The organism is Streptomyces sp. NPDC030021 (assembly GCF_055574035.1).
On record NZ_JBVIAH010000005.1, the window covers coordinates 87,402 to 143,508 of the forward strand.

Below are 56,107 nucleotides of genomic sequence, written 5' to 3' on the forward strand. Positions count from 1 at the left end.
GGGAGGAAGGGAAGGAGGTGAAGAAGACCCAGGGGGCCCCCCCCCCTGTTAGTCCGGGGACAGGGACCCAGGCAGGAGAAGAGGGTCCGGGGGCCCCCCTTGGGGGGCGCCCCGCGGACCTGATCAAGTCGGGCGGCGCGCGTGCTGGGGCACGGGTTCAGCCGCGTGTCGTGAGGACCACCTTGCCGCGTACTTCCCGGTTGCGCAGCGCCTGGATCGCCTCGGTGGCGTGGGACCAGTCCTGCTGCAGTCCGATCTCCGGACGCAGCTGTCCCCGGTCGACCAGGCGCACCAGCTCCGTGAGTTCGGCGGCGTAGTCACGTTCCGAACGCGTGTAGTCGAAGTGCTCGACGGTCACCGCGAAGGGTTCCTGGTCGTGCTTCCGGAAGAAGTTGAAGAAATTGAACGGGGAGGGCTGCCGGCTGGCCTGGCCGAACCAGATCAACCGTCCCCCCGACGTGAGCCGCGGAAGGGTCTCGGGAAGCACATCGCCGCCCACCGATTCCAGGACCACGTCGAAGGGGCCCTTGGCGTCCTCCACGCGCTGTACGACGGCTGCCGCGCCGAGCTCCTGGAGCCGGCGCCCACGCTCGGGGGTAGCGGTGACCGCCGTCACCTCCACACCCGCGGCTGCGGCCAGCTCCGTGAAGTAGTGGCCCACGCCCCCCGACGCACCGGTGATCAGGACTCGGTCGCCGGGGGCGGTCCGTGCCTGGCGCAGCAGGCGCAGGGCGGTGATGCCCGCGAGGGGCAGAGCGGCGGCGGTGACAACGGATACGCCTTCGGGCAGTACCGCCGCGCTGTGCGTGGCCACGGCCACTCGTTCGGCCCAGCCGGCGGCCGGGGGATGGGCGACGACGAGAGAACCCTCCGCGGGTCCCGAACCGTCGGCGGCGGCCCGCACCACGCGACCCGCGACGTCCTTCCCCGGCCGCCAGCCCGGTCGCGGAGCGGCCAGCAGGAAGGTCTCCCCACGGTTGACCGAGAAGGCGTCGACCTCGATCACCAACTCGTCCGGTTGCGGAGTCGGCTCCGCCACCTCGGCGAAGGCGACCAGGGCATGGTCGAGTCCGGTCGGCTCAAGGGCGCGCATAGCTGGTCCTCTCGGCAATTCGCATTTTGCCCATCAGCATTCCGCACCGCGGGCGACCGGTACAGGTACCACGGGTACCGATTCGCAGTCCTCAATGGGTACCGCCGATCCCATCCCTCCGTGACACCCGGCACCTAAAGTCGGTGATGCCCGCCGATCCGAGCGGCCGAGGGAATCCTCCGGCTGTTGCGGCGGCGTCTTCCTGTGTCAGGTGCCTGCCCAGCCGGGTGCGCTACGCGCCATATCCGGAAGCGATGTCCCGGATGTCGCTCCGCCCTTGCTGACGTCAAGGCTCAGGAACGAAAAGGACAAACTCGCGCGGTACGGCATGCCGCGCTGCCCATGCCAATCCTCGTCGAATTCATGAGGAATTTCATGAATAGCACCACAAAGCTGTCCAGCTCCCGCCCCGGTCTCGTGCTCCTCACGGTCTCGATCGCGACCATCCTGCTGCCGATGTCGCTGACCGGCGCCTCGGTGGCGATGCCGGGCGCCTCCGCCGAGTTCCACAATGGCCTTGCGTCCGGCCAGTGGATCGTCAACGGCTACGACCTCACATTCGCGAGCTTCATGCTGGCGGCGGGTTCGTTCGCCGACCGGTTCGGCCGGCGGCGCATATTCGCCTGGGGCAGCGCGGTGTTCTCGCTCTGTTCCCTGGTGTCGGCCCTGTCCACCAGCATCGTGATGCTCGATGTCGCTCGGGGGCTGGCCGGCATCGGCGCCGCCGGAGTCATCACTTCGGGCAGCGCGATCCTGGCCAACGCCTTCGAAGGCGCAGCGCGGGCCCGTGCGTTCGGTGCCTTCGGTACGGCGGTCGGGGCCGGTCTGGCCTTCGGCCCCTTCGCGGCCGGCGCGCTGCAGACCTCCTTCGGCTGGCGGTCGATCTTCCTGGTACCGGCCATCGTCGGCGCTCTGGTGGTCGCACTGAGCGCCTTCCTCAAGGAGTCCTCCGACCCCGAGGCCACCCGGGTCGACTGGCTGGGCACCATCACCTTCACCGGCGCCCTGGCCTCTCTGGTCCTGGCCCTGCTGCAGGGACCGCAGACCGGCTGGGCGGGGTCCGTGAACCTCGTCTCCTATGCCCTGTTCGCCGTGCTCCTCACTGTCTTCGTGATCGCGGAACTGCGCCAGGAACGGCCCATGTTCGACCTCGGTCTGTTCCGTCAGGCCCAGTTCGTGTCCCTGTGTGTCGCGGTGGTCTCGCTGGTCTTCGGCTTTGTGCCGCTCCTGGTCTACCTCCCCAGCTACCTCACCGCCGTCAACGCGCAGTCGACCTTCCACGCTGGTGTCGACCTGCTGATGCTGACCGTGCCGACCCTGCTGTTCCCGCTGATCACCGGGTATCTGCTCCGCTGGATCCCGATTCGGCACATGATCTCGCTCGCCGTCGCCCTCACCGCGATCGGTACCGGCTGGCTCGTGGTTCTGGAGCCGGGCGTGAGCAACTGGATAGTGCTCGGCCCGTTCCTGGCCATTGGCACGGGCGTCGGCATCTCCTTCGGCGTCATGGACGGAGCGGCCGTCTCGAGCGTGGACTCCGCTCGGGCCGGTATGGCGGCGGGCATGTTCAACACGATGCGCCTCGCAGGTGAGGCGATCGCCATCGCGGTGGTCGGTTCGCTGCTCGTGAGCGCCACCCGGTCCGAGCTGACCGGCAAGCTTGGCGACTTCAACGGTCCGTACGCGGGCGACCCGGCGGCGCTGGCCGACAAGCTGAACCAGGGACAGCTGGCGGGCCCGGCCAGCACGGTCGCCGAGTCGTCGAGGGCGGCCTTCACCGATGTGGCGCAGGCCGGTTACACCGAGGCTCTGCACCAAGTGCTGTGGATCCTGGCCGCCTTCTGTGCCGTGGCCACGGTTCTGGTGGTCTTCGTGGGAGCCAGGAGCCGACGGGATGCGCCTGCCACGGCGCCCGAGTCCGCGGAGCCGACCGAGTCGGCGGCCCCTGAACCCGAGGCATCGACCGTCTGAGCCCCTCTTTCCGGCCGCCTCCTGCCGGCTCCTGGCTTCCTGCGGGCACCCGGTTTCCGGGGGCGGGCCGGCGAGCGGCTCGGGGCCCGCGTACCAACCCGACAGCAGCGACGATCCAGTGGAGAACCTCATGCCGAACCCCGATGTCCGGACCGACGGACGTGTAGCGATCATCACCGGTGGAGCCCGGGGCATCGGGGCGGCCACTGCCCGCAGGCTGGCCGTGCAGGGAGCGGCGGTTGCCGTGCTCGACCTGGACCGGAACGCCTGCGAGCAGACCGTCTCCGACATCCGTGCAGCGGGTGGTACGGCCATCGCGGTGGGCGCTGACGTGAGCGACGCCGAACAGGTGGACAAAGCGGTGGCCCAGGTCGCCGAGGCACTCGGCGCCCCGGACATCCTGGTCAACAACGCGGGCGTACTGCGGGACAACTTGTTGTTCAAGATGTCCGAGGCCGACTGGGAGACGGTTCTCGGCGTGCACCTGCGTGGCGCCTTCCTGATGAGCCGGGCGGTTCAGCAGCACATGACGAAACGCGGCTGGGGCCGCATCGTGAACCTCTCCAGTTCGTCGGCGCTGGGCAATCGGGGACAGGCCAACTACGCGGCGGCCAAGGCCGGTCTGCAGGGTTTCACCAAGACCCTGGCCATCGAACTCGGCAAGTTCGGCATCACGGTGAACGCGGTGGCACCGGGGTTCATCGCGACCCGGATGACCGAGGACACCGCAGCGCGGATGCGGCTGAGCTTCACGGAATTCCAGGAGGGCGCCGCGCGGCAGATCCCGGTCGGCCGGGTGGGGACGCCGGAGGACGTCGCGGCTGCCATCGCGTTCTTCGCCGGCGAAGAGGCCGGGTTCGTCTCCGGCCAGGTGCTGTACGTCGCTGGCGGCCCCCTCGACTGAGAACCGGTTGCCGCTCGGCTGAGAACACGCGCGTCACTCGCACCGATTCATCCGACAGAACGGGAACGTCCCATGCAGAGATTCGACGGAAAGGTTGCGCTGGTCACCGGCGCCAGCCGCGGTATAGGCCTGGCCTGTGCCGAGCGCCTCGTGGCAGAGGGCGCACGGGTGTGTCTGACCGCACGCCGACAGGAGCCGTTGGAGGATGTGGTCAAGGCTCTTGGCGGACCGGAGTACGCCATTGCTGTGGCCGGCCACACGGACCGGGACGAGCATCAGGCGTCGGCGGTGGCCCGCAGCATGGAGGCGTTCGGCCGGATCGACGTCCTGGTCAACAACACCGGCGTCAACCCGGTGTTCGGCCCGGTGCTCGACATGGAGACCGAGACGTCCCGCAAGGTATTCGACGTCAATGTGAACGCCCCGCTCGGCTGGATACGCCGGGTACGTGACGCATGGCAGGGCGAGCACGGCGGAGCGGTGGTCAACGTCACCGCGCTGGCCGGCCTGCGGCCTGCTCACGGCATCGGGGTCTACGGGGCGAGCAAAGCGGCGATGAACCACCTCACCGAGCAACTCGCCCGCGAAGTGGGCCCTCGCATCCGGGTGAACGCGGTGGCTCCCGCGGTGGTGAAGACCAGATTCGCGGCCAAGCTCTACGAGGACCGGGAGGCGGAGCTCGCGGAGCAGTACGCCCTGAAACGGCTCGGCACCCCGGAGGACATCGCCGGTGCGGTCGCCTTCCTCGCCTCCGATGACGCGGCCTGGATCACCGGTCAGACGCTAGCCGTCGACGGCGGCATCATCCTGCAGGGCGGGGGCATCTGATGGCCGCCTCGGTCAAGCCCACGGCAGAGGGCGCGGACGTGCCGCCTGGTGTGGACCGGGACGCTCTCGCCGGGTGGCTGGAGCGCACTCTGCCCGGACTGGTTCCCGGCAGACCGGACCTCACGCTCATCTCGGGTGGCCGCTCGAATCTGACCTACCAACTCGTCGGTGATCGCAGACCGTTGATCCTACGGCGCCCACCCCTGGGGCACGTGCTCTCCACGGCGCACGACATGAGCCGCGAGTACAGGGTGATGACCGCGCTCGCCGGCACGGGCGTGCCGGTCCCGCGCACCCTGGCGTTCTGCTCCGATGCGACGGTCCTCGGAGCCGAGTTCTATGTCATGGAGAAGGTGGAGGGCGCGATCCACCGCACCTCCGCCGATATCCGCGCACTGTCGCCGGACGAGGGCCCGCGGCTCGCCCGAGCCCTCGTCGGCACCCTGGCCTCCCTGCACTCGGTCGATCCGGAGGCCGTTGGCCTGGGCGGGTTCGGCCGGCCCGACGGGTATCTGGCCCGCCAGGTCAAGCGCTGGCGCAGGCAGCTCGACGCCTCCCGTTCCCGTGACCTTCCTGGGGCGGGGGAGCTGGCCGACCGCCTCGCCGTCACCCTGCCCAAGTCCCCGCCTCCCGCGCTCGTCCACGGCGATTACCGTCTCGACAACGTGATCTTCGGGCGCGAGGAGTCGCCGGACATCGCCGCGGTGCTGGACTGGGAGATGTCCACCGTGGGTGACCCGCTCACCGACCTCGGCATGTTCTGTGTGTACTGGGACGGCCTCGACGGGCTCGGTGAGGCCGTGCCACCGACTCCGGGTACCTGCCCCGGCTGGCCGGGCCGAGACGAACTGGTCACGCACTACGCGGCGCACGGTGTGGTCCCCGTGGACGGCCTGCGGTGGTACATCGCCTTCGCCTTCTTCAAGATCGCCGTGATCCTCGAGGGAATCCACTACCGGCATGCCCAGGGACTGACGCTCGGCGAAGGGTTCGACTCGATCGCCGGGGCCGTTCCCGAGCTGATCCGGCGCGGCCGCGCCACGCTGGACGGCCGTCTCTAGATCCGACGGCCCCCTAATCCTTCCCGCTACCCGCGTCGGCGCCGGCCGGCTCCGGCGCGCCGCCAAGACAAGGAAAGTGATGGACTTCGCCCTCGACACCAGGACCCAGGAACTGCAGCGGCAACTCCTGGATTTCATGGACGACCACGTCTACCCGGCCGAGGCCGCGCTCCATGAGCAGACAGCCGCGGCCCCGGGCCGCTGGGACCGCCCCGCGGTCGTTGACGACCTGAAGGCGGAGGCACGAAAGCGGGGGTTGTGGAACCTCTTCCTGCCTCACTCGCCCGCGGGCGCCGGGCTGACCAACCTCCAGTATGCGCCGCTTGCCGAAATCACCGGACGCAGCCCCTTCCTCGCGCCCGAGGCACTCAACTGCTCCGCCCCGGACACGGGCAATATGGAGCTCCTTGAGATGTTCGGCACCGAGCAGCAGAAGAAGCAGTGGCTGGACCCGCTGCTCGATGGCACCATCAGGTCGGCCTTCTGCATGACCGAGCCGGACGTCGCTTCCTCCGACGCGGGAAACATCGCCACGCGCATCGAGCGGGTCGGCGACGAGTACGTCATCAACGGCCGCAAATGGTGGTCGAGTGGCGCACTCAGCCCGCACTGCCGGCTGCTCGTGGTGATGGGCAAGACCGCTCCGGACGCCGAACGGCACCGTCAGCAGAGCATGGTCCTGATACCCAAGGACACCCCGGGCGTCGAAGTCCGGCGCGGCATGCAGCTGTTCGGCTATGACCACGGACCGCACGGCGGCCATGCAGAGATCGTCTTCCGCGATGTCCGGGTGCCCGCGGAAAACCTGATCGGCGAGCCGGGCAGCGGATTCGCCATCGCCCAGGCCCGCCTGGGCCCGGGCCGGATTCATCACGCGATGCGGGCGATCGGCATGGCCGAACGCGGCCTCGAGCTGCTGTGCCGCCGCGCGGTCTCCCGGACCGCATTCGGCACGGCACTCGCCGACCAAGGGGTGATCCAGGACTGGATCTCGGAAGCCCGGGTGCGCATCGAGCAGGTCAGGCTGCTGGTCCTGAAGACCGCCTGGCTCATGGACACCGTCGGCAACAAGGGTGCCCACACTGAGATCCAGGCGATCAAGATCGCGACTCCGGCCATGGCCGAGTGGGTGCTTGACAAGGCCATTCAGGCGCACGGCGGCGGTGGGGTCTCGCAGGACTTCCCGTTGGCCGAACTGTGGGCCCACGCCCGGTCACTGCGGCTTGCCGACGGTCCCGACGAAGTGCATCGGCGCTCGCTGGCCCGGCGGGAACTCCGCCCCTATCTCAGTGCCGCGGTGTCCTGAGGGCGGCGCACAGTGGCCCCGCTCTGAAAGCCGTAAACAAAAGAGGACTGCTCAACAGCAAGGAAGGATCTATCATGTCTGATCTCACGAAGGAACGCGTCCAGGCAGCCTTTGCCGCACTCGGTTCGGGCGACCGGGAAAAGACGCTCGAATACTGGCACGAGGATGTACGATTCGAAATTCCGGGAAACCATGCGCATGCCGGATGGCATGAAGGGCTCGACGCCTTCCTCGGATTCCTCGGCACCGTCGGTGGCCTGTCCGGCGGGAGCTATCGGGCCGAAAACGTCACCATTACGGTGAACGCCGAGGACGGCTATTCGGTCGATGTGAACACCAACTGGGCCCTCCGTGCGGATGCGCCCCGGGACAGCACCTCCCCGTACCACCTGCTCGATGTCACGGCGATGCACCTGCTGCGCTGGGAATCGGGCCGCATTGTGGAGGGTCGCGGGGTCATCCTCGGCGACGGGCTGTCCACCTCTGCCCTGTGGTGGTCGCCGCTCAACCCGGACGGCAGCCGCAGCGCCACTGCCTGACCCTCGGCCGGAGCTTTCGACAGGGCGCAGGCCCCCCACGCGAAAAGGTTCTGTCAAGAATTCGCGTCGGGGGCCTTCGCATGCCCTTCGGGAGAATTGCGGAAGATTGGCGGACAGGCCGGTTCGCGTCATGTAGGTACTCGCCGTACTGACATGGTAGGACTGCTCGAAAATATACTTGGTGAGTGGATACAGCCAGCGCTGGCAAGGCCAACCTTCCGGAAAGGAATTCAATGTCCAGGGCGTTCCTTCAATCCCGTGACGACGCGGTTGTCGTAACCGGAATCGGCGTCATGCTGCCGAATACCTTCACCGTCTCAGATTTCTGGAACAACATTTCCGGAGGGCACTCCCAGGTCGGCCCGCTCACCCGGTTCGACCCGGCCGAGTTCAACCTTCCCGTCTATGCCGCCGCCGAGTTGAACGGCTTCGACCACCGGCCCCATCTGCCCGAGCTCCGGGACACCCACGCGGCGAAGTACACCCGCGAGATCCTCATCACGATGTCCGCCGTGGAGCAGGCCCGTCGTGACGCCGGCCTGCCCATCGGCCAGGTGGATCCCCGCAGGGTGGGGATCATCATGTCGTCCTCGCGCGGCCCGTTCGCCTGGTGGCAGCAGGTGCTGTCCGGAGCGGAGAGCAAGGCGTTCGACGACAAGGGCGCCATGTTCCGTGGCCTGCCCGGCTGCCCGGCCTCGCTGTCGGCGATCTACACCGGTGCGCAGGGCCTCGTCACCACGGTCAGCAATGCCTGTGTCGGTGGCCACCAGGCCATCGGTCTCGCCCTGCGCGAGATCCGGTCCGGTGCGGCCGACGCGGTGCTGGTCGGCGGCCACGAGTTCCCGATCGTGCCCGAGGTCGCCAAGTGCTACCGGGCGATGGGGCACGGCGTCATCTCCTCGGAGCGTGACGATCCGTCGAGGGCCGTACGTCCGTACAGCAATGACCGGGAGGGATTCGCCCTGGGCGAAGGCTCCGTTGTGCTGTGCCTGGAGCGTGAGTCGACGGCCCGTGCCCGCGGTGCGCGGATATACGCGGAGATACTCGGCAGCCAGACCCTCAACGAGGCGAACCACCCCACCACCATGGACCTCACCGGCAAGGTCACCGGTGGTCTCGTCAACGACCTGCTCCAGGACATCGGCAGGCACCCCGACGAGGTCGACTACTACTGCGCCCACGGCACCGCGACCCGGTACAACGACATCGCCGAGACGCGCGCGCTGAAGGCCCTGTATCCCGAGCGCCGGGCCTCGCAGCTGCCCCCGATCAGCTCCAATAAGCCGATCTACGGGCACACCTTCGGGATCGCCGGCATCATCAACGCCGCCGCGACCAGCCTGATGATCAGTCACCGGGCCATCGCGCCGACGATCAACTTCACCACCCCGGACCCGGAATGCGATCACGACCACGTCCTCGAGGGCGTCCGCCCGGCCGAGGTGGATCTGGCCGTTTCGCTGTCCTTCGCCTTCGGTAGCCAGACGGCGGTCCTCGCCCTGGGAGCCGCGGAATGAGCCAGCCGGTCATCGTCTCCGACGTCGACGAACTGGTACGCCGATTCGTCCGGCCCGGAGAGCACCTGCACCTGGCGGCCACCCCCTCCCGGCCGAACGCCCTTACCTACGCGCTGTGCCGGGTCTGGGGCGAGCAGGGCCACTTCACCATCAGCACCACCGGCTACCACTCAAGTGCCCATGCCTTGACGCTTGCCGGGGCGGTCGACAAGGTGATCGCCGGGTTCGTCGGGGACACGTACCCTTCTCCCCGCCCCAACCCGCTCTACCAACGGGTGGCCCAGGGAGACCCGTTCACCTTCGAACCGTGGTCCCTGCTCAGCTATACACAGCGGCTGATGGCGGGCGCCATGGGCGCACCCTTCGCGGTCACCGCCTCGCTGTCCGGTACGGATCTCCTGGAGGGCAAGGGCGCGGACGTGCTGCGGGTGCCTGACCCGGACCGGCCGGGCCAGCAGCTCACCCTGGTCCGTGCGCTGCGCCCCGATCTCACCCTGGTGCACGGGGTCTGCGCCGATCTGGAAGGGAACATCGCCATGGTTCCCCCGCTCGGCGAGGGCCCGTGGGCCGCTTATGCCGCGCGCCGGGGAGTGATCGCCTCCGTTGAGCGCATCGTCTCCACCGAGGAGTTGCGTGCCATGGCCGACCGGGTGGTGATCCCCGGCCAGCGCGTCCTCGGCCTGTGCGAGGCGCCGCTCGGTGCCCACCCGCAGTCGCTGCGCACCGGTGGGCTCGCCGGGATCCCCGGCTATGTCGACGACTACGACTTCCTGGAGGAGATCGTCGATCGGTGCAGGACCGAGGAGGATGCGCGCGACTGGTACCGCGAGTGGGTGACGGGCCCGGCCTCACTCGTCGGCTACCTGAACCAGCTCACCCCTCAGCGCCGCCGCCTGCTGGAGGACGCCGAGCCGTCCTGGCAGCCGGACTCGGCTCCGGCGCCCGCCCGCTCGGTGCACCGCCCGTCGGCCACGCCGGCCCTCGAGGACGGACCCACGCGCCAGGAACGCCTGATCGTCCTCGGCGCCCGCGCGGTCGCCGAGCGGGTGCGCAGCGGGTCCTATGACACCCTGCTGGCCGGGATCGGCTCCTCCCACGTGGCGGCCTGGCTCGCCGCCGAGCAGCTCCGGCGCAGCGGGCACCGAGTCAAGGTGATGGCAGAACTGGGACAGTACGGCTTCGTCCCGGAGCACGGCGACGTCTTCCTGTTCAGTCTGCGGCACGCCGCCAGTGCGGAACAGCTCAGCAGCATCCCGGAGATCCTCGGCGGCATGGTCGCCGCCAACCCGAGGGCTCTCGGAGTGCTGGCAGCCGCGGAGATCGACGAGACCGGCACGATCAACACGAGCCTGGCCGGCGACGGCCGTTGGCTGACCGGCTCGGGCGGTGCCAATGACATCGCCGCCACCACCGACTGCGTGGTCATCGCCACGGCCTCGCCGCGGCGGTACGTACCCGAGGTGACGTACCGCACCAGCCGCGGCGACCGGGTCATGGAAGTCGTCAGCCAGTTCGGCCGGTTCGTCCGGGCCGAAGACGGCCACGGCTTCCGGCTCGCCACCTGGCTGCCCGAGCCCGGGCAGGAGGAACAGGCGTCCGAAGGGCCCGACGCGTCGCTGGAGTTGGCCCGCGCGGAAGTGTCCGCCCGGACGGGATGGGCCGTGCGGGTCGGGGAGCTCACCGAGGAAAAGGCCGTCACTGCGGAGGAGTTGGAGCTACTGCGCTCCCTTGACCCTGACGGCCGCTACCGCTGAGCGCCCTCAGGCTCTCCGGCAGGGCCGCCGCTTCACCATTGACCACTGAAACAGGGAGATTCGACCGTATGTCCGCACAGCCCGCCGTGGCGCCGAACGTCAATGGCATGACCTGGGTGGGATCGGGGCTGCACTTCAGCGGCCTCGGCCACTACTACCCGCGCACCTTGATCCGTAATGAGGGTGAGGTCACCATCGGGGGCCGCACCTACGCCCCCGAGGCCGTCGAGGAGCTGGGCGTACGCAGCCGGCACGAGGCCGACGACGACGAGACCGTCCCGTACATGGCCGAACAGGCGGCGCGGGCCGCCCTGGCCAAGGCCGGACGTGAGCCCGACGAGCTCGATCTGGTCGTTCTGGCCAACTGGACCGACCGTCAGTGGATTCCGGAGATCGGGCCCGAGGTCGCGGCCCGGCTCGGCGCCAAGCGCGCACTGGCCTTCGATGTGTGCGGTGCCTGCACGGGGTTCGTGCACGGCGTGCAGATCGCCGCGTCGATGCTCACCTCACAGCCTTCCTGGAAGCGGGCCGTGGTGGTTGCCGCGGATCGCTTCAGCCGGCGGGCACGGCCCGGCACAAGGGGGCAGCTGATCTTCGGTGACGCGGCAGGCGCCGTGGTGCTCGAGCGCGGCGACAGCTCGCGCGACGGGCTGCGGCAGTCCATGCTGCGGTGCGACGCGACGGAGGCGGACGCCGTCGCGGCCCGGGACGGCTGGCTGCGTCCCAAGCCGGAACTCATCGACCTCGCCGTGCGCTCCAGCCTGAAGGTCGCCGACACCCTGCTGGATAACGGCGGGGTGAGCGTCCCGGACCTGGACTGGCTGATCCCGCACCCCGGCAACAACGCCATCCACGCCGGGGTCAAGGGCGGCCTCGACCTGCCGGGCGAGAAGTTCCTCACCAACTTCGCGGAGCGCGGCAACACCGGCTGCGCCTCCATCCCCATCGCGCTGTCCGAGTTCTCGGAGCGCAATCTCGTCAAACCAGGAGACCTGGTCCTGTCCACCGCAGTGGGGTCGGGCTGGTACTACGGAGGGCTGCTGTTCCAGATATGAGCGCCGACCTCACCGCACATCAGACATCCGGCATCGCGGACCCGGACCGCGACGCGCACCCCATCCTGGTCGTCGGGGCAGGCCCCGTGGGGCTCGTCGCGGCCTGTGAACTGCTGCGCCGCGGCGTACCCGTACGGGTCATCGACAAGCACCGCACCACGACGGACGCGTCCAAGGCCATCATCGTCTGGCCCAGGACCCTGGAGCTCCTGGCCGGGACCGGCGTCGCCCAGCAGATGCTCGAGGCGGGCCACCTCCTGGACGGGGTGCGCTTCTGCTCGAACGGCAAACCACTGGGTTCCGTGGACGTCACCGCCCTGCGCGACTCCGTCTTCAACCACATCTTGATGCTCCCCCAGTGGGAGACCGAGAGCATTCTGCTCGCCCGCTTCACCGAGCTGGGCGGGACCATCGAGTGGGGCACGGAGCTCCTGGAGGCGCAGTCCGACGCGGACGCCGCCACCGTCGTGCTCCAACACGGTGACGGACGCCGTGAAACCGCCCGGGTGCCCTGGCTGGTGGGCGCGGACGGTGCGCACAGTACGGTGCGCAAGAAGCTCGGTATCGCCTTCGACGTCACATCGCCGGACGCGTCGTTCGCCATCGCTGACGCCCCGGTCTTCGGCGACGTCGACGAGACGCGGCTGCACTACTTCTACTCCGCGCACGGCGCGATTGGCGTGGGCCCACTCGGCGACGGCATCTTCCGGTTCGCGGTCAGTGTGCGGCCGGGCGAGGAGCCCGGCAAGGAGCTGTTCCAGCGCGCCCTCAACGAGCGCGCCGGTCCGCTGGGACGCGTCGGCGACCCCAAGTGGAGCGCTGTCTTCCAGGTGCGCTGTGCCACCGCGGACCGATTCAGCTCCGGGCGGGTGTTCCTGGTCGGCGATGCCGCCCATGTGCTCAGCCCGGCGGGTGGGCAGGGCCTGAACACGGGCATCCAGGACGTGATCAACCTCGGCTGGAAGCTGGCCGGGGTCCAGCGGGGCAGGCTCCGCCCGGAGATCCTGGAGAGCTACGACCTGGAGCGCCGGGAGGCGGTGAGCCGGGTGAGCTCGACCACCGATCGGCAGACGCGTTGGGGCCTGCTGCGCGGTCCGCTCGCCATCAGGGTCCGTGACGCCCTGGTCAGGATCGCGTACCGGACCGGTGTGCTCCAGCGGCTGCTGGCCCCGATGTTCAGCCAGACAGACCTCTACTACGGGGAGGCATCGGCCAGTTGGCCCGTACGCGCTCTGCGCTACCCGGAAGTGCGCCCCGGCAGCCGACTGCCCCATCTGGCTCACGAGGCCGGCAGCGACACCCTGCCCGGCGACACGTCGCTTCCCTTGCTGGTGCTCTCGCCGGGGCGGCAGTCGGGGCAAGCCTGGTCCCGGCAGCGCGAGCAGTTGCTGGCAGCCGCACCAGGGGACTTGCGCGTCCTTGATCTGGGCGACCGGCCGGCTGCCGAACGCCGCGCCCTGGCCAAGCTGCTGGGCGACCGCCCCACCGCCCTGCTCGTCCGGCCCGATGGCCATGTACTGGCTTCGGCGGACGCCGACCGCGGCGCCGAACTCTTCGCCGAACTGGCGCGGATGGGGGTCGTCCCCGCAGGGCGGAAGGAGCGCGATGCGGTCCGCGGATGACTTCGGCTCGGCGAGACGTGAGGAGGCACAGATGATACGGACCCGTGCACACGACCCGGCGCGGGCGGCCGGGAGCGCAAGCGCGAACGGAAACGGGCAAGGGAACGGGCAAGGAAACAAGCCATCCGGCCCCACCCTGTGGACCGGTTTCGAGGGAGTGCTGATCCTGCCCGCACAGGACATGTTCCGGCACTTCGCCGACCGCGTCGGTGTCCCGGTTCATGCGCTCGGGGAGGCCATGGCGGCCGTCTCCGCGGCGACGGGCCTGCCGTTCGGCGAGATCACCGGAATCCCTTCGGCCGCGGGCGCCGACTGGGCGCTGGCCGTAGAGGCGGAACTCGAGGGCGGCTACGGGCTGGTCTGCGATCTTTCCCGCTTCCGTGAGGTCTGGATGGACCTGTGCCGTCCCAACTACCGGTGGATCGACTGCCTCACCGAACTGCGGCGCAGAGGAGTCTCGGTCAATCTGTTCACCTCCACGCCGGCGGAACACGACCCCGGTTGGCTGCGGGCGATCTCCGCCACTCTGTTCGACACGACGGTCCGCTGGCGGGAGGGTGCCGCCGTGCCACATCTGGCCGCCGAGGCCGCCGGGCGGCTGCCCGCGGACTGCCTGCTCGTCGATGCCGTGGAAGCACGCCGCGAGGTCGCCCGGCTTGCGGGCTGGAGGGTCTTCTCCTTCGACAGCGGCATGGACGAGGTCGAACGTGCCCTGGCCGACGAAGCGTCCCGGACCCACCTGAGGAACTGGCCCCGCCCGCTGCTGCCCACACCATCTCCAGGAGTCCCCACCATGACTACGTCCCACCGGACCGGGCCCGTTCAGGGCTCGGACCTCTCCTTCGAACGCACCGTCAGCCGCAGCCTGGTCCACCGGGCCGCGCTCGAGGAGGTGTTCCTCACCGACTTCCGGTCGGTGGAGAAGGACGGCCCCTTCCTCGCCGCGGCCCGCCTGCCGCGGTCCCACGCGTACTACGGCGACCATCTCACCCACCCCCGGGCGCACGATCCGCTGGCCGTCTTCGAAAGCGTCCGGCAGGCATTGCTGTGCGCCACCCATCTGCACCATGACGCACCGGCGGACACCAAGGCGATCACCGCGGAGTGTCGGCTCGACATCGCCGATCCGGCCGCGCTGACGATCCGGGAAGGAACGTACGACCTGGAAATGCACGGCCGGGTGGACTTCGCCAAGACCCATGAGGGACAGCTCTCCCGGGTGATCCACGCGGTCGAGGTGCGGCTCGGGGGAGTCGCTGTCGGCACGGTCACCGTCGACACCGCGCTGCGTCCGTCCGCGGTCTACGAAAAGATCCGGATGAAGGACCGCGTGACCCCGCCGCCCCACTCCGACCAGCTGTGGGCGCAGGACGCACCGAGCCGGCTGCCGGCCCACCTGGTGGGCCGCGGCAGCGCGGACAACGTGGTCCTCACCGATGCCAGGCCCGCCGATGGCTCCCTCGTCGCCACGCTGCGCGTGCCGGTGTCGCACGCCAGCATGTTCGACCACCCCCAGGACCACGTACCCGGGCCGGTGATGATGGAGGCCGCCAGGCAGGCAGGACTGCTCCTGCTGGCCGAGGAGTTCGGCCGCTCGCCGGCCAAGACCTCGCTCGTCTCGCTCACGGCTGCCTATGAGCGCTTCGCGGAACTCGACGAGGACATCACGGTACGGGCCGTGCAGCCCGCGGAGTCCGTCCCCGGCGAGGCGCCGGGAACGTACACCCTCGACGTGGACTTCCTGCAGGGCGGCTCACGCGTGGCACGGCTGCGGGTCGGCTTCGCCGCGACCGACGGGAACCACGGGCGTGAGAAGGTGGCACGCAGTGCGGTATGACCTGCCCGTCTATCTGAGCGCGCCGTGCACCGTACTCGGCGAAGACAGCGTGAGCGCACAAGCAGCCGTCACCGCAGGGGACGTCAGCGCACAGCGCGCTGACCGATACGGGTACCGGTCCCTGCCCGTCACCGGCCGTGCGCCCGTGGAGCTGGCCGCGGACGCGGCCGCCGGGACGCTGCGGGCAGCGGATGCCCCGGCCGGCGAGGTCGACCGGCTGCTGCACGCCTGGACGTACCACCAAGGGCATGAATTCTGGTCTCCCGCCCACTACGTGGCGGACCGGATCGGCTGTGACCGTGCCGTTCCGCTGGGCATCCAGCAGATGTGCAATGGCGGCATGGCCGCGATCGAAGCAGCGGCCCGGGACCTCACCGCCGACCCGACGATCAGCACCGCACTGGTCACCACGGCCGACCGGTTCACCTCGCCGGGCTTCGACCGATGGGGCGATCTGGGTGTCGCCTACGGTGACGGCGCCACGTCTTTGCTGGTCGGCCGTAGCCCGCGGGGCACCGCGGCGCGCCTGCTGGCGTCGGTCACTGTCGCCGCGCCCGAGTTCGAGCGGATGCACCGGGGCGTCGAGCCGTTCAGTCCCGCTCCGCGCACCGGTCGGGCACGGCTGCAGCCGCAGGATGCCAAGCGGCAGTTCCTGGAGGCGACGCCCTCGGCCGACTTCGCGAAGACCTGTCAAGCGGTGGTCTCAGGCCTGGTCAGCGAGGCACTCGACCAGGCCGAGGTGGCCGGGGACGATCCACGGCTGGCCGCGATCGCCCTGCCGCGGCTCGCCCGCCATGTACTGAACGGCATCTACGGACCCGCGGTGAGCAGCGTCTGTTCGGCACCCGTGCCGGAACTCGGGCGCACCACCGGGCATCTGGGCGCCGGAGACACCGCCGCCAACCTGGCGGACCTGCTGCCGACCGCTACCGCCGGCGAACTCATGGTGCTGATCGGAGCGGGGGCCGGGTTCACCTGGTCCGCCGCGGTAGTGGAGGCAGTGGGATGACCAACGCAATGGCCGCATCCGAGGCACCCGCCCCGCAGGCGGTGCCGTCACCGGCGGCGCTGTTCGACCTGAGCGGCTACGTCGCCGTCGTCACGGGCGCCTCCGGTGGTCTGGGCGCCCGCTTCGCATCCGTGCTCGCCACTGCTGGCGCCCACGTGGTGCTGGCCGCGCGACGGAAGGAAAGGCTGGAGGAGGTGGCCGCTGGCTGTCCTGGCAGCCTGGCGGTGGCCTGCGACGTGACGGTGCCCGGGGACCGGGAGCGGCTCGTGCACAGCGCCGTCGAGCACTTCGGACGCCTGGACGTGCTGGTGAACAACGCGGGGTCGGCCCGGGTCGTGCCCGCTGAGCAGGAGAGTCTCGAGGACTTCGACTCGATGGTCGGCCTGAACCTCAACTCCGTTTTCGCGCTGACCCAGTTGGCTGGTGTCCGGATGCTCCAGCAGGGCAGTGGCAGCATCATCAATATCGCCTCCATCTACGGAATGGTGGCGAGTGGCAGCCTTCCGCAGGCCGCGTACGCCGCGAGCAAAGGCGGGCTGGTGAACCTGACCCGGGAGCTCTCGGCCCAGTGGGCACGGCGCGGTGTGCGCGTCAACACGGTCTGTCCCGGCTGGTTCAGCTCGGAAATGACCACCGACATGCTGGAGACCGAATCCGGACGCAACTGGGTCAACAGGCGTACGCCGATGGGCAGGGCGGGTTCGGCCGAGGAGCTCGACGGCGCCCTGCTGTTTCTCGCAGGCCGGGCCAGTTCGTACGTCACGGGTGCGGTCATCCCCGTGGACGGCGGCTACCTCACCGTCTGACCGGTACGCGAACCAAGGAGTAGCGAGCGATGGCACCTGCACGGGCCGCTTTCTTCGACGTCGACGAAACTCTCGTCACCGTCAAGACCATGTTCAGTTTCCTGGAATTCCACTATCAATCCATAGGCGAAGACCCGGACACTTATGCTCACGCGCGCGCATCCCTGCAGCGGATGCACCGGGAAGGCCGGGCGCGGGATGAAGTCAATCGCCTTTACTACGCGCTCTATATGGGGGCGTCCCGCCGACAGCTCGCGGATGAGGGCAGGGACTGGTTCCGCAGGGAATCGCGCGACGGTGGGTTCTTCCACGGGCCGGCCGTGGGCGCTCTGCGCGAGCACTCGGCCGCGGGCCACCTTGTCGTGCTCGTTTCGGGTTCCTTCTATGCCTGCCTCGACCCCATAGCCGACGCCCTGGGCGCCGATGTGGCCGTGGGCACCGAATTGGTCGACAACAACGGACGGTTCACCGGTGAGGTGGTGGCCCCGATGATCGGGGCGGCCAAGGGGCGCGCCGCGCGTGCGGTTGCCGCCGAGCACGGGATCAGCCTCGACGACTGCTTCGCCTACGGGGACCACGCCACCGACCTGGATCTACTGAACCAAGTGGGCCACCCAGTGGCCGTGGGCAACGATCCCGTACTGGCGGTTCACGCAGAGCGCGAGGGGTGGCAGATCCTCCCCGGTATCGGCCTGGCCACCTCCTCGTAGGAACGAAAGGACACTGATGATGACGACGAGCCGGGAGATACCTGCCCGTCAAGCTGTTGCGGTCAAGGGCGGGGCGATCGAGGAGACTGCGGGCAGCGTGGCGCGCGCCGGACTGGGTGGGCTCCTGGAGAGGGCCGCGGCGGATTTCCCGGAGCACGGGGTGCGGTACTGCTCGCAAGAACGCCCCCTGGAATCCACGCTCCAGACCTATCCCCAACTCCTCGACGAGTCGCTGCGTCTGTTGAGCTCCCTGCAGGAGGCGGGAGCCGGGCCGGAGCGGGTCGTAGTGCTGTTGCTGGAGCGGCCCGAGGATTTCATTCCGGCCTTCTGGGCGTGCCTGCTCGGGGGGATCACCGTCTGCCCACTGGCCCCCGTCCGAAACGATCCGCAGCGCTGGGCGGCGCAGTTGAGTCACGTCAGTGAACTGCTCGAGGGGCCACTCGTGGTCACCGACGGTCGGATGCGTGAGGAACTTCCCGCTGTCCAGGGTCTGGCGGTCACCACGATCGGGGACCTGGTGCCTGCGGAGGCCGCTACGGACGCGCGCACCGTTGCGGTGGCCGCCGCCGGTCCGGACGATGTCGCGTTGCTCGTGCTCACCTCCGGATCCACCGGTGCTTCCAAGGCGGTTCGACTGACTCACGGCAACCTGGTGGCTTCCATGGCTGCGAAGACCGAGGTGCAGTCGCTCACCGCGGATGACGTGACGCTCAACTGGATCTCGTACGACCACGTCGCAGCGCTGCTCGAGGCACATCTGCTTCCGTTGTCCGTAGGGGCCGTCCAGCTGCAGACGTCGCCGGAGTCGGTGCTGGCCGACCCGCTGCACTTCCTTGAGCTGATCGACGCCCACCGGGTGACGATGACGTTCACCCCCAACTTCCTTCTTGGACTGATCAACAAGACCCTCGACCAGCTGCCGTCGCCACGGCCCCTGGACTTGTCCTGCCTGCGGCACATCGTTTCCGGCGGAGAGGCGAACCCGGTTGCTACGGGCATAGGCTTCCTCGACCGGCTGGCCCCGTACGGGCTGCACCGTGGGGCCCTCTGGCCCGCCTTCGGGATGACCGAGACCTGTGCCGGCAGTATCTACAACCGGGAATTCCCCGACGCCGACCGCGGGGCCGAGTTCGCGGCGGTCGGGCGGCCGGTCGACGGGCTTCAGATCAGGGTCGCGGGAGCGGGCTGCGACACGCCCCTCGCCGACGGCGAGGTCGGCGAGGTGCAGCTCACGGGCCCGATGATCACTGATGGCTACTGGAACAACAAGGAGGCGACCCAGGACGCGTTCACGGCGGACGGCTGGTTCCGGACCGGTGACCTCGGCCGGCTCACCGCGGGGCGCCTGACCCTCGTGGGGCGGAGCAAGGACAGCATCATCGTCAACGGTGTCAACTACTACAGCCATGACCTCGAGTCGGCGCTCGACAGCCTCGAAGGCATCGAGAAGTCCTTCGTCGCCGCGTTCCCGACGCGCCCGCAGGGCAGCGACACCGAGCAGCTCGCGGTCGCGTTCGCGGTCACTTCCGAGGTCGCCGCCAGCGAGGTGGCGCTGTACCGGCTGCTCATCGCGATCAGGAACAGTGCCGTCCTGCACTGGGGGTTTCGTCCGGCGCTGCTGTTGCCGCTGCCCCAGGACGCCTTTCCGAAGACAAGTCTGGGCAAGATCCCGCGTTCGCTCCTGCGGCGCAGGCTCGATTCCGGTGACTACGCCGCCTACCTGGAGTCGGTCCAGGAGCTGGTAATCCGTCAACTCGGCGGCTACACCGCCCCTGTGGGCGCGGTCGAGGAGATCCTCGCGGAGCTGTACGGCGACCTCATGGAGGCGCAACCGTCCACGATCAGTGCCACGGCCAGCTTCTTCGACCTCGGCGGGACATCGCTCGACATCCTGCGCCTCAAGTCTCTGGTCTCCCAGCGATTCCCCGGCGTGGAGCTTTCGGTCCTCGCGATCCTCACCTCGCCCAGCATCCGCGAACTGGCCGCTTGCATCGAGGCGGGCCGGAGCGGGCAGCCTGCCCCGTACGATCCGATCGTTCCGCTGCAGACCAGTGGGGACAAGACGCCGCTCTTCTGCGTCCACCCCGGGGTCGGCGAGGTGCTCGTCTTTGTGAACCTGGCCAAGTACTTCGTCCATGAACGGCCCTTCTACGCCCTGCGGGCGCGCGGGTTCAACCCGGGGGAGAAGCCGTTCGAGAGCTTCGCGGAAATGACGCGCACCTACGTGGACGCGATCCGGTCCAAGCAGCCGCACGGCCCCTACGCGATCGCCGGATACTCCTTCGGCGCGGCAGTGGCCTTCGAGGTGGCCAAACTTCTTGAGGCGCAGGGCGAGCGCGTGGACTTCCTGGGCAGCTTCAATCTGCCGCCGCACATCAAGTACCGCATGGACGAGCTGGACTTCGTCGAGACCGCGGTCAACCTGGCGATGTTCCTGGACCTGATCACCAAGCAGCAGGCGGAGACGCTGCCCGCCGAGTTGCGCCCGTTGAGCAAGCAGGCGCAGCTCAGTCGCCTGATCGGCATCGCTCCCGCGGACCGGCTCGCCGAACTCGATCTGGATCTCGAGCGGTTCACCGCATGGGCGGACCTCGCCGACGGCCTCACCGGCCTCGGCCGGACCTACCAGCCCGCCGGCAGCGTCGCCGGGATGAGCGTCTTCTACGCCGTCCCGCTGCGCGGCAGCAAGCAGGACTGGCTGAACAACGAGCTGAAGCGCTGGGAGGACTTCACCCGCGAGGCGCCTCGGTACATCGACGTGCCCGGCGAGCACTACACCCTCATGGGGGCGAAGCACGTGGCTGTCTTCCAGTCGATCCTGCGAGCGGAACTCGACCGGGCTCTGTCCGGACCGTCCGATCCGAAAGAGACGGCTTAGGCAAAGGGAGGACACCCAGATGCTGGTTGGGAAGAAGATCCTGATCACCGGGGCGACCGGTCTGGTAGCCCGCACCGCGGCTGAGACGCTCGCGGAACACAACGAGGTGTGGTGTCTCGGCCGGTTCTCGGAGCCTGAGGTCGAACAACGATTCCAGAACCGGGGGATACGGACCTGGCGCTGGGACATGACCCGCGACGGACTCGACGGCGTCCCCGACGACTTCACCCATGTGCTGCACGCGGCGGTCGAGCGCGGCACCGGGAACTACGAAGAGGTGGTAGCGGTGAACTCCGTCGCCACCGGCCGACTGATGACCCATTGCCACGCCGCCGAAGCCTTCCTGTACATCTCCACCAGCGCGGTCTACGCGCCCAGGGAGTTGGACCACCCGCACACCGAGGACGACCCGCTGGGAACCGAGTCGGCGTTCCTGCCGACGTACCCGGTCGGCAAGCTGGCCACCGAGGGCGCCGTGCGTGCGCTCGCCGTGACGCTCGGCCTGCCCACTACCATCGCACGGCTCAACGTCGCCTATGGGCCGCACGGGCACGGCGGGGCCCCGGTCATCTTCTACCGGCAGATGCTTGCCGGGGAACCGATCGCTGTCCCCCGTGCGGGACAGCACTACTGCTCCCCGATCCACACCGACGACATCGCGCGGCACGTGCCACGGCTGTGGGGCGCGGCGAGGGTGCCCGCGACGATCGTGAACTGGGGCGGAGACGAGATCGTCGGCGTGCAGGACCTCATGGCCTACGTCTCCGACCTCACCGGGGTGCCGGTCGACTTCGTGCCGGGCGACGTCACCCGCGCTGTCATCGCCTTCGACGGCACCCGCCGCAGGAGCATCGCGGGCGATTGCGGGAGGTCCTGGCGCGACGGGGTCCGACAGGCCCTGGACGCGCACTTTCCCGGCGCCGTCAAAGCCGGCCACTAGAGAGAGGCGTCCCACCATGACCATTGAACTGCCCGGAGACTCACAAGTGTTGGGGCTGCTGGAGCGCGCTCTGAGCGCCAGCTGCGCGGCCTCGCTGCGCGCGGCCGTGAAACTCGGCCTCGCCGACGCCCTCGGGGACAGGCCGGCGACGGCAGACGACCTCGCCGCGGCGGTCGACGCCAACCCGGACGCGCTGCGGCGGCTGCTGCGCTCGCTCACCTGCTACGAGGTCTTCGCCGAGGACTCCGCAGGCCGGTTCGTCCACACGGAGGTCTCGCGGCTCCTTCGTGCGGATGCTCCGGACAGCCTCAACCACCTCGTGCTATGGATGACCGAGCCGTGGACCTGGGAGCTGTGGGGCCGTCTCGACGAGTCGGTCCGCACCGGGAAGGACACCTTCGTCGATCTGTACGGCGGAGAGTTCTTCGAGCACGTGCACACGGCCTGGCCCGAGTCGGCGGCGGTGTTCGATCTCGCGATGACCCAGGCGAGCAAGCAGTCCGCCAGGGCCATCGCGGGCGCCCTGCCGCTCGCGGGTGCGCGGACCGTCGCCGACATCGGCGGCGGACAGGGCTTCCTGCTGGCCTCGCTCCTTGAGCACTACCCGGACATGCAGGGGATCCTGTTCGACCGTCCGGACGTGGTGGCAGGGGCCGATGCCCGGCTGCGCGACGGCGGGCCGCTCGCCGAGCGGGCGCGGCTGCTGCCCGGCGACTGCCGCGAGGAGATCCCGGCGGACGTCGACGCGTACGTCTTCAAGAACATCCTGGGGATGAACGACGAGGACGCCATCGTGGTCCTTGCCAACGTCGTGAAGACGGCCCGCGGCGGCGCGAAGGTGCTCATCGTGGAGAACTTGGTGGACGACGGTCCGGGGCAGAGGTTCAGCACGGCGATGGACCTGCGGATGCTGCTCACCGTCGGCGGCCGGAAGCACACCCGGCAGGGGTTGCTCGGGCTCGTGGAACAGTCGGGCCTCGTCGTCCGGGACGTGCGCCCGGTCAACTCGTACCAGCACTTGATCGAAGCCACGACGCCCGCGTAGTCAAGTAGTGCGTCAACAACATGGACCAGTCCGGACGTTGGTCCACTGGGATGAGAGAAGGACAGTCCTCATGACGGAGTCCGTCGACGTACTGGTGGTGGGGGCGGGTCCCACCGGCCTGCTGCTGGCCGGGGACCTGGCCGCCGCCGGGGTGCGGGTCACCGTGCTCGAGCGGCGCGAGCACGCCGACGCCAACCTGACCCGCGCCTTCGCGGTGCACGCCCGAACCCTGGAGGTGCTCGACGCGCGCGGCCTCGCCGACGAATTGGTCGCCCTCGGAAGGAAGGCGCCCGTGGTAGGGGTCTTCGGCAAGATCGAACTGCACCTGCACCGGCTGCCCACCCGCTTCCCGTTCGTGCTGATCACCCCGCAGTACCACATCGAGGAGCTGCTGGAGCGGCGCGCGATCGCCGCCGGAGTGCGGATCGTGCGGGGTGCCGAGGTAGTGGCGCTGAGTCAGCGGGCCGACGGCGTCGAGGTGGAGACGGCCCGCGAGGGCGGGTTCACCGCGGGGTACGTGGTCGGTTGCGACGGCGTACGCAGCGCGGTGCGGCGGCTGACCGGGATCGGCTTTCCCGGCCGGTCGGTGGTGCGCTCGGTGATGCTGGCCGACGTCCGGCTGAAGGACGTGCCCGCGGATGCGGTGACCACCAACTCCAACGAACACGGCTTCGCCTCGCTGGTGCCCTTCGGCGACGGTTGGTACCGGGCGATCGGCCGGGTCGCCGGGGACGACCGGCCCGATGACGCGCCGGTGGCGGCGGAGGAGCTGGCCGGGCTGCTGCGCCGGGTGCTGGGCTCCGACTACGGTATGCACGACCCGCGTTGGATCTCACGCTTCCATAGCGACGAGCGGCAGGCTGTGCGCTACCGCGAGGGCCGGGTACTGCTTGCGGGCGACGCCGCGCACGTGCACTCGCCCGCCGGGGGCATGGGAATGAACACGGGGCTGCAGGATGCCGCCAACCTGAGCTGGAAGCTCGCCGCGGTGGTTCAGGGCCGGGCCGGGGAGCCGTTGCTCGACTCCTACGAGCGCGAGCGCCATCCCGTCGGGAAGCAGGCGCTGCGGATCTCCGGAGCGATCACCCGCGGGGTGCTGAACGCCCCCCGCAGCGGACGAGTGCGCCAATTGCGCGAACTCGTCCTGCCCTTGGCCAATCGGCTGAACTCGCGCACCGCGTTGGGGGAGCGCCTGCTCTCCGGCATCGGCGTCTCCTACCCGGCCCCGCGCATCAGCCATCGGCTCACTGGCCACCGGGTGCCCGACGTGCGGCTCGCAGGCGGCCAGCGGCTGTACGAAGTGCTGCGCGGCGGCGGCTTCGTACTGGTCACGCAGGGCCAACCGGTTCCGGAGACGCCGTGGCTGCGACTCGCCGCCCCAGCCAGGCCCTTGCGCAGCACCCTGCTGGTCCGCCCGGACGGCCACATCGCCTGGGCCGCCGATGCCCCGGGCGCCGAGCAGCTGCGTGCGGCGCTGGGGTGCTGGCCGGTGGTGGAGAACTGAGCTGCGCCCCGCCGGCCGGTCGGGCCGCGCTCCAGTCCGGTCGCGCGGTGCGGGGCGCGGTGGCTGGTTGTTGCCGGCGGGTCAGGCCACCGCCTCGTCCGGGCGGCTCAGGTGCGTCGCCGTCCTCTTGACCGCCTCGATGACCGCGGTGGCCTCGGACGGCTGCGGGAGTAACTGCTTGGGCTTGAGCACGAGCACCGCGCCCGTGATCGATTCGCCCCACATGACGGGAGTGGCCACGGAGTTCCAGCCGGACATGCACTCCTCGACGCCTGTTGCGTACCCCCGGTCGCGGATGGTGTGCAGGGAGGCCAGGAGCTCGTCGCGGTCTCGGATGACGCCGTGGCCGGCCTGTTCGGGGACGGGCTCGGCCAGTACCTGCTCCTGCAGGGTCTGCGGCAGATAGGCCAGGATCGCCCGGCCCGATGCGCCGACCCGCAGGGAGCGGCCAACGGAGAGCACACCCCTTGGCGTCATGCCGCTCTCGGCAAGATCGGATTCGCCGACGGCCATGTCGACGCACAAGCGCTGCGGCGAGCCGAGGGGGGCGAACATGTAGAGGAAGACGAGGCCACCGTCGGTGGCAAGGCGCAGCTTGCGCAATCGGGTTGAGGCGGAACTCCCTTTCAGGGAGTGGGTGAGTGCCTGGATGCCAAGGCGTGCCGAGGCGGCCCCGAGTCGGTAGACCCCGTGCCCGACCCGCTCGAACGCCCCCTGATAGACGCCGGATTGAAGGATCCGGTGGACGGTCGAGTCGTCGAGGCCGGTGGCCCTGGCGAGTTCCCCCGGGCCGTGCCTCTCGTTGCCCAGCTCGACGAATGCCTGCTGCACCCTGAACACACGCTCCGCGTGGCTGGTGCCTCCCGAGCGCCCGTTCGCTTGCGCCATGGTATGCCCCCCGCAGCGATTGTGATTCCACATAGTGGAATGTGGATTAAATTGTAGCGGACGACATGATGGGCAGGGGTAGTCGATGCTATGGGCTGATGGTGGATGCCCCGGCAAGAAGACGTGGGCGCTCCAGATCGCGCACAACCGCGATGCGCGGGGCCTGCAGGGCGTGATCTTGACGCGGGACGACCGGGCGGGTGAGGGCAAGCCGTCCTCCCGGCTCGGCCTGGTGACGGAGGCGATCGAGGCGCCTGAGGGCATGGACCTGTACGCGTACCTGGTGGCTCAGCTCTCCCAGGGCGGCAAGGCCGATTACGTGATCGTGGACGAGGCCCAGTTCCTGGCCCCCGAGCAGATCGACCAGCTCGCCCGCATCGTCGACGACCTCGACATGGACGTCTTCGCCTTCGGCATCACGACCGACTTCCGTACGAAGCTGTTCCCGGGCTCGCAGCGGCTGATCGAGCTGGCGGACCGCCTGGAGCAGCTTCAGGTCGAGGCCCTGTGCTGGTGCGGAGCGCGCGCGACGCACAACGCCCGTACGGTGGGCGGGGAGATGGTGGTGGAAGGCGCCCAGGCGGTCGTCGGTGACGTGAACCGCCCGGCGGAGGAGATCGGCTACGAGGTCCTGTGCCGCCACCACCGCCGCATGACCTCGGCCGCGGCCCAGGCCGACGCCCTCTCCCCGGACGTCCTCCCGGTCAACCACGCCTGACGGGCCGGTCCGTGACCGTTCGTCCGGGCGCGGCGGGCCGAGTATCGAAGTCCACCAGCATCCACGACACAGGACGATCCGCGCCCGAGGAGCCGCAGGTCGCTCCTGCGGATCGTCGGCGATCTGTATGACGCCGGAGCGCGAGCGGGCGATCTGACGGAGTCGACACGCGAGCCGTTCCTGCCGTGGAGGGCGGACCGAGCCGAGACCTTGACCCGGATCGCCGCGGAGGTCGAGCCGCATTCCCGATTGCCCGACTCCGGTGATGTCTGCCGTTTCGCGGTGCCCTGAGCCGGACACGGTCCTCCCGCGGCATGACTTTGATCCGCGGGAGCGGAGACCGGGTGCGGCCGAGCGGACGGGCGACGGCTGTACGCCCTTACCGGATCGGCGTGCACCATGGCGACGGCCGGCCCGTGTGACCCGGCCGGCGGGCCGTCGGGTGGGCCGTACACTCGGCCCATGGGTCGCACACGTTCCTCGAGGCAGTGCCTGCAGCAGGCCGCCTCCGGGATGCGCCCGGCCGCCGGGGTTGCGACCGTCGTCGACCCGGCCGGCGAGGCCCTCGCCGCAGCGCCCAAGACGCGCCGTACGGCCCTGCACGGCCACGGCTAGCGCTTCGCGCCTCCGGCTCCTCCGCTCCACATCACCACAGCAGCTTCCCGGCATGCCGCCGGGCGCTGCCGCCTGGCTACGGCCGCACGCCCGGGCCCGAGCCCCCTTGAAGGGATCATTGTGAAGCTGAGCGAATTGCTGGCCGGGCAGGAGCACCACGTCCTCCAGGGTGATCCGGACACGACGCTGATCACCGCGGGAACCACCTTCGACGCCGACCGGGTGATGCCGGGCTCGCTCTTCATCGCCGTACCCGGACACCGGGAGGGCGGCCCCGCCTCCGTCCCGCCCGCCCTGGCCCGGGGGGCCGCCGCCGTACTCGTCGACGGCGGTGAGCCCGCCCTGCCGGCCGCGGTATGGCCCCCGGGCACCTGTGCCGTCCGGGTACCCGACACGCGGACGGCCGCCGCGGTGGTGGCCTCCCGCTACTTCGGCGAGCCCGGGAGGCAGATGGACATGGTGGCGATCACCGGCACCAACGGGAAGACCTCCGTCTCGTACATGGTCGAGTCCGTCCTGCGGATCGCCGAGGGCTCCAGAGTGGGGGTGATCGGAACCGCCGGCAGCAGGATCGGCGATGAGCCGATCCCCATGCCGCCCTCGGTGCTGACCACGCCGGAATCTCCCGACCTGCAGTACCTGTTGGGATACATGCGCGACCGCGGAGCCGCCGGCGTGGTGCTGGAGGCGACCTCGATGGCGCTGCTGACGCACCGGGTGGACCGTACGTTCATCGACGTCGGGGTCTTCACCAACCTCACGCAGGACCATCTGGACGACCACGGGACGATGGCGGACTACCGGGACGCCAAGCTGCGGCTCTTCCAGGGCCTGTGCCGGCGTGCGGTCGTCAACGCCGACGATCCGGTGGGCGCGTCCATCGTGTCGATGATGCCGGGTGCGGTGACCACGTACGCCCTGGACCGCCCGGCCGACTACCGGGCCACCGACCTCGTGGTGAGCGCCTCGGGTACGCGGTTCACCCTCCACCACGCGGGACGCGCCTACCCGGCCGCGATCCCCGTCCCCGGCCGGTTCTCGGTGGCCAACGCGCTGGCCACGGTGGCGGCCTGCCACGTGCTGGGGCACGAGCTGGGCCCCCTGGTCGACGCGCTCGACCGGATGCCGCCGGTCCCGGGCCGGCTGGAACGCTTCCGGACCCCGCTGGGCACCTCCGTGATCGTGGACTACGCCCACTCGCCGGACTCCCTGGAGAAGGTCCTGACCACCATCCGGGGCTTCGCCCGCGGCCGGGTGATCACGGTCTTCGGCTGCGGCGGGGACCGCGACACCACCAAACGGGCCGAGATGGGCCAGATCGCCGGCACCCATTCCGACCTCTGTGTCCTGACCTCGGACAACCCCCGCAACGAGGACCCCGAGGCCATCCTGGACCAGGTCTCCTCCGGACTGACGGCGACCGGCACCCCCTTCCGGCGCTACGCCGACCGCCGCCGGGCGATCGCCTTCGCCCTGTCCGCGGCGGGCCCCGACGACACGGTCCTGATCGCCGGCAAGGGCAGCGAACCGCACCAGATCGTCGGCGAGGAGCTGCTCCCCTTCAGCGACATGGCCACTGTGCGCGAACTGGCCCAGACCTAGACCGAGCGCGCAGCACCGGGCTTCTGCGCTTCCAGGGGCCACCGGGCGTGCCCCGTATCGTGAGGGCATGAGGATGTACCAGAGCACCGCTGTGCGTGTTGAGGCGATGCTCGAAGACTTGCGTACGCTCGTTGAGGTCGAGTCCCCGTCGCGTGACCTCGATGCCCTGAACGCGTCGGCCCATGCCGTGGCGGCGGTCATCGAGAGCCGGCTGGGCGGGCGGGCCGTCCTGGTGGAGAGTCCGGCCGGGCCGCACGTGCACTGGTCGGGCGGAGGCGATCCCCGGGTGCTGATCCTCGGTCACCATGACACGGTCTTCCCGCTGGGCACGCTGGGACGCCGCCCCTTCCGGGTGGAGGGCGGGCGCGCCACGGGCCCTGGGGTCTTCGACATGCTCGGTGGTCTGGTCCAGGCCGTGCACGGCCTGGCGGCGCTGGACGACCTGTCGGGCGTGGAAGTTCTGGTGACCGCCGATGAGGAGGTCGGTTCCGGTTCCTCCCGGGCCCTGATCGAGGAGCGGGCCCGCGCCTGCGGTGCGGTGCTCGTGTTCGAGGGTGCGGCCGACGGCGGGGGCCTGAAGACCGGGCGCAAGGGGTGCGGCACGTTCGAGGTGCTCGTCAAGGGGCGCGCGGCGCATGCGGGGCTGGAGCCGGAGGCCGGGGCGAACGCGCTGGTCGAGGCGGCGTACCAGGTGCTGGACATCGCGGCGCTGAGCCGGCCGGAGATCGGGACGACGGTGACGCCGACCGTGGCATCGGCGGGAACCTCGGACAACGTCGTTCCGGCGGAGGCGACGGTGCTGGTCGATGTCCGGGTCGAGTCGGCCCGGGAGAAGGAGCGCGTCGAGTCGGCGGTGGCGGCACTGGCTCCGCATCTGGACGAGGCGGAGATCGTGGTCCGGGGGGCCGTGGGCCGGCCCCCGATGCCGGAGTCGGCGTCGGCGGAACTGTTCGAGATGGCGCGGCGACTGCTGCCGGGCATCGAGGGCAGGGCGGTGGGTGGCGGCAGCGACGGCAACTTCACGGGCGCGTTGGGGGTGCCTACGCTCGACGGCCTGGGAGCCGTCGGCGGCGGTGCTCATGCCGACCACGAGTACCTGGTGGTCGACGCGATGGCGGAGCGGGCGCATCTCGTCACCGGACTGGTGAACGCGATCCGCGACGGCGGAATCGGCCGGTGAGCCGTCCCGTCACGTGCGGCTGACCGTCGGGCGGGGCGCGGTCAGGCGGCGTAGGGCGAGGAGGCCCCCGATGCCGGGGACGGCCGACAGCGCGACGGCCGATCGGTCCGAGTGCGGCTCGCGGGCGGTGGCGATGATGACGATCAGGTAGGCGCAGCCGTGCAGGGGGCCGACGGCCGAGGAGACGGCTTGCAGGTGGAGCGCGCCGAGGTTGGTCAACAGGACGGCCAGGCTGCCGAGTTCCAGGAGTGCGGCGGCCCGCAGGAGCCGGCTGGGGCGGTGCATGTCAGGCTCCTGTGGTGGATCCGGGGCGGACGATCATCAGGACGGTCACGGTCGCCCACAGCAGGTTGAACAGTCCGGTGTGCATGCTCAGTCGGCCCACCGCCTGCAGGGCGGCCGCGGCCTTCCGCGGGTCGGCGGTGCCGTCGAGGACGGCCAGTGCCGCGGACTGGCGGGGGAGTACCAGGATGCCGAGCACGGCAGCGGCCGCCGCGGTCAGTGCGATCGACGTGAGGAGCCAGGGGCTGCCCAGTACGTGGAGGCTGCGGGCGGTCGCCAGGCCGAACACCGGTACCACGACCGCGATCACGGCGTAGACCCGGCAGATGCGGTGCAGCGTACGGGCCTCGGCGAGGGTCGCCGTGTTGCCGGGTCCGGCCAGGGCGCGGCGGGCCGTCGGCGGGAACATGCTGGCGGCGACGGTGACCGGGCCGATCGTGATGACCGCCGCCAGGACGTGGACGGCGAGCAGGAACTTCGTCACGTGGGTGATCCAGGTGGTCAGGAGCGGACGGGTGTCAGACGGCCGCGGGAGCTGGGCCGGTGGGGCACGGACACTGACGCTAGTTGTGGTTCGCGGGCACCGGAAGCGGCTGGAATGCCATCCACCAACGGATTGTGGCCAACCGCGATCTGAGCCAGGCCGGACGGCTGTGACCTGCGGAAATCATCCGCTGTGACGACATCCCGTGGGAGCGGCCGATGCCGCGCACGGCTATCGTCGGGCCATGCATACCGTGGTCGTGCTCGCCCTGGACGGCGTGATTCCGTTCGACCTGTCCACCCCGATCGAGGTGTTCGCGCGGACCCGGCTTCCCGACGGCCGTCCGGCCTACCGGGTCCGTGTCTGCGCACCCGCCGAGGAGGTCGACGCCGGGGCGTTCGTACTGCGCGCGCCGTGGCCGCTGGCTGAGCTGGCCGAGGCGGACACGATCATCGTGCCGGGTGTGGCCGACCCCGCGGCGCCCGTACCCGAGGAGGTCCTCGACGCGCTGCGGCAGGCCGCCGCACGGGGAACCAGGCTCGCCTCCATCTGTGTGGGCGCCTTCGTCCTGGCCGCCACCGGACTCCTGGACGGCCTGCGCGTCACCACCCACTGGTCGGCCGCCGGGCTGCTCGCCGCGCTCCACCCCGCCGTCGAGGTGGACCCGGGGGTGCTCTACGTGGACAACGGGCAGCTGCTCACCTCGGCCGGCGCCGCCGCCGGGCTGGACCTGTGCCTGCACATGATCCGGCGCGACCTCGGCTCGGCGGTGGCCGCGGACGCCGCCCGGCTGTCCGTCATGCCGTTGGAACGCGACGGCGGGCAGGCCCAGTTCATCGTCCACGACCAGCCGCCGGCCCCGCGCGGATCGGTGCTGGAGCCGCTCCTGCGCTGGATGGAGGACAACGCCCGGCGCGACCTCACCCTTGACGACGTCGCCGCACAGGGCGGCATGAGCGTCCGGACCCTCAACCGGCGCTTTCGCGAACAGACCGGCACCTCGCCGCTGCAGTGGCTGCACCGGGCCCGGATCCGGCAGGCGCAGTATCTGCTGGAGACCACCGCGCACCCCGTCGAACGGATCGCCGCGCAGGTCGGCTTCGGTTCTCCGACCGCGTTCCGGGAACGCTTCAAGCGCCTCACCGGAACCAGCCCGCACGCCTACCGGCGCACCTTTCAGGCACAGGACCGGACCTCCGATCCGGCCCGGAAGATTTAAGTCCGCGCTGCGCGGCCGGGTGGTGCCGGACGCCGCGGTCGGTCCGTCCGGAGCCCTGACCCCCGGGCTGAGCTTCGCCGGCTCGAAGAGCAGCAGCACCGGCAGTGCGGAGCAGTCCCGCACGAACCAGCCGGTCAGGCGCGGTGACGATTCCGGACACCGGTCCGCCGGCAGCTCGCCGCCCCGGCCCACGCCGGCCGGCGGAGCGGGGTGCTCCGCCGGCCTTCCGGGGTGTCATCGGAGCGGCCGGCCGCCCGGGGCCCGGTTCCAGCGCATCCTGGACCAGGGGAGCGCGAGTTCGGCCCGGGTCGTGACCTGGCGCGGGGTCAGGGTGTCGACGGCGGCGGCCTCGCCGTGGCGGGCGTACACGCTGTCCACGTACCGGTGGCCGGTGTCCGCGGCGATGAACAGGACCGTACGTTCCGGGGCCCGGGACCGTTCCCAGCGGGCGGCGAGGTAGCCGGCCCCGGTGGACAGGCCCGCGAAGACCGCGTGCCGCCGCAACAGATCGACGCTGCCCGCCAGCGCCGCGTCGAAGGAGATCCAGTGGAGCGTGTCGTAGGACGCGTGGCTGACGTTCCCGAAGGGGATGGAGCTGCCGATCCCGGCGATGATGATCTCGGGGTCGGCGACGTGCTCGGCGCCGAAGGTGACACTGCCGAAGGGCTGCACGCCGACGAGTTCGACGTCGGGGGAGTCCTCCCGGAGATAGCGGGCGAGGGCCCCGGTGGAGGCGCCCGAGCCGACCCCGCCGACCAGGGTCAGGGCGCCGCCCCCGCCCGTCGACCGCCGGATCCGCTCGGCCACCGCCCGGTAGCCCAGATAGTGGATGTCGTCGTGGTACTGCCGCATCCAGTGGTACTCGGGGTGCTCCGCGAGGATCTCGTGGATGCGCTCGACCCGCCGCTTCTGGTCCAGCTTCAGGTCGTCGCAGGGTTCCATCCGCTCCAGCGTCGCCCCGAGCACGGCCAGTTGGGCGCACAGCGTGCGATCGACGGTCGTCGAGCCGACGATGTGACAGCGCATGCCGTGGCGGTGGCAGGCCAGGGCGAGGGCGTACGCGTAGATCCCGCTGGAGCTGTCCAGCAGCGTGTCCCCGCGCCGTACCACCCCCGTGTCGAGCAGGTGGCGGACCGCGGCGAGGGCGGAGACCACCTTCATGGTCTCAAAGCGCAGGCAGACGAGCCGGTCGTCGAGGCGTATCAGGTCGGGCCGGCCGATGGCCTCCGCGATGTGCTGGTCCACTCGGGAACTCCTTGGTCATCGGGACGGGTGGGACGGGCAGGGCGGGTGAGAAGGTCGAAAAGACGCGGGTCGCGGCGATGCCGTTGCTCTCCAGGGCCCGTACGCAGCCACGGACCCGGTGGCGCAGGCCCGGGGCCGCCGGGTCGAGGAGCAGACCGGCCACCGCACCGCTGTGCGCGATCTGGACCCCCAGGGCCCCGAGCCGCCGGCCGATGCCGGCGAGCGTGTCGAACTCCGGGTGGCGCAGGAGCTGCTGGCCCCGCCGCGCGCTGGCGCTCGCGACCTGGCCCAGCAGGGCCGCGTCGCCCGTGGCCACGGCCCGCCGCAGCAGGGTGCGCAGCCGCTCGAAGGCGCTTACGTCGCTCTCGTCGAACGTACGGACCGGCAGGGCGAGGGTGTCCACGGGCGCGCCCCCGCCCAGGGCGCAGCCCACGACCACGAGGGGCGGCAGGCAGGGGCCGAGGGCCTCCAGCACCCGCCCCTCGCGCTGGGCGAAGAGCACCGGGCGGGCGTCGAGCATCAGCGGGTCGCAGGCCAGTTCGGCGCGCACCGCCAGCCGGGCGACGGTGCCGGGCGCCAGCCGCACCCCGTAGGAGTCCGCGACCGCGCGCACGACGGCGATGACATCACTGGTGGAGCTGCCCATGCCGAGGCCCACCGGGATGTCGCCGGTGATCCGCAACTCCCCACCGCAGGGCGGCTCCCGGCGCAGCGGCGCGCATTCCTCGACGGTGAGGGCCGCCGCGCGGGCGGCCTTCGTACGGTCGCCCGGCAGGACGGTGAGCTGCTCCGGCGGGGTACCGGGACGCCGGGTGAACTCGGCCCGGCTGCCCATCCCGGTCATCGGCAGGGTGACCAGGCCGGCGCACCGGCGCCCGGTGGCGTCGAGGAAGACGCCCTGGAGGATCTCGCCGTGGTGACAGGAGGCGTGCCCGGCGCCGTGGCGCGCGGTGGGCGCGCTCACGGCCGCCCCGCCGTCCGGTAGCGGTACAGGGTCGTCGGGTCGGCGCTGAACTGGGAGAAGGGGAAGGGCTCCGCGGACAGGGCGGTCACCCCGGAGCCGAGGAAGGCCCGGGCCACCGCGCTGCCGCTCTGCGCGTAGACGACCAGCGGGATGCCCCGGGCACGGCAGCGGTCGAGGACGGTGTCGAAGGAGCCGTTGCCGAGGGTCATGCCGGTGGCGACGACGGCGTCGGCACGCTCCAGCACCTCGTGCATGTCGGTGGTGACGGGATCGCCCCACTGGGTGGACCTGAGGTTGAAGTCGCACGGCAGCGGTACGCCGCCCCGCTCGCGGATCGCCGTGACCAGCGGGTTCACCACGCCGATGAGGCCGACCCGGGCGCCCGCGCCGATGTCCAGCAGCCCCGCGATGGCCGCGTCGCGGGCCCGGGCGCGTACTTCGGGGGTGCCCGCGGGGAGGACGAGCGGCTCCGCTCCGGCGTCGCGGTGCGGACGCTGCCCGGCCAGGTACGCGTCGAGGGCGGCGATCCGCAGCGGGCGCGGAGCCTCGCGCAGCAGGACGTCGAGCGGGGCGCCCGAGGCGTCACGGCAGATCGCCGGGTCGATCTCGCCGGCCTCGAAGGCGCAGCCGCCGAAGGAGCCGCCGAGGCGCACCAGGACGTACTGGTTGAGGTAGGTGGTGTCGCCGCCGGCCAGCCGGGTGCCGTGGTGGATCCAGAACACGCTGGTCGCCACGAGTTCGTGGGGCAGCGGGCCGTGTTCACCGGCCAGTACGGCCGCGACGAGGGCGTCGACGTTCGGTGCGGGCGGCTGCGCGGGTGTGGGCGTGGGCGTGGGTGCGGTGGTCGGGTGGCTCGTCATGACGTTCCTTGTCGCGGTACGGGAAGAGGTACGGGTACGGGTGCGGGTGCGGGTGCGGGCGTGGTGGCGCGCAGGGGGCCGCGGTAGAACACCGAGGACCGCCCCAGGGCGTCGGTGGTCAGTTCGGCGTCGACCTCGAAGATCTGGGCGAGGTGCTCGGCGGTGAGGACGGCGGCGGGGCTGCCGGAGGCGATCAGGCGGCCCTGGTGCATGAGCAGCAGCCGGTCGCAGTGGCGGGCGGCCAGGGTGAGGTCGTGCAGTGCGACCAGCACCGTCTGCCCGGTGCCGGCGAGAAGTTCCATCAGCTCCCACTGGTGCTTGACGTCCAGGTGGTTGGTGGGTTCGTCGAGGAGCAGACCGTACGGTTGCTGGGCGAGCGCGCGGGCGATGTGGGCGCGCTGCCGCTCGCCGCCCGACAGGCCCTTCCAGGAGCGCCCGGCGAGCGCGGTGAGGCCGACGCGGTCCAGCGCGGCGGCGACCACCGCCCGGTCGGTGGCGTCCGGCCCGCGCAGGCGGTCGCGGAAGGGGGTCCGCCCCAGTCCCACGACGTCGGCGACGCGCAGGTCGGTGTCGAATCCGGAGCCCTGCTCCACGAAGGCGGTCCGGCGGGCGATCCGGCGGGCGCTCCACTTCCTGATCGACCGGCCGTCGTAGCGCACCGTCCCCGCGTCGGGCACGCGCAGCCCGGCCAGGCAGCGCAGCAGCGAGGACTTGCCGGAGCCGTTGGGGCCGAGCAGTCCGACCGTCTCGCCCGGCGCGATGTCCAGGCCGACCCCGCGGACGACGGGCGTGCCCGAGGCCGACCAGCTCAGGTCTTCGGCGGTGATCCTCACAGCTCCCCCCGCCTGCGCAGGACGAGGAGGAACAGCGGTACGCCGAGCAGCGCGGTGATCACGCCGACCGGGATCTCGCGCGGGGCGAAGGCGACCCGCGCCAGGGCGTCGGTCCACACCAGGAACACCGCGCCCGCGAGGGCAGCGTGGGGGAGCAGGACCCGGTGCAGCGGACCGGCCAGCAGGCGCACCCCGTGCGGGACGATCAGCCCGACGAACCCGATGGCGCCGACGGTGGCCACCGCCACCGAGGTCAGCACGGCCGTCACCACGAGCAGCAGCATCCGGGTGCGCCGTACGCCGATCCCCAGCGAGGCGGCGGTGTCCGCGCCGAACGCGAGGCCGTCGAGGGCGTTCGCGCACAGCCAGGCGGCCGCCAGCCCCAGCGGGGTGACGACCGCGCAGACCACGACGGCGTCCCAGCGGGCCGGGGCCATCGAGCCCAGCAGCCAGTGGGTGAGGGCGCGCGTGGTGTCGGCGTCGGCCGAGGCCATCAGGACGAGCGAGGTCAGGGCGGTGAAGAGCTGTCCGACGACCACTCCGGTGAGGACGATGCGGACCGAGTCCAGGCCCGTCCGGTGCAGCAGCGCCAGCAGCAGGCCGAAGGAGAGCAGGGCGCCGACGAGGGCACCGCCGGTGATCCCGAGGGTTCCGGCGGCCGGCCCGGACAGGGGCAGGACGGCTACGGCGACGGCCCCGGCCGAGGCCCCCGAGGACACACCGAGCAGGTACGGGTCGGCCAAGGCGTTGCGGGTGACGGCCTGCAGCACGGTGCCGCAGACCGCCAGCGAGGCGCCGACCAGGGCCGCCATCAGGACCCGCGGCAGCCGCAGGTCCCAGACGAGCGAGTCCAGCAGCGGCGGCAGCGGTTCGGTGGCCAGGCCCAGCCGGGCCCCGAGCACCCGGCCGAGGTCGGTCCATCCCACGTCGGCGCTGCCGATACGGGTGCCCGCCGCCACCGAGGCGACCAGGAGGAGCACCCCGGCGAGGAACAGCCCCGCCCGGGCCGTTGCGCCGGACCGACCGGCCCGCGGCGGCGCGGACGGCGCGCTCACCCGGACCTCACGGGCGGCCGGCAGCAGCAGGTCCACCACCCCCGGGTCAGCGGACATGTCCGAGGTCCTTCATCCCTGCCGCCAGCAGCCCCAGGGCGTGCACGGAGCGGACGGAGGGGTCCAGTTCGATGCCCGGCACCTCGATGATCCTGTTCTCGCGGACCGCCGCCAGCTTGGAGACCACCGGGTCCCCGGCCATCGCGTCGCGCTTCTCGGCGGCGCTGTCGCCGGGCCGGCCGCGCTCGCTCAGATCGCCGATCACGATGAAGTCCGGGTCGCGCCGGGCGACTTCCTCCCAGGAGACCTCCGGCCAGTCCTCGGCCACGTCGTCGAAGGCGTTCTTCGCACCGACGATCCGGCTCATCTCACTGGGCAGGCCGGTCCGGCCGGCGACGTAGGGCATGCCGTTGAAGACCGAGTAGAGGTAGACGACGGTGGGCTGCTTCCCGCCCCGGGTGGTGGCCCCGGCGGCGTTCTCGCCGGCCCTGGCCACGGCGGCGCGCTGCTCCTGGGCGAGCCGGCCGGCCCGTTCCTCGCCGCCGAAGACCTTGCCGAGCTGCTCGTAGTCGGAGAAGAGCAGTTCGAAGGGTGTCTTTCCGGCCTCGTTCTGCTGCGGGCAGTCCACCGCGCTGACGAAGGTGGGGACCCCCAGGGCGGCCAGTTCCTCGCGGGTGCCGGCGCGGTCCTTCGTGTAGAGGTCGGCGGAGCCGGCCACCACGAAGTCGGGCGTGGCCGCGCGCAGTTGCTCGCTGGTGGCGATCTTGGGGGCGATGACCGGGACCTTGGCGTAGGCGTCCTGGTACTGCGCGGGGATCTTCGTCTTGAGGTTGGCGGTCCCGGCCATCCGGTCCTGGAGCCCCAGTTCCAGGAGGGTTTCGGTCGAGGTCTGGTCCAGGGCGACGGCGCGCTGCGGGGGCCGGTCGAAGGAGAACTGCCGCCCGCAACTGCCGAGTGCCGCCGTCCGGGCGGCGGGTTCGCCCTTCGGCGCATGGTCGCCGGTGGTGGTCGAGCAGCCCGTGGTGGCGAGGGCCAGGGCGAGTGCGAGTGCGAGGGGGATGCCGATCCGGGTGCGGTGGCGCATGGATTCTCCGGTCTGGGAAGAGCGTGGGCGTGGTCGTGCACCGGGCAGGAGTGCCGCGTTCGAAGGGTACTGTAATGGTTATCGTTTTCATTAACACCCCCGGGTCGAGGTTCGCCGAACCTCGACCCGCACCCCTGCCGACGAACGAGGAGCACCACACCGTGTCGACCACACCCACGCCCGCGACGCCCAGGACCGGCCCGCCGCCCGTGCGTTCCGTCCTGCGCGACACCGCCTTCCTGCGCCTGTGGGCGGGCACCACCGCCTCCGGACTCGCGACCTGGGCGCTGCCCTTCGTCCTGGGTCTCGCCGTCCTGCACCGGGAACTCGGCGCGGCCGCCCTGGGCCTGGTCCTCGCGGCCCGCACCGCCGGCTTCCTCGCCGCCGTCGCCGTCGGCGGGGTACTGGCCGACCGCCATGCGCGCCGGACCGTCGTGCTCTGGTCCGCCCTGGCGGCCGCGTCCGCCGCCCCGCTCCTCGCCCTCGGCCTCGGCCGGTCGCTGCTGGTGATGACCCTGGCCGCCGCCGTCGCGGGCGCGGGCCAGGGAGCCTGCCGCCCCGCCTTCCAGGCGCTCACCGCCGAGGTCGTCGCCGCCGACCGCAGGCAGCAGGCCAATGCCGCCATGACCATGGCTGTACGGACCTCCACGCTCGCGGGCCCCACCCTGACCGCGCTGCTGGCGGCGTTCGCCGACGTGGGGACGCTGCTGCTGGGGATCGGCCTGCTCTGGCTGGTCGCCGCCCTGCTGCCGGGCCGCGGCGCCCCGGCCGCCGGACCGGCGGCCCCCGCCCCGCGCGCATCACTGCGTGCCGAGTTCGCCGACGGCATACGCGAGGCCCGCCGCCACCCCTGGTTCCTCGCCGGACTCGGTGCCCTGACCGCCGTGATCGCGCTGGGCTACTCCGCCACCAGCGTCGCCCTGCCCCTCATCGGGCGCGACCGCTACGGCACCGGGTGGGTCATGGCCGCGGCGATGACCGCGTACACCGTGGGCGCGCTCGGCGGCGCCCTGGTCACCGCACGCCGGCGGCCCCGTTCCCAGGGCTGGAGCGCCTTCGCCGGCCTGGCCTGCTACGGCTTCGCGCCGCTGAGCCTGATGCTGCCGGTCCACCCGGCCGCGGTGATCGCGGCCTACGTCGTGGCCGGAATCGGGATCGAGCTGTTCAACGTGCCCTGGTTCACGGCCACCCAGCGCGAGGTCGCCCCGGACAAGCTCGCCCGCGTCTCCTCGCTGGACTTCCTCCTGTCCTACGGCCTCGCCCCGGTGGGCCTCGCCCTCATCGCCCCGGCCATCGACACCTTCGGCGTCACCCCGGTCCTCGCCGTGTGCGCCGCGGCCTGCTTCCTGGTACCCGCCGCGGCCGCCCTCGTGCCCACCGCCCGGCACTTCGGGCGGACTCCGGAGCCGGAAGGGACGGCCTAGTGCTGTGACCGGAAAGGTCCACCGGGTCGCGACGCCCGGCACGGCACCTCGCCGCGTTGTCGGACCACGGAAGTACGTCCAGTACGGCCCGCGGCCCTCCGCCTTGCGATGCTTCCCCTAGGCCCTGCGGGCCTGGGGAGACCCCATGCACCGGACGCCGCGACCCGGCAAACCTTTCCGGTCGCAGCACTAGCTCAGCGCCGCGGGCACACGAGGGCGAAGACCGCGCCCTCCGGGTCCGCGACCGTGGCCTGGCGCCCGCGCGGGCCCTCACGGGGCGGGTCGACGACGCGCCCGCCGAGCTCGACGACCCGCGCGGCCGCCAGGTCGGTGTCCTCCACCTCGAAGTACGCCATCCAGTGCGGGCCCCGGTCGTGCGGCAGCGAGCGGCCGACGCCGTGCACGGCGGCCACCGGGCGCCCCTCCAGGTGCAGGGTCAGGTAGTCGAAGTCGTCCGAGGCCGTGGCGTGCGTCTGCGCCTCGTGGCCGAAGACGTGCTCGTAGAACTTCCCGACGGTCGAGGTGTCCTGGGTGACCAGCTCGTTCCACACGGGGGTGCCCGGCCCGCGGTAGGGCCGGGTGCCCATACGGCTCTGCGCCTGCCACAGCCCGAAGATGGCGCCCAGCGGGTCGGAGCAGATCGCCACGCGCCCCGCGATCCCGGCGTCCAGCGGACCCACCGCGACCGTGCCGCCGCAGGCACGGACCGACTCGGCGGTCGCGTCCGCGTCGTCCGTGGCGAGGTACGTCGTCCAGGCCACCGGAAGATGCCGGTCCGGCGGCATCTCGCCGATCCCGGCCACCTCGTGGCCGTCCAGCACCGCGCGGACGTACGGGCCGAGCTGCTCGGGTCCCGGCTCGTACTCCCAGCCGAACAGGTCGGCGTAGAAGTCCTCGGTGGTCCCGAGCCCGTGCACCATGAGGCTCACCCAGCACGGGGTACCGGGCGTGCGCCGGGTTGCTTCCGCTGCCTCGGTCATGTCAGCCGTCTCCTCCGTCGTGGCGCTTACCGGTGCTGATGCTTCCACTCCCGGCGACTCGGCGCGCCCCGACCGCGCCGCATCGAGAGGGCCTGGCACGGAGTTGACCGGATCGGTTCGGCCCGCCGATGACGGGCTTGTTACGCCGGTGCCGGGCGGGGAGGAAGATGGCCGGCATGACTGCGAAATCTGCGATCCTCGCCGCCGCCGAACTGAGGAACGAGCTGGCGGGCCCCCGCCCGCCGGTGCTGCTGGACGTCCGCTGGCAGCTCGGCGGCCCCGACCAGCGGCCCGCCTACGAGGCAGGACACCTGCCCGGAGCGGTGTACGTCGACCTCGACCGCGAACTGGCAGGTCCGCCCGGGCCGGGCGGCCGCCACCCGCTGCCGGACCCGGAGGTCTTCGGGGAGGCGATGCGGCGCGCGGGCGTTCCGGCGGACGGGCCCGTCGTTGTGTACGACGGTGGACTGGGCTGGGCGGCGGCCCGGGCGTGGTGGTTGCTGCGCTGGACGGGTCACCCGAACGTGCGGGTCCTGGACGGCGGCTTGGCCGCCTGGACGGCCGCCGGGGGTACGGTGACGGCCGACCGGGTGACTCCTGCGGAGGGCGATTTCAAGCCAGCTCCGGGTGCGGTCGGGCTGCTGGACGCGGACGCGGCGGCCCTGCGCGCGCGTGCGGGGGTGCTCCTGGACGCCCGTGCGGGGGAGCGCTACCGGGGCGAGGTCGAACCGATCGACCCGGTCGGCGGCCACATCCCGGGCGCGCTGTCGGCCCCGACCACGGAGAACGTGGGCCCGGACGGGCGGTTCCGGCCGGCGGACGCCCTGCGTGCCCGGTTCGAGGCGCTCGGCGCCTCCGAGGGGACGGCGGTGGGCGTGTACTGCGGCTCGGGGGTCTCCGGAGCGCATGAGGTGCTGGCCCTGGAGGTGGCCGGCATCGAGTCCGACCTCTACGCGGGCAGTTGGTCCGAATGGTCCGGCGACCCGGCCCGCCCGGTGGCCACGGGCCCGGACCCCCAGTAGGCGGACAGGGCCGTAGCCGCCGCCGGGTCCGGCCCGGCGGCGGCTACGCGCGCTCCTGTTCCTACTCCTGCTTCTTGCGGCGGGTGCCGAAGACGATCTCGTCCCAGCTCGGTACCGCCGCACGGCGCCCGGGGCGGACCCCGTCGGCCTCGGCCTGGCGGTCCGTGGTGCCCGTCAGGCGGTCCCGGTGGCCCGCCACCGTGCGCGGCATCAGGACATCGGCGTACGCGGCGCCCGCGCCCGCCGAGGCGGCGGGGGCCGGCGGCTCCTCCGCCTCCGGTTCGGTGTCGTCCGGGGTCTCGGTGCGGTCCGGGACCACCATGTCGCCGCGGAAGCTCGGGACGGCCTCCAGCAGGCTGGTGAGGGTGTCCCGTTCCTCCTCCGGTTCCGGTGCGGGCCTGCTGTCGGCCCGCTCCAGCTGCCGGTCCAGGGCGCGGTCCAGCGGCCGGTCGCGCGGCAGACGCGCGATCCGCGGTACGAAGGGGAAGCTCGGCTCCGGCGTCGCCGGCAGGTCCTCCGACTCGCCGATCAGGGAACGGGCCTCGTCGTCCACGGCCACGACCAGCCGGCGCGGCGGGTCGTAGGTCCAGCTCGCCGAGTGCGGCTCGCCCGCGACCCGGTAGACGAGCAGGACCTCCCAGGTGCCGTCGTCGCGGCGCCAGGAGTCCCACTGGACGGATTCCTTCTCGGCCCCGCGCAGGGTCAGCCGCTCCTGCACGGCCTCGCCGAGCTGCGGACCGGTGTTCTCGCCGGGACGGCGTACGGGGGTCTTGCGGGCGCGCTCGGCCATGAACGCACGCTCGGCGAGCACCGGGCCCTCGAAGCGGCGTACGCGGTCGACGGGGATGCCGGCGAGTTGAGCGACCTCCTCCGCGGAGGCACCGGCCCGTATGCGGGCCTGGATGTCGCGGGGGCGGAGGTGGCTCTCCACCTCGATCTCGATCTGGTTCAGGCGCGCGCGATCGTTGCGGACGGCGGCCCGGAGCCGCTCGTCGATCGGAAGCGTGTACTCCGTGCTGTCCGCAGCCTTGAGCACCAGTCGTGTGCCGTCATTTGAGACGGCCACGACACGCAGTTCGGGCATGGGGACCTCCCGGGTGGTGCCTGCCGACGTCACGTGCGTCGCTGCTTCCGCTAGTCGAGTGTGGCCTGCCCGGGTGCAGCCTGCCACAACCTTGCCGAGTTAAACCGGCGTGTCGGGCATGCGCCCTTGATCGCCGTTATGGCACGGTTACCTGTTGGGCACGCACAGTGACCGAACGGTTACTGTGCGCAGCAGGAGCCCGTGCAATACCGCGGCATCACCGGTCATTGAGTGCCGTGTTCCATCCGTCGGCCCCCTCTCCCGAGTCCGGACATCCGAAAGGAAGGACGGCCCCAGGGCTCGCCACAGTACTCCATTCGGGCCACCTGGGTGGACCGCCGCGCCGCCGAACTTTCCCCGGACGGCGGGAGTTGGCGTGCCTTCGATCGGGTCCGACCTGCACCCGTGGTCCGTTTTCGGGTGTCTTGCTTCACATAATCACCAGAAACGGAACTATCTGCTTCGCTCAGCGGTCGGTAACTACTGGAAGAGGAGAAGCGCGAGAGGCGGGACACACCGGGCATGGCGATGGGTCAGAAGTCGACGCGGGACGTCGAGGGCGAACCGGAGAAGAAGACGCTCGACCTGAGCGCGGCCCAGGTCGCCGGCTCCTCCCTCGCCACCGTCGCGGCCGCCCTGCTCGCCTCGAAGATGGGCGTCTACGGGACCATCCTCGGAGCCGGGGTGGTCAGCGTGGTCGCCACCGCGGGCGGGCCCGTCATCCAGCACCTCTTCCGGCGCACCGGCGACCAGCTGCGCGAGAGCGCCCGGCCCAGGGCCCGTCAGGTGCCCCCGCCCCGCGCGCAGTCGTCGGGCGCGGACACCACGGCCACGGGGGCCGCCACGGAGGAGTTCGGCGAGGCCACCGTGCACGGCACCCGGGTACGGGGCTGGAAGCGCACCGCGGTCGCCTCCGGCGCGGCCTTCGCCATCGCCGTCGGCGGCCTCGGCACCTACGAGGCGATGGCCGGCACCTCCGTCAGCAGCGGCGGCGGCACGCTCTTCTCCGGAGGCACCCGCACGGCGGGCCGGGACCGTCCCGCCCCGCCCCGCGACGAGCCGGGCGGCGAGGAGAAGGGCGGGCAGGGCCCCGGGTCCGGGACCTCCCCGAGCCCCTCACCGTCGCCCGGCGGCCGGAGCCCGAGCCCCGCACCCAGCCCCTCCGGCTCCGGGACCCCCGGGGCCTCCGCGGACCCGGCGCCCGGTACCTCCCCGCCGAAGGAGGACCCGAGCTCGTCCCCGGCCCCCGCTCCGCCGTCCCCGTCCGCCCCGCCGGCCGGCCCGGACGCGTCGGCGCCGGCCGCGCGGCCCAGCGCGCCCTGACCCCCGGACAGCTCAGTCGCCCAGGACGCGCCGCAGGTAGTCGTTGCCGAAGACCCGGTCCGGGTCGAGGCGGTCGCGCAGCGCGGTGAACTCGCCGAACCGCGGGTAGACCTCCGCGAAGTACGCCGCGTCCCGCGTGTGCACCTTGCCCCAGTGCGGACGCCCGCCGTGCGCCGTGAAGATGCGCTCGGCCGCGGTGAAGTAGGCCTGGTACGGGGTGCTCTTGTACATGTGCACCGCGATGTACGCCGTTTCGCGCCCGGAGGCCGTCGACAGCGTGATGTCGTCCGCAGGAGCCGTCCGCACCTCCACGGGGAAGCTGATCCGCAGCCCGGAACGGTCGACCATCGCCCTCAGCTCCCGCAGCGCCTCGACCACCTGCTCGCGCGGGAGGGCGTACTCCATCTCCACGAAGCGCACCCGGCGCGGACTGGTGAACACCTTGTACGGGATGTCCGTGTACGTGCGCGCCGACAGGGCGCGGCTGGCCACGCGGGCGATGGAGGGGATGGTGGCCGGGACCGCGCGGCCCAGCGAGTTGACGGCCTGGAAGAGGCCGTTGGAGAGCAACTCGTCCTCGATCCAGGCGCTCACCGGTCCGGGCGGGGCGGCGGGGCCCTGGCTGCGGTTGTTCCGCTTGGTGTTGCAGTTGCCGGTGTGCGGGAACCAGTAGAACTCGAAGTGCTCGTTCTCCGCGAAGTGCTCCTCGAACTCCGCCGTCACCCGGTCGAAGCCCATCGGCTCCTCCCGCGCGGTCAGGAAGAAGAGCGGCTCCACGGCGAAGGTGATCGCGGTGACGATGCCGAGCGCGCCGATGCCGAGCCGGGCCGCCGCGAAGACCTCGGGATTCTCCTTCTCGGAGCAGGTCAGCAGCCGGCCGTCGGCGGTGACCAGTTCCAGGCCGCGGATCTGGGCGGCGATGGAGGCCGAGTCGCGGCCGGTGCCGTGGGTGCCGGTGCTGGTGGCGCCCGAGACGGTCTGCTCCATGATGTCGCCCATGTTGGTGAGCGACAGGCCCTCCCGGGCCAGGGCCACGTTGAGGTCCTTCAGGACCGTGCCCGCCGCCACCGTGACGGTCCCGGCGGCCCGGTCGATCGACCGGATCCCGGCCAGGGCCTGCGGGCGGACCAGCACCCCGTCGGTCGCCGCGGCCGCGGTGAAGGAGTGGCCGGTGCCGACCGCCTTCACCCGCAGCCCGTCCTCGGCGGCCCGGCGGACCGTCTCCTGGAGCTCCCCGACCGAAGCCGGTGTCACCGTGCGGGCCGGTGTGGCGGTGATGTTGCCCGCCCAGTTATGCCACGCGGTCCGTTCCCCGCCGCTCTTCCCTGCTGTCGCCGTCCCCATCGGTTGCTGGCTCCTCCCCTTGCGCCGGCCTCGTCAGCCGGCGGTATCCCGCGAACGCAACCGCCGCCGCGGCCACTCCCGCCGATACGGAGACGACGTACCCGGTCTGCGCACCCGCTGCGTCGACGACCCAGCCGGTCACGGAGGACCCGAACGCGATTCCGACCGCGAGGCCGGTGCTGATCCAGGTCATGCCCTCGGTCAGCTTCGCGTGTGGCACATGCGCCTCGATCAGGGCCATCGTGGTGATCATCGTGGGAGCGATGGCGAGGCCCGAGACGAAGAGCGCCACGGCCAGAAACGGAAGGTTCCCGGCCAGTAGGAGGGGGATCATACTCACGGCCATCGCACTGATGCCCAGGATCCAGCGAGGTTCGGCCTTGCCCCTGAAGTGCAGCAGGCCGAAGACGATGCCGGCCAGGCAGGATCCGAACGCCCAGACCGCCAGGAACACCCCGCCGAGGGACTTGTTGCCGTGCTCCGCGGCGAACGCCAGGGTGGCCACGTCCACGGAGCCGAAGATCGCGCCGGTCGCGACGAAGGTCGCCACCAGCACCTGGAGGCCGGGGGAACGCAGCGCCGAGGACCGGTCCGTGTGCTCCTCGTGCGGGTGCGGCTTCGGCTCGGTGGCGGTCAGCGCCGTCAGCCACCACACGCCCGTCAGCAGGAAGACGAGGGCGACCACCGGGCCGGCCTCGGGGAACCAGCCGGCCGAGAGCGTCGCGGCCAGCGGCGGGCCCACGATGAAGCAGAGCTCGTCGACGATGGACTCGAACGAGTAGGCCGTGTGCAGCTGGGGGGTGTCGCGGAGGAGGGCCGTCCAGCGGGCCCGGACCATCGATCCGACGCTGGGCACGCACCCGGCGACGACGGCGAAGACGAAGAGCGTCCAGCTCGGCCAGCCGTTCGCCGCCGCGACCAGGAGGCCGGTCACCGCGGCCGCCGCGGTGAGGGTGGCCGGGCGCAGCACCCGCCGCTGTCCGTGCTGGTCGACCAGCCGGGACACCTGGGGGCCCACGGCCGCCGCGGACAGGGCGATGGTGGCGGTGATGCCGCCCGCGAGGGCGTAGCTGCCGCCCAGCTCGGTGATCATCGTGAGGACACCGATGCCCACCATGGACAGCGGCATCCGGCCCAGGAGGCCGGCGGCCGTGAACCCCTTCGTGCCGGGGGTCGCGAATATCGCGCGGTAGGGACTGGGCAAGGTGGTGCCCTCCGTAAGGGACGTGGTTGGCTCGGACAGGTTACGTCTGCCGACAAGGTGCCCGCATGGGGAAAATACCGACAGGAAGTTAGGGTGACCTTACCTGCTGTCCGAGGTGTGGGACGGGCCGGGTCCGTTGCCCGGGCGCGGACGCCGGGTGGCAGGATTCGAGGCATGTCAGACCAGCTCCGCGCCCCCGACGGCGGCTCCGCCGCCCCTTACGACGCCCTCCTGCTGCTGTCCTTCGGCGGCCCGGAGGGACCCGACGACGTCGTGCCCTTCCTGGAGAACGTCACGCGCGGGCGCGGTATCCCGCGCGAGCGGCTCAAGGAGGTCGGGCAGCACTACTTCGGGTTCGGCGGGGTCAGCCCGATCAACGGGCAGAACCGCGAGCTGCTGGACGCGCTGCGCAAGGACTTCGCGGGGCACGGGCTGGACCTGCCGGTCTACTGGGGCAACCGGAACTGGGCCCCGTACCTGACCGACGTGATGCGGGAGATGGCCGCCGACGGGCGCCGCCGCATCGCGGTGCTCGCGACCAGCGCGTACGCCTCGTACTCGGGCTGCCGCCAGTACCGGGAGAACCTCGCCGACGCGCTGGCCGCGCTCGCCGAGGAGGGCGTGGAGCTGCCGCGGGTCGACAAGCTGCGCCACTACTTCAACCACCCCGGCTTCGTGGAGCCCATGATCGACGGGGTGGTTGCCTCGCTGGCCGCGCTGCCCGAGGAGGTGCGCTCCGGCGCCCACCTCGCCTTCACCACCCACTCCATCCCGACCGCCGCCGCGGACACCTCCGGTCCGGTCGAGGACCACACCGAGGACGGCGAGGGCGGGGCGTACGTCAAGCAGCACCTCGACGTCGCCCGGGTGATCGCGGACGAGGTCGCCGCCCGGACCGGGGTCGCGCACACCTGGGAGCTCGTCTACCAGTCGCGCAGCGGCGCCCCGCACATCCCGTGGCTGGAGCCGGACATCTGCGACCACCTGGAGGCCCTGCACGCGGCCGGTGCGCCCGCCGTCGTCATGGTGCCCATCGGCTTCGTCTCCGACCACATGGAAGTCCTCTACGACCTGGACACCGAGGCCACCGCGAAGGCGGCCGAGCTGGGCCTGCCCGTGCGGCGGTCCGCGACCGTCGGCGCCGATCCGCGCTTCGCCGGGGCCGTACGGGAGCTGGTGCTGGAGCGGGCCGCCAAGGAGCGCGGGGAGCCGGTCGCGGAGTGCTGGGTCGGCACGCTGGGCCAGAGTCATGACCTGTGCGCGGTGGGCTGCTGCCCGGCGCGGGGCCCCCGGCCGGCGGCCGCGGGCGTGGACAGTCCGTACGCGTAGGAAGTGGGACCGTGATCTCTGACGAGCTGAAGGCCGAACTGCTGGACGTGGGCCTGGAGGCCGCCCGGCAGGCCGGGGCTCTGCTGCGCGACGGCCGCCCAGCCGATCTGGCGGTGGCGGCGACCAAGACCAGCCCGATCGACGTGGTGACCGAGATGGACATCGCGGCGGAGAAGCTGATCACCGGCATCCTCGCCGAGCGGCGGCCCGAGGACGGGCTGCTGGGCGAGGAGGGCGCGGACACCCCGGGGACGAGCGGGGTGCGCTGGGTCGTCGACCCGCTGGACGGCACCGTGAACTACCTCTACGGGCTCCCGAGCTGGGGGGTGTCCATCGCGGCCGAGTACGGCGGCGAGAGCGTGGTGGGCGTCGTGGCGGCCCCGATGCGCGGGGAGACCTACCACGCGGTGCTCGGCGGCGGGGCGTGGCTGGGTACGACGCGCCTCGCCTGCCGGCCGGCGGCGCCGCTGGACCAGGCACTGGTCGGGACCGGCTTCGCGTACGTGCAGACCCGGCGGGCCCACCAGGCCGAGGTCGCGGCGCGGATCATCCCGCTGGTGCGGGACATCCGGCGGGGCGGGTCGGCGGCGCTGGACCTGTGCGACGTGGCCGCCGGCCGGCTGGACGGGTACTACGAGCGGGGACTGAACCCGTGGGACCTGGCCGCCGGTGACCTGATCGCCCGGGAGGCCGGAGCCGTGACCGGGGGCCGTCCGGGTGAGCGCGCCTCGGGCGAGCTGACCCTGGCCGCCACGCCGGCCGTGTTCGCCTCGCTGCAGCCGCTGCTGGAGGAGTCCGGAGCCTGGCACGACTGAACGCACGTGGACCCCGGACGCCCGCTCGGGCGTCCGGGGTCCACGTCGTGCAGAGGCCGTGCAGGAGCAGGGGTCGTGCAGGGGTCGTGCAGGAATATTCGTGCAGGGGTCGTGCGGGAACGGCAGGCCGGCCGATCGGGGGATCAGCAGGCGGGCACGGCGGCCGAGACCGGGACACCGTGTTCGGCGGCCAGGCGCTGGAGATCCTCCAGCTCCGCCAGTTCCACTTCCGCGAGGAAGTCGTCGCCCGTCTCGCGGGCGTGCCTGAGGTCCGACTGCGTTGTCCTGATGCGCTGCAGGAGACCCGCGGTGAATGCGTCCATGGTGGGTTCGCCCCCTCTTCGTGGGTCGGCGGCGGCACGTGGCTGTCCGCCGTCAGGGAGTGGATGGGGTGTGATCTCGTCCTCCCCTGCACCCTGGGCCCAGAAACCTCGCAAGGCCAGGGAATCCTCACTTCCGCCCCGTCAGCCCCTCCACGAGCCGCCTTACAGCCGGTTTATGGCCGAAACGGGCAGGATGGGCGACGCAATACACGTGTGCCCTTCTGGGCTCGGAGGAAGGAAACGACGTGCGCGTACTCGTCGTCGAGGACGAGCAGCTGCTCGCCGATGCGGTGGCCACCGGACTACGCCGGGAGGCCATGGCCGTGGACGTCGTGTACGACGGCGCCGCCGCCCTGGAGCGGGTCGGTGTGAACGACTACGACGTGGTCGTCCTGGACCGGGACCTCCCGCTCGTGCACGGTGACGACGTGTGCCGGAAGATCGTCGAGCTCGGCATGCCCACCCGCGTGCTGATGCTGACCGCGTCCGGCGACGTCAGCGACCGGGTGGAGGGGCTGGAGCTCGGCGCGGACGACTACCTGCCCAAGCCCTTCGCCTTCACCGAGCTGACCGCCCGCGTACGGGCGCTCGGCCGGCGCACCACGGTCGCGCTGCCGCCCGTACTGGAGCGGGCCGGCATCAAGCTGGACCCGAACCGGCGGGAGGTGTTCCGCGAGGGCAAGGAGGTCCAGCTGGCGCCCAAGGAGTTCGCGGTGCTGGAGGTGCTCATGCGCAGCGAGGGGACCGTCGTCTCCGCCGAGCAGCTGCTGGAGAAGGCCTGGGACGAGAACACCGACCCCTTCACCAACGTCGTACGGGTGACCGTGATGACCCTGCGCCGCAAGCTGGGTGAGCCGCCCGTCATCGTGACCGTGCCCGGTTCCGGATACCGGATCTGATGCGCGTGGCCACCACCCCCGCGCCACCGGCGGCGCCACCGAAACCGACATGGGACCCCGGCCAGCCCGAGGGTCCCTTCCCGTGGCTGCGGCCGACCATCCGGATACGTCTCACGCTGCTGTACGGCGGGATGTTCCTGATCGCCGGGATCCTGCTGCTGTCGATCATCTACCTGCTGGCGGCGCAGGCCCTGCGGCAGGGCAACGCGATCCCGTTCACGATCGTCCGCGGCCAGAACATCGAGGTCACCAGCACCACCTGCTCCGGTGTGAGCGGCACCAACCAGCCGTTCGAGCAGTTCACCGCGGCGATCAACCAGTGCGTCCTGGAACAGCGCCGGCACGCCCTGGACGACCTGCTGAGCCGGTCGCTGATGGCCCTGCTCGGGCTGAGCATCATCGCCTTCGCCTTCGGCTACGCGATGGCCGGGCGGGTGCTCTCGCCGCTCGGCAAGATCACCCGGACCGCCCGCCGGGTCGTGGGCTCCGACCTGACCCGGCGGATCGAGCTGGACGGGCCGGACGACGAGCTCAAGGAGCTCGCCGACACCTTCGACGACATGCTCGACCGGCTGGAGCGGGCCTTCACGGCCCAGCAGCGGTTCGTCGCGAACGCCTCGCACGAGCTGCGGACCCCGCTCGCGATCAACCGGACCCTGCTGGAAGTGCACCTCTCCGATCCGGGGGCGCCTCTTGAGCTCCAGCAGCTCGGGAAGACCCTGCTCGCCACCAACGAGCGCAGCGAGCAGCTGGTCGAGGGCCTGCTGCTGCTGGCCCGCAGCGAGAACCAGATCGTCGAGCGCAAACCCGTGGACCTGGCGGAGGTCGCCTCGCGCGCCGTCGACCAGGTGCGCGGCGAGGCCGAGGCGAAGGGCGTGGAGATCCGCGGCGAACGCGCCCCGGCCGTCGTCCAGGGCAACGGCGTGCTGCTGGAGCGGATCGCCCTCAACCTGGTGCAGAACGCCGTCCGGTACAACGTGCCGGAGGACGGCTGGGTGGAGGTCGTCACCGAGGCCCAGCACGATCAGGCGGTCCTCCTGGTATCGAACACGGGTCCCGTTGTTCCCGCGTACGAGGTGGACAACCTCTTCGAGCCCTTCAGGCGGCTGCGTACGGAGCGCACGGGCAGCGACAAGGGGGTCGGGCTGGGTCTGTCGATCGCGCGCTCCGTGGCGCGCGCACACGGCGGCAGGATCCAGGCGATGCCCCGGGAAGGCGGTGGCCTCGTGATGCGTGTCACTCTTCCCTTGTGAGACCCCGGCCCCGTGTTCGCTTTTGGCTGAATGCTTGCCCTGTGAAAACAACCGGTCCTGTGTGATCGATCACAGTGGCTGGTGTCGGCCCATGTGCGTTCAGTGACCCCGTCGCGGCCGGAACGCCCGGGAAGTCCGGGTTTCCGGCCCCTCGGATGGCGGGAAATACACGGGGTGGCGTTTGTGCATGACGGCCCTCGGACCGTGTACGGTCCCGCTCGTCATCCCAGCCAATCGTCCTTCGGGCGGGCGGCTGGGTGTCGATTGAGTAACAGACCTTGATGTGAGGCAAAATCTCCGCCTCAGGTCGGGCACAAGTCCGGCCTCTCGTGCGTTACGTGCGCTGAGACACCGCTAACACCCAGAGGGGGAGAGCGAACAATGGCAACGGACTACGACACCCCGCGCAAGACCGACGATGACGTCGACAACGACAGCATCGAAGAGCTGAAGGCCCGGCGCAACGAGAAGTCGACCTCGTCCGCAGACATGGACGAATTCGACTCTGTCGAGAGCATGGAGCTTCCCGGCGCGGACCTCTCCAACGAGGAGCTGGCCGTCCGGGTCCTGCCCAAGCAGGCCGATGAGTTCACCTGCATGAGCTGCTTCCTGGTGCACCACCGCAGCCAGCTGGCACGTGAGAAGAACGGTCAGCCGATCTGTCGCGACTGCGACTGACAGGCGTCGGCCGTGGCTGGCTCCACACCCTTTCGGAAGCGCCGCTTCCGGAAATCTGGTGATCCGGCGGAGACGCAGGTGGCATCCATGGATCCGGAAACGGCTCCTGGGGCTTCCGGCGGCTCCGCCAGTGCGGCGATCGCCATACCTTCCGACACCGCCCCGGCGGTGCCGTCGGAAACCGATCCCGACGAGGGGTCCCGGCACCGTTCCGGGGCTCGTCGGATGCAAGCCGTCAAGAACGGTGTGCGCAAGGGCGGCGAAAGTGTCAGGGACGCCGCCCAGTACGTCACCGACAGGATCATCGAGAACGCACCGCGCGTTCCGGTTCGGGACCTCGCGAGGCTGCGCGCGCAGTTCCCGGGCCTCGGCCCCGAGCAGCTCGCCGAAAAGCTGATCTCGGGCGCCTGCGCCGCCACCTCGACCGTGGGCGCGGGAATCGGCGCCGCGGCCATGCTGCCCGTGCCGCCCGCGATGCCGGCGGAACTGGCGGCCGAGATCACCGCGGTCGCGGCCATCGAGCTCAAGCTCATCGCCGAACTCCACGAGGTCTACGGCCGGCGCCCGCACGGCGGCCGGGGGGAGCGCAGCCTCGCCTACCTGACCGCCTGGACGGAGGAGCGCGGGGTCGACCTGACCAAGCCGACCACGCTGAACGCGGCGCTCGGCGGGCAGATGAAGCGCGAACTGCGCCAGCAGATCATGAAGCGGATGTTCCGCAGTCTGCCGAACCTCATGCCGTTCATGGTGGGTGCCGCCGTCGGCGCTGTCATGAACCGGCGGGACACCCGCAAACTCGCCGAGAAGGTCCGTGGTGACCTGCGGAGGCGGGCCGTGGGCTGGGAGGCCCTGAGCGCGCTGCCGCCCCTGGAACGGCCCGTACAGCCCCTTCCCGAGGCCACCAGGATCGCACTGGAGGCCGCGGATCCCTCCACGGCCGGCTGAGGTCCTCCGCCGGGGCGGTCCGCCCCGGCCGGGCCACCGGTCCCACGGGCCGGTCAGGCCGCCTGGGTACGGGCGGCGAGCAGGGCCGCCACCAGGGCCTGCGGCCGGCGGGTGGAGACGTAGACGTACGGGGTCGGGTCGGCCGGATCGGTGACCTCGACACGGACCGCGGTCGGCACGTAGCTGCGCATCAGCATGAAGGCGCGGGTGTCCGCCTTGTACGTGCGCCAGGCGCGCGACTCCTCGGCGTCCAGGATCTCGGGCTCGCCCAGGGCCGTCACCGGGATCCGCGCGTCACCGGCCGCCAGCGCACCGCCCACCACGCGCACGCGCACGGAACCGTACGAACTCACCACCAGTCCGGACAGCGCGGTGCCCCCGACCAGACCGGCCAGCAGCGCCGTCGTGCCCAGCGGCAGCAGCATCAGCGCGAACGCGAGGCCGACCAGGACGGCGATGCCCCACCAGGAGCGGGGGGCGGTCAGACGTTCGTCGTGGTGCGCGGTGGAGAGCTGCATGCGGACAAGCCTGCCACGAGGCGACCGGTGGGTAGCCGCGCGGGTAAGGTCTGCGGCTGTGAGTGGACGAAACACAGCGCTGACGCCCCCTGCCGATGCCGCCGCGCCGGTCAGGCACCCCGACGCGCCCGCACCCGGCGAGCTCCTCGGTGCGCACTACGAGCACTGTTTCGGCTGCGGCGAGGGCCAGCCCCACGGACTCCACCTGGAGGCCCGGGCGGGCGAGGGCGTGCGCGTCACCGCCGAGTTCACCGTCAGGCCCGCGCACCAGGGCGCACCCGGTCTCGCCCACGGCGGTGTGCTCGCCACCGCGCTCGACGAGACGCTGGGCTCCCTGAACTGGCTGCTGCGCGTCATCGCGGTGACGGGGCGGCTGGAGACCGACTTCGTGCGGCCCGTGCCGGTGGACACCGTGCTGCACCTGGAGGCCGAGGTCACCGCCGTCGCCGGCCGGAAGATCTACTGCACGGCCGTCGGCCGGATAGGCGGACCGCAGGGCCCGGTCGCCGTACGTGCCGACGCCCTCTTCATCGAGGTGAAGGTCGACCACTTCATCGACAACGGACGGCCCGAGGAGATCCAGGCGGCGATGGCCGACCCGGACCAGGTCAGGCGCGCACGCGCCTTTGAGGTGAACCCCTGATGTCCCAGAGCAACCACGATTCCCGCCGGCCGGTCGACGTACTGATCCGCCGCGTCGACCCGGAGGTGCCGATTCCGGCATACGGGCACCCCGGCGACGCCGGCTGCGACCTCGTCACCACCGAGGCCGCCGAGCTGGAGCCCGGCGAGCGCGCCGTCCTGCCCACCGGCGTCTCGATCGCCCTGCCCGACGGGTACGCGGCGTTCGTGCACCCGCGGTCCGGCCTGGCCGCACGCTGCGGGCTCGCGCTCGTGAATGCCCCGGGGACGGTGGATGCCGGGTACCGTGGGGAGATCAAGGTGATCGTGGTCAATCTCGACCCACGCGAGAGCGTCCGGTTCGAGCGTTTCGACCGCATCGCCCAGCTGGTTGTCCAGCGGGTCGAGAAGGTGCGCTTCCACGAGGTGGCGGAACTTCCCGGCTCGGCCCGGGCCGAGGGGGGCTTCGGCTCCACCGGCGGGCATGCGGCCGTGGCCGGATCCGGGGCTGGTCAGCAGGGTGGGAATGGCTACGCTTCGGTCGTAACCGACCGGGAAGGACAGTGACGTGTTCGGACGTCGCAAGAAGAACGACTCCGCCCATGACGGCGGCGCGGCCGAGCAGGTCGTAGACGGCGTCGCCGAGCAGGACGACGCGGGCGAGCAGGAGACCGCCGCCCCGCGCCGGGTGAACCTGCCGCCGGCCCCGCGGCCCGACGGCCCCTGGGACGTCTCCGAGGTGCTCGGGAACCCGGCCGACGGCCGGGTCGACCTGGGCGGCATCCTCGTACCCGGCGTCGAGGGCATGGAGCTGCGCGTCGAGGTCGCCGGTGACGCGATCGTGGCCGCGACCGTGGTCCTGGGCGACAGTGCCGTGCAGCTGCAGGCCTTCGCCGCGCCCAAGAAGGAGGGCATCTGGGGCGAGGTCCGCGAGGAGATCGCCGCGGGTATCACCCAGCAGGGCGGCATCATCGACGAGGCCCAGGGCTCCCTGGGCTGGGAGCTGCGTGCCCAGGTGCCCGTACCGCTCCCGGACGGGCAGACCGGCGCCCAGCTGGTCCGCTTCGTCGGCGTCGACGGTCCGCGCTGGTTCCTGCGCGGCGTCATCTCCGGCCAGGGCGCGGTGCGCCCCGAGTCGGCGGGTGTGCTGGAGCAGATCTTCCGGGACACCGTCGTCGTCCGCGGTGACGGCCCGATGGCTCCCCGCGACCCGATCGTCCTGAAGCTGCCGAACGACGCCCAGATGGTGCCGGACGGCGTGCAGACGGACGACCAGGAAGGCTCCCGCTTCGGCGGCGGCATGGGCCAGCTCGAACGAGGCCCGGAGATCACCGAGGTCCGCTGACCTCGGACGGCCCCCGCGCACAGGGGGGCTCGTCATGTATTCCGGCCGGTGGGCCCTACTCCTTCGGGGTGGGGCCCACCGGCGTGTGCCCCCCCTGGCATCCCGCGTCAGGGATCCGTCAGGGATCGCAGCCGGGGCGCCGATCGGTGCGTGCGCGGCGTGGACGTCCCGGAGAATGGGGCGCATGGGACGCGGCAAGCTCAGGATCTACCTCGGCGCGGCACCCGGTGTGGGCAAGACCTACGCGATGCTCTCCGAGGGGCATCGCCGGGTGGAGCGGGGCGCGGACTGCGTCGTCGGCTTCGTCGAGCACCACGGCCGGCTGCGGACGGAGGTCATGCTCCACGGCCTCGAACAGGTCGAGCGCAAGCCCCTGAAGTACCGGGGCGCCGCCTTCACCGAGATGGACGTGGACGCGCTCCTCGCCCGCAGGCCCGCGATGGCGCTGGTGGACGAGCTCGCGCACACCAATGTGCCCGGCTCGCGCAACGCCAAGCGCTGGCAGGACGTGGAGGAGCTGCTGCGGGCCGGCATCGACGTCGTGTCCACCGTGAACATCCAGCACCTGGAGTCGCTCGGGGACGTGGTCGAATCGATCACCGGGGTGCGGCAGCGGGAGACCGTGCCGGACGAGGTGGTCCGCCGGGCCGACCAGGTCGAGCTGGTCGACATGTCGCCGCAGGCACTGCGCCGGCGGATGGCCCACGGGAACATATACAAGCCCGAGAAGGTCGACGCGGCCCTGTCGAACTACTTCCGGCCGGGCAACCTCACCGCCCTGCGCGAGCTGGCGCTGCTGTGGGTGGCCGACCGGGCGGACGAGTACCTCCAGCAGTACCGGGGCGAGCACGACATCCGCTCGACCTGGCAGGCGCGGGAGCGGATCGTCGTCGGACTCACCGGCGGACCGGAGGGGCGCACGCTCATCCGGCGGGCCTCGCGGATGGCGGCCAAGGGCTCGGGCAGCGAGATCCTGGCCGTCTACATCGCCCGCAGCGACGGGCTGACCGCCGCCTCGCCGAAGGAGCTCGCGATCCAGCGGACCCTGGTCGAGGACCTGGGCGGAACGTTTCACCATGTGATCGGCGACAACATCCCCGACGCCCTGCTCGCCTTCGCACGCGGGGTCAACGCCACCCAGATCGTGCTCGGCTCCAGCCGCCGCCGCTCGTGGCAGTACGTCTTCGGCCCCGGGGTCGGCGCGAGCGTCGCCCGCGACTCGGGACCCGACCTCGACGTGCACATCGTCACGCACGAGCACGTCGCCAAGGGGCGCGGCCTGCCCGTGGTGCGTTCGGCCGCCCGGCTCGGGCGGACCCGGATCATCGCCGGCTGGGTCGTGGGGACGGTCTTCCCCCTCCTGCTGTGCCTGCTGCTCACGCACGTCGACGCCGACCTCGGCCTCGCCAACGACATGCTGCTCTTCCTGTCGCTGACGGTGGCGGCCGCACTGCTCGGCGGGCTCTGGCCGGCCCTGGCCTCCGCCGCCCTCGGCTCGCTGCTGCTGAACTACTTCTTCGCGCCGCCGCTGCACCGCCTCACGGTGTCCGACCCCAAGAACATCGTCGCCATCACCGTCTTCTTCGGGGTTGCCG

52 protein-coding genes (1 of these 52 running past the window's edge) are annotated in these 56,107 nt (G+C 71.3%); 36 read left to right on the forward strand and 16 right to left on the reverse strand.

Annotated features, from left to right (window positions below):
- Positions 1-157 precede the first annotated feature (157 nt).
- Complete coding sequence (locus ACZ4YL_RS11760) at positions 158-1,093, reverse strand: zinc-binding dehydrogenase (RefSeq protein WP_468115757.1); 936 nt, start codon at positions 1,091-1,093, stop codon at positions 158-160.
- A 375-nt stretch (positions 1,094-1,468) separates the two neighbouring features.
- On the opposite strand from ACZ4YL_RS11760, the gene ACZ4YL_RS11765 reads away from it, so the two are divergent.
- The 18 genes from ACZ4YL_RS11765 (at position 1,469) to ACZ4YL_RS11850 (ending at position 24,379) form a co-directional block, all read left to right on the forward strand.
- Entirely contained in the window at positions 1,469-3,064 is a 1,596-nt protein-coding gene (locus ACZ4YL_RS11765) for an MFS transporter (protein ID WP_468115759.1), read from the forward strand.
- A gap of 130 nt (positions 3,065-3,194) precedes the next feature.
- Complete coding sequence (gene fabG / locus ACZ4YL_RS11770) at positions 3,195-3,968, forward strand: 3-oxoacyl-ACP reductase FabG (protein ID WP_468115761.1); 774 nt, start codon at positions 3,195-3,197, stop codon at positions 3,966-3,968.
- Positions 3,969-4,040: 72 nt separating this feature from the next.
- Positions 4,041-4,796, forward strand: coding sequence for an SDR family oxidoreductase (locus ACZ4YL_RS11775; protein ID WP_468115763.1), 756 nt, complete (start codon positions 4,041-4,043; stop codon positions 4,794-4,796).
- A complete protein-coding gene (locus tag ACZ4YL_RS11780) occupies positions 4,796-5,857 on the forward strand; it encodes a phosphotransferase family protein (RefSeq protein WP_468115765.1) in 1,062 nt (353 codons plus the stop codon). The genes ACZ4YL_RS11775 and ACZ4YL_RS11780 overlap by 1 nt, the downstream gene beginning before the upstream one ends.
- 79 nt (positions 5,858-5,936) lie before the next feature.
- A complete protein-coding gene (locus tag ACZ4YL_RS11785; protein WP_468115767.1) occupies positions 5,937-7,163 on the forward strand; it encodes an acyl-CoA dehydrogenase family protein in 1,227 nt (408 codons plus the stop codon).
- Between the two features lie 74 nt (positions 7,164-7,237).
- Positions 7,238-7,702 carry a nuclear transport factor 2 family protein gene (locus ACZ4YL_RS11790; protein ID WP_468115769.1) on the forward strand — a complete coding sequence of 155 codons (465 nt, stop codon included), beginning with the start codon at positions 7,238-7,240 and terminating at the stop codon, positions 7,700-7,702.
- Positions 7,703-7,935: 233 nt separating this feature from the next.
- Positions 7,936-9,219 (forward strand): beta-ketoacyl-[acyl-carrier-protein] synthase family protein, encoded by a 1,284-nt coding sequence (locus tag ACZ4YL_RS11795; protein WP_468115771.1) that lies wholly within the window; start codon positions 7,936-7,938, stop codon positions 9,217-9,219.
- Positions 9,216-10,973, forward strand: a complete 1,758-nt coding sequence (locus tag ACZ4YL_RS11800; RefSeq protein WP_468115773.1) for a CoA-transferase — start codon at positions 9,216-9,218, stop codon at positions 10,971-10,973. The genes ACZ4YL_RS11795 and ACZ4YL_RS11800 overlap by 4 nt, the downstream gene beginning before the upstream one ends.
- A gap of 68 nt (positions 10,974-11,041) precedes the next feature.
- Positions 11,042-12,028 (forward strand): ketoacyl-ACP synthase III, encoded by a 987-nt coding sequence (locus ACZ4YL_RS11805; protein WP_468115775.1) that lies wholly within the window; start codon positions 11,042-11,044, stop codon positions 12,026-12,028.
- Complete coding sequence (locus tag ACZ4YL_RS11810; RefSeq protein WP_468115777.1) at positions 12,025-13,650, forward strand: FAD-dependent monooxygenase; 1,626 nt, start codon at positions 12,025-12,027, stop codon at positions 13,648-13,650. The genes ACZ4YL_RS11805 and ACZ4YL_RS11810 overlap by 4 nt, the downstream gene beginning before the upstream one ends.
- Before the next feature lie 31 nt (positions 13,651-13,681).
- On the forward strand, positions 13,682-15,487 hold the full coding sequence (locus tag ACZ4YL_RS11815; protein WP_468115779.1) for an AfsA-related hotdog domain-containing protein: 1,806 nt from the start codon (positions 13,682-13,684) through the stop codon (positions 15,485-15,487).
- On the forward strand, positions 15,477-16,496 hold the full coding sequence (locus ACZ4YL_RS11820; protein ID WP_468115781.1) for a ketoacyl-ACP synthase III family protein: 1,020 nt from the start codon (positions 15,477-15,479) through the stop codon (positions 16,494-16,496). Before ACZ4YL_RS11815 ends, ACZ4YL_RS11820 begins: the two co-directional genes overlap by 11 nt.
- Entirely contained in the window at positions 16,493-17,302 is an 810-nt protein-coding gene (locus ACZ4YL_RS11825; protein ID WP_468115783.1) for an SDR family NAD(P)-dependent oxidoreductase, read from the forward strand. The genes ACZ4YL_RS11820 and ACZ4YL_RS11825 overlap by 4 nt, the downstream gene beginning before the upstream one ends.
- A gap of 29 nt (positions 17,303-17,331) precedes the next feature.
- Positions 17,332-18,012, forward strand: a complete 681-nt coding sequence (locus ACZ4YL_RS11830; protein ID WP_468115785.1) for an HAD family hydrolase — start codon at positions 17,332-17,334, stop codon at positions 18,010-18,012.
- A gap of 16 nt (positions 18,013-18,028) precedes the next feature.
- The gene (locus ACZ4YL_RS11835) at positions 18,029-20,890 is read left to right on the forward strand and encodes an AMP-binding protein (RefSeq protein ID WP_468115787.1); all 2,862 of its coding nucleotides are present in this window, start codon (positions 18,029-18,031) and stop codon (positions 20,888-20,890) included.
- A gap of 19 nt (positions 20,891-20,909) precedes the next feature.
- Complete coding sequence (locus ACZ4YL_RS11840) at positions 20,910-21,830, forward strand: NAD-dependent epimerase/dehydratase family protein (protein WP_468115789.1); 921 nt, start codon at positions 20,910-20,912, stop codon at positions 21,828-21,830.
- A gap of 16 nt (positions 21,831-21,846) precedes the next feature.
- A complete protein-coding gene (locus ACZ4YL_RS11845; protein WP_468115791.1) occupies positions 21,847-22,875 on the forward strand; it encodes a methyltransferase in 1,029 nt (342 codons plus the stop codon).
- Between the two features lie 70 nt (positions 22,876-22,945).
- Positions 22,946-24,379, forward strand: a complete 1,434-nt coding sequence (locus tag ACZ4YL_RS11850; RefSeq protein WP_468115793.1) for an FAD-dependent monooxygenase — start codon at positions 22,946-22,948, stop codon at positions 24,377-24,379.
- Between the two features lie 81 nt (positions 24,380-24,460).
- Here ACZ4YL_RS11850 and ACZ4YL_RS11855 read toward each other — a convergent pair whose 3' ends face one another.
- Complete coding sequence (locus ACZ4YL_RS11855; protein WP_468115795.1) at positions 24,461-25,267, reverse strand: IclR family transcriptional regulator; 807 nt, start codon at positions 25,265-25,267, stop codon at positions 24,461-24,463.
- An 85-nt stretch (positions 25,268-25,352) separates the two neighbouring features.
- Between ACZ4YL_RS11855 and ACZ4YL_RS11860 the strand changes: the two genes are divergently transcribed.
- The 4 genes from ACZ4YL_RS11860 to ACZ4YL_RS11875 all read left to right on the forward strand — a co-directional run bounded on the left by ACZ4YL_RS11860 (position 25,353) and on the right by ACZ4YL_RS11875 (position 29,382).
- The gene (locus ACZ4YL_RS11860) at positions 25,353-25,985 is read left to right on the forward strand and encodes a thymidine kinase (RefSeq protein ID WP_468115797.1); all 633 of its coding nucleotides are present in this window, start codon (positions 25,353-25,355) and stop codon (positions 25,983-25,985) included.
- 462 nt (positions 25,986-26,447) lie between these two features.
- On the forward strand, positions 26,448-26,600 hold the full coding sequence (locus ACZ4YL_RS11865; RefSeq protein WP_468115799.1) for a hypothetical protein: 153 nt from the start codon (positions 26,448-26,450) through the stop codon (positions 26,598-26,600).
- Between the two features lie 120 nt (positions 26,601-26,720).
- Entirely contained in the window at positions 26,721-28,202 is a 1,482-nt protein-coding gene (locus tag ACZ4YL_RS11870; RefSeq protein ID WP_468115801.1) for a UDP-N-acetylmuramoyl-L-alanyl-D-glutamate--2,6-diaminopimelate ligase, read from the forward strand.
- A 67-nt stretch (positions 28,203-28,269) separates the two neighbouring features.
- Positions 28,270-29,382 (forward strand): M20 family metallopeptidase, encoded by a 1,113-nt coding sequence (locus ACZ4YL_RS11875; protein WP_468115803.1) that lies wholly within the window; start codon positions 28,270-28,272, stop codon positions 29,380-29,382.
- 9 nt (positions 29,383-29,391) lie between these two features.
- Here ACZ4YL_RS11875 and ACZ4YL_RS11880 read toward each other — a convergent pair whose 3' ends face one another.
- Both ACZ4YL_RS11880 and ACZ4YL_RS11885 read right to left on the reverse strand, forming a co-directional pair.
- Positions 29,392-29,667, reverse strand: coding sequence for a DUF3817 domain-containing protein (locus ACZ4YL_RS11880; RefSeq protein ID WP_468115805.1), 276 nt, complete (start codon positions 29,665-29,667; stop codon positions 29,392-29,394).
- A gap of 1 nt (position 29,668) precedes the next feature.
- Positions 29,669-30,148: a hypothetical protein gene (locus ACZ4YL_RS11885; protein ID WP_468115807.1), complete on the reverse strand. Its 480-nt coding sequence runs from the start codon at positions 30,146-30,148 to the stop codon at positions 29,669-29,671.
- A 244-nt stretch (positions 30,149-30,392) separates the two neighbouring features.
- Between ACZ4YL_RS11885 and ACZ4YL_RS11890 the strand changes: the two genes are divergently transcribed.
- Positions 30,393-31,367: a GlxA family transcriptional regulator gene (locus ACZ4YL_RS11890; RefSeq protein ID WP_468115809.1), complete on the forward strand. Its 975-nt coding sequence runs from the start codon at positions 30,393-30,395 to the stop codon at positions 31,365-31,367.
- 234 nt (positions 31,368-31,601) lie between these two features.
- Here the strand turns inward: ACZ4YL_RS11890 and ACZ4YL_RS11895 are convergent, their stop codons facing one another.
- From ACZ4YL_RS11895 to ACZ4YL_RS11920, 6 genes are read right to left on the reverse strand one after another with little or no spacing between them, the layout of a single operon-like run.
- On the reverse strand, positions 31,602-32,612 hold the full coding sequence (locus ACZ4YL_RS11895; protein WP_468115811.1) for a pyridoxal-phosphate dependent enzyme: 1,011 nt from the start codon (positions 32,610-32,612) through the stop codon (positions 31,602-31,604).
- Complete coding sequence (locus tag ACZ4YL_RS11900; protein WP_468115813.1) at positions 32,533-33,576, reverse strand: GHMP family kinase ATP-binding protein; 1,044 nt, start codon at positions 33,574-33,576, stop codon at positions 32,533-32,535. The genes ACZ4YL_RS11895 and ACZ4YL_RS11900 overlap by 80 nt, the downstream gene beginning before the upstream one ends.
- The gene (locus ACZ4YL_RS11905; RefSeq protein WP_468115815.1) at positions 33,573-34,436 is read right to left on the reverse strand and encodes a Rossmann-like domain-containing protein; all 864 of its coding nucleotides are present in this window, start codon (positions 34,434-34,436) and stop codon (positions 33,573-33,575) included. Before ACZ4YL_RS11905 ends, ACZ4YL_RS11900 begins: the two co-directional genes overlap by 4 nt.
- On the reverse strand, positions 34,433-35,269 hold the full coding sequence (locus ACZ4YL_RS11910) for an ABC transporter ATP-binding protein (protein WP_468115817.1): 837 nt from the start codon (positions 35,267-35,269) through the stop codon (positions 34,433-34,435). Before ACZ4YL_RS11910 ends, ACZ4YL_RS11905 begins: the two co-directional genes overlap by 4 nt.
- Positions 35,266-36,381 carry a FecCD family ABC transporter permease gene (locus tag ACZ4YL_RS11915; RefSeq protein ID WP_468115819.1) on the reverse strand — a complete coding sequence of 372 codons (1,116 nt, stop codon included), beginning with the start codon at positions 36,379-36,381 and terminating at the stop codon, positions 35,266-35,268. The genes ACZ4YL_RS11910 and ACZ4YL_RS11915 overlap by 4 nt, the downstream gene beginning before the upstream one ends.
- Positions 36,371-37,405 (reverse strand): ABC transporter substrate-binding protein, encoded by a 1,035-nt coding sequence (locus ACZ4YL_RS11920; protein WP_468115821.1) that lies wholly within the window; start codon positions 37,403-37,405, stop codon positions 36,371-36,373. Before ACZ4YL_RS11920 ends, ACZ4YL_RS11915 begins: the two co-directional genes overlap by 11 nt.
- Positions 37,406-37,566: 161 nt before the next feature.
- Here ACZ4YL_RS11920 and ACZ4YL_RS11925 point away from each other — a divergent pair, with 161 nt between their 5' ends.
- Positions 37,567-38,829, forward strand: coding sequence for an MFS transporter (locus ACZ4YL_RS11925; RefSeq protein WP_468115823.1), 1,263 nt, complete (start codon positions 37,567-37,569; stop codon positions 38,827-38,829).
- A 194-nt stretch (positions 38,830-39,023) separates the two neighbouring features.
- On the opposite strand, the gene ACZ4YL_RS11930 is transcribed toward ACZ4YL_RS11925, so the two are convergent.
- Entirely contained in the window at positions 39,024-39,809 is a 786-nt protein-coding gene (locus tag ACZ4YL_RS11930) for a VOC family protein (RefSeq protein ID WP_468115825.1), read from the reverse strand.
- A gap of 176 nt (positions 39,810-39,985) precedes the next feature.
- On the opposite strand from ACZ4YL_RS11930, the gene ACZ4YL_RS11935 reads away from it, so the two are divergent.
- Positions 39,986-40,831: a sulfurtransferase gene (locus ACZ4YL_RS11935; protein ID WP_468115827.1), complete on the forward strand. Its 846-nt coding sequence runs from the start codon at positions 39,986-39,988 to the stop codon at positions 40,829-40,831.
- A 61-nt stretch (positions 40,832-40,892) separates the two neighbouring features.
- Here ACZ4YL_RS11935 and sepH read toward each other — a convergent pair whose 3' ends face one another.
- Entirely contained in the window at positions 40,893-41,915 is a 1,023-nt protein-coding gene (sepH, locus tag ACZ4YL_RS11940; protein WP_468115829.1) for a septation protein SepH, read from the reverse strand.
- A 522-nt stretch (positions 41,916-42,437) separates the two neighbouring features.
- On the opposite strand from sepH, the gene ACZ4YL_RS11945 reads away from it, so the two are divergent.
- Positions 42,438-43,238 carry a hypothetical protein gene (locus ACZ4YL_RS11945; protein WP_468115831.1) on the forward strand — a complete coding sequence of 267 codons (801 nt, stop codon included), beginning with the start codon at positions 42,438-42,440 and terminating at the stop codon, positions 43,236-43,238.
- A gap of 12 nt (positions 43,239-43,250) precedes the next feature.
- Here the strand turns inward: ACZ4YL_RS11945 and ACZ4YL_RS11950 are convergent, their stop codons facing one another.
- Together ACZ4YL_RS11950 and ACZ4YL_RS11955 are read right to left on the reverse strand one after the other, a co-directional pair.
- Entirely contained in the window at positions 43,251-44,582 is a 1,332-nt protein-coding gene (locus tag ACZ4YL_RS11950; protein ID WP_468115833.1) for a D-arabinono-1,4-lactone oxidase, read from the reverse strand.
- On the reverse strand, positions 44,530-45,786 hold the full coding sequence (locus tag ACZ4YL_RS11955; RefSeq protein ID WP_468115835.1) for an MFS transporter: 1,257 nt from the start codon (positions 45,784-45,786) through the stop codon (positions 44,530-44,532). Before ACZ4YL_RS11955 ends, ACZ4YL_RS11950 begins: the two co-directional genes overlap by 53 nt.
- Positions 45,787-45,960: 174 nt before the next feature.
- On the opposite strand from ACZ4YL_RS11955, the gene ACZ4YL_RS11960 reads away from it, so the two are divergent.
- Positions 45,961-47,115, forward strand: coding sequence for a ferrochelatase (locus ACZ4YL_RS11960; protein WP_468115837.1), 1,155 nt, complete (start codon positions 45,961-45,963; stop codon positions 47,113-47,115).
- An 11-nt stretch (positions 47,116-47,126) separates the two neighbouring features.
- Positions 47,127-47,930: an inositol monophosphatase family protein gene (locus ACZ4YL_RS11965; RefSeq protein WP_468115839.1), complete on the forward strand. Its 804-nt coding sequence runs from the start codon at positions 47,127-47,129 to the stop codon at positions 47,928-47,930.
- Positions 47,931-48,073: 143 nt separating this feature from the next.
- Here ACZ4YL_RS11965 and ACZ4YL_RS11970 read toward each other — a convergent pair whose 3' ends face one another.
- Complete coding sequence (locus ACZ4YL_RS11970; protein ID WP_030008766.1) at positions 48,074-48,253, reverse strand: hypothetical protein; 180 nt, start codon at positions 48,251-48,253, stop codon at positions 48,074-48,076.
- Between the two features lie 245 nt (positions 48,254-48,498).
- Between ACZ4YL_RS11970 and ACZ4YL_RS11975 the strand changes: the two genes are divergently transcribed.
- The 4 genes from ACZ4YL_RS11975 to ACZ4YL_RS11990 all read left to right on the forward strand — a co-directional run bounded on the left by ACZ4YL_RS11975 (position 48,499) and on the right by ACZ4YL_RS11990 (position 52,028).
- Positions 48,499-49,152, forward strand: coding sequence for a response regulator transcription factor (locus ACZ4YL_RS11975; RefSeq protein WP_030008767.1), 654 nt, complete (start codon positions 48,499-48,501; stop codon positions 49,150-49,152).
- Positions 49,153-49,157: 5 nt separating this feature from the next.
- A complete protein-coding gene (locus ACZ4YL_RS11980) occupies positions 49,158-50,405 on the forward strand; it encodes a sensor histidine kinase (RefSeq protein ID WP_468116254.1) in 1,248 nt (415 codons plus the stop codon).
- 381 nt (positions 50,406-50,786) lie between these two features.
- Positions 50,787-51,083, forward strand: coding sequence for a DUF4193 domain-containing protein (locus ACZ4YL_RS11985; RefSeq protein WP_030008769.1), 297 nt, complete (start codon positions 50,787-50,789; stop codon positions 51,081-51,083).
- Between the two features lie 12 nt (positions 51,084-51,095).
- The gene (locus ACZ4YL_RS11990) at positions 51,096-52,028 is read left to right on the forward strand and encodes a hypothetical protein (RefSeq protein ID WP_468115842.1); all 933 of its coding nucleotides are present in this window, start codon (positions 51,096-51,098) and stop codon (positions 52,026-52,028) included.
- Positions 52,029-52,081: 53 nt separating this feature from the next.
- On the opposite strand, the gene ACZ4YL_RS11995 is transcribed toward ACZ4YL_RS11990, so the two are convergent.
- Positions 52,082-52,546 (reverse strand): DUF3093 domain-containing protein, encoded by a 465-nt coding sequence (locus ACZ4YL_RS11995; protein WP_468115844.1) that lies wholly within the window; start codon positions 52,544-52,546, stop codon positions 52,082-52,084.
- Positions 52,547-52,604: 58 nt separating this feature from the next.
- On the opposite strand from ACZ4YL_RS11995, the gene ACZ4YL_RS12000 reads away from it, so the two are divergent.
- The 4 genes from ACZ4YL_RS12000 to ACZ4YL_RS12015 form a co-directional block, all read left to right on the forward strand.
- Positions 52,605-53,189, forward strand: a complete 585-nt coding sequence (locus ACZ4YL_RS12000) for a PaaI family thioesterase (protein ID WP_301365787.1) — start codon at positions 52,605-52,607, stop codon at positions 53,187-53,189.
- A complete protein-coding gene (gene dut / locus ACZ4YL_RS12005; RefSeq protein ID WP_150259936.1) occupies positions 53,189-53,734 on the forward strand; it encodes a dUTP diphosphatase in 546 nt (181 codons plus the stop codon). Before ACZ4YL_RS12000 ends, dut begins: the two co-directional genes overlap by 1 nt.
- Position 53,735: 1 nt before the next feature.
- Positions 53,736-54,512 (forward strand): DUF3710 domain-containing protein, encoded by a 777-nt coding sequence (locus ACZ4YL_RS12010; protein WP_468115846.1) that lies wholly within the window; start codon positions 53,736-53,738, stop codon positions 54,510-54,512.
- A gap of 184 nt (positions 54,513-54,696) precedes the next feature.
- Positions 54,697-56,107: the 5' portion of a DUF4118 domain-containing protein gene (locus ACZ4YL_RS12015; protein ID WP_468115848.1), read on the forward strand. Its footprint extends 1,274 nt past the window's final position; only the first 1,411 of its 2,685 coding nucleotides appear in the window; its start codon is at positions 54,697-54,699; its stop codon lies off the right edge, out of view.

Bases quoted from the DNA above. Each gene is read 5' to 3' on its own strand.
- ACZ4YL_RS11760 (WP_468115757.1), bottom strand. From the start codon at position 1,093: ATGCGCGCCCTTGAGCCGACCGGACTCGACCATGCCCTGGTCGCCTTC.
- ACZ4YL_RS11765 (WP_468115759.1), top strand. From the start codon at position 1,469: ATGAATAGCACCACAAAGCTGTCCAGCTCCCGCCCCGGTCTCGTGCTC.
- fabG (WP_468115761.1), top strand. From the start codon at position 3,195: ATGCCGAACCCCGATGTCCGGACCGACGGACGTGTAGCGATCATCACC.
- ACZ4YL_RS11775 (WP_468115763.1), top strand. From the start codon at position 4,041: ATGCAGAGATTCGACGGAAAGGTTGCGCTGGTCACCGGCGCCAGCCGC.
- ACZ4YL_RS11780 (WP_468115765.1), top strand. From the start codon at position 4,796: ATGGCCGCCTCGGTCAAGCCCACGGCAGAGGGCGCGGACGTGCCGCCT.
- ACZ4YL_RS11785 (WP_468115767.1), top strand. From the start codon at position 5,937: ATGGACTTCGCCCTCGACACCAGGACCCAGGAACTGCAGCGGCAACTC.
- ACZ4YL_RS11790 (WP_468115769.1), top strand. From the start codon at position 7,238: ATGTCTGATCTCACGAAGGAACGCGTCCAGGCAGCCTTTGCCGCACTC.
- ACZ4YL_RS11795 (WP_468115771.1), top strand. From the start codon at position 7,936: ATGTCCAGGGCGTTCCTTCAATCCCGTGACGACGCGGTTGTCGTAACC.
- ACZ4YL_RS11800 (WP_468115773.1), top strand. From the start codon at position 9,216: ATGAGCCAGCCGGTCATCGTCTCCGACGTCGACGAACTGGTACGCCGA.
- ACZ4YL_RS11805 (WP_468115775.1), top strand. From the start codon at position 11,042: ATGTCCGCACAGCCCGCCGTGGCGCCGAACGTCAATGGCATGACCTGG.
- ACZ4YL_RS11810 (WP_468115777.1), top strand. From the start codon at position 12,025: ATGAGCGCCGACCTCACCGCACATCAGACATCCGGCATCGCGGACCCG.
- ACZ4YL_RS11815 (WP_468115779.1), top strand. From the start codon at position 13,682: ATGATACGGACCCGTGCACACGACCCGGCGCGGGCGGCCGGGAGCGCA.
- ACZ4YL_RS11825 (WP_468115783.1), top strand. From the start codon at position 16,493: ATGACCAACGCAATGGCCGCATCCGAGGCACCCGCCCCGCAGGCGGTG.
- ACZ4YL_RS11830 (WP_468115785.1), top strand. From the start codon at position 17,332: ATGGCACCTGCACGGGCCGCTTTCTTCGACGTCGACGAAACTCTCGTC.
- ACZ4YL_RS11835 (WP_468115787.1), top strand. From the start codon at position 18,029: ATGATGACGACGAGCCGGGAGATACCTGCCCGTCAAGCTGTTGCGGTC.
- ACZ4YL_RS11840 (WP_468115789.1), top strand. From the start codon at position 20,910: ATGCTGGTTGGGAAGAAGATCCTGATCACCGGGGCGACCGGTCTGGTA.
- ACZ4YL_RS11845 (WP_468115791.1), top strand. From the start codon at position 21,847: ATGACCATTGAACTGCCCGGAGACTCACAAGTGTTGGGGCTGCTGGAG.
- ACZ4YL_RS11850 (WP_468115793.1), top strand. From the start codon at position 22,946: ATGACGGAGTCCGTCGACGTACTGGTGGTGGGGGCGGGTCCCACCGGC.
- ACZ4YL_RS11855 (WP_468115795.1), bottom strand. From the start codon at position 25,267: ATGGCGCAAGCGAACGGGCGCTCGGGAGGCACCAGCCACGCGGAGCGT.
- ACZ4YL_RS11860 (WP_468115797.1), top strand. From the start codon at position 25,353: ATGCTATGGGCTGATGGTGGATGCCCCGGCAAGAAGACGTGGGCGCTC.
- ACZ4YL_RS11865 (WP_468115799.1), top strand. From the start codon at position 26,448: ATGGGTCGCACACGTTCCTCGAGGCAGTGCCTGCAGCAGGCCGCCTCC.
- ACZ4YL_RS11875 (WP_468115803.1), top strand. From the start codon at position 28,270: ATGAGGATGTACCAGAGCACCGCTGTGCGTGTTGAGGCGATGCTCGAA.
- ACZ4YL_RS11880 (WP_468115805.1), bottom strand. From the start codon at position 29,667: ATGCACCGCCCCAGCCGGCTCCTGCGGGCCGCCGCACTCCTGGAACTC.
- ACZ4YL_RS11890 (WP_468115809.1), top strand. From the start codon at position 30,393: ATGCATACCGTGGTCGTGCTCGCCCTGGACGGCGTGATTCCGTTCGAC.
- ACZ4YL_RS11905 (WP_468115815.1), bottom strand. From the start codon at position 34,436: ATGACGAGCCACCCGACCACCGCACCCACGCCCACGCCCACACCCGCG.
- ACZ4YL_RS11915 (WP_468115819.1), bottom strand. From the start codon at position 36,381: ATGTCCGCTGACCCGGGGGTGGTGGACCTGCTGCTGCCGGCCGCCCGT.
- ACZ4YL_RS11920 (WP_468115821.1), bottom strand. From the start codon at position 37,405: ATGCGCCACCGCACCCGGATCGGCATCCCCCTCGCACTCGCACTCGCC.
- ACZ4YL_RS11930 (WP_468115825.1), bottom strand. From the start codon at position 39,809: ATGACCGAGGCAGCGGAAGCAACCCGGCGCACGCCCGGTACCCCGTGC.
- ACZ4YL_RS11935 (WP_468115827.1), top strand. From the start codon at position 39,986: ATGACTGCGAAATCTGCGATCCTCGCCGCCGCCGAACTGAGGAACGAG.
- sepH (WP_468115829.1), bottom strand. From the start codon at position 41,915: ATGCCCGAACTGCGTGTCGTGGCCGTCTCAAATGACGGCACACGACTG.
- ACZ4YL_RS11945 (WP_468115831.1), top strand. From the start codon at position 42,438: ATGGCGATGGGTCAGAAGTCGACGCGGGACGTCGAGGGCGAACCGGAG.
- ACZ4YL_RS11950 (WP_468115833.1), bottom strand. From the start codon at position 44,582: ATGGGGACGGCGACAGCAGGGAAGAGCGGCGGGGAACGGACCGCGTGG.
- ACZ4YL_RS11960 (WP_468115837.1), top strand. From the start codon at position 45,961: ATGTCAGACCAGCTCCGCGCCCCCGACGGCGGCTCCGCCGCCCCTTAC.
- ACZ4YL_RS11970 (WP_030008766.1), bottom strand. From the start codon at position 48,253: ATGGACGCATTCACCGCGGGTCTCCTGCAGCGCATCAGGACAACGCAG.
- ACZ4YL_RS11985 (WP_030008769.1), top strand. From the start codon at position 50,787: ATGGCAACGGACTACGACACCCCGCGCAAGACCGACGATGACGTCGAC.
- ACZ4YL_RS11995 (WP_468115844.1), bottom strand. From the start codon at position 52,546: ATGCAGCTCTCCACCGCGCACCACGACGAACGTCTGACCGCCCCCCGC.
- dut (WP_150259936.1), top strand. From the start codon at position 53,189: ATGTCCCAGAGCAACCACGATTCCCGCCGGCCGGTCGACGTACTGATC.